The 57,671-nt window shown below is 71.4% G+C and carries 22 protein-coding genes (1 of these 22 running past the window's edge); 10 read left to right on the forward strand and 12 right to left on the reverse strand.

The genetic code is table 11. The features are described 5' to 3' along the window. The 3 genes from ABZ840_RS29850 to ABZ840_RS29860 form a co-directional block, all read left to right on the forward strand. The coding region (locus ABZ840_RS29850) for an aspartate ammonia-lyase (protein WP_361564514.1) at positions 1–1,342 on the forward strand (1,342 nt) is incomplete at its 5' end. A 128-nt stretch (positions 1,343–1,470) separates the two neighbouring features. Then, positions 1,471–2,841, forward strand: a complete 1,371-nt coding sequence (locus tag ABZ840_RS29855) for an MFS transporter (RefSeq protein WP_361564517.1) — start codon at positions 1,471–1,473, stop codon at positions 2,839–2,841. A 46-nt stretch (positions 2,842–2,887) separates the two neighbouring features. Beyond that, entirely contained in the window at positions 2,888–3,814 is a 927-nt protein-coding gene (locus ABZ840_RS29860) for a LysR substrate-binding domain-containing protein (protein WP_361564519.1), read from the forward strand. A gap of 84 nt (positions 3,815–3,898) precedes the next feature. Here the strand turns inward: ABZ840_RS29860 and ABZ840_RS29865 are convergent, their stop codons facing one another. The 7 genes from ABZ840_RS29865 to ABZ840_RS29895 all read right to left on the reverse strand — a co-directional run bounded on the left by ABZ840_RS29865 (position 3,899) and on the right by ABZ840_RS29895 (position 45,367). Beyond that, positions 3,899–4,645, reverse strand: coding sequence for a 3-oxoacyl-ACP reductase family protein (locus ABZ840_RS29865; RefSeq protein ID WP_361564521.1), 747 nt, complete (start codon positions 4,643–4,645; stop codon positions 3,899–3,901). Positions 4,646–4,740: 95 nt separating this feature from the next. Continuing rightward, positions 4,741–7,224 carry a glycoside hydrolase family 3 C-terminal domain-containing protein gene (locus tag ABZ840_RS29870; RefSeq protein WP_361564524.1) on the reverse strand — a complete coding sequence of 828 codons (2,484 nt, stop codon included), beginning with the start codon at positions 7,222–7,224 and terminating at the stop codon, positions 4,741–4,743. A 94-nt stretch (positions 7,225–7,318) separates the two neighbouring features. Beyond that, positions 7,319–10,474, reverse strand: a complete 3,156-nt coding sequence (locus ABZ840_RS29875) for a beta-ketoacyl synthase N-terminal-like domain-containing protein (protein ID WP_361564526.1) — start codon at positions 10,472–10,474, stop codon at positions 7,319–7,321. An 81-nt stretch (positions 10,475–10,555) separates the two neighbouring features. After that, positions 10,556–15,334 carry a type I polyketide synthase gene (locus ABZ840_RS29880; RefSeq protein ID WP_361564529.1) on the reverse strand — a complete coding sequence of 1,593 codons (4,779 nt, stop codon included), beginning with the start codon at positions 15,332–15,334 and terminating at the stop codon, positions 10,556–10,558. A 62-nt stretch (positions 15,335–15,396) separates the two neighbouring features. Then, positions 15,397–26,394, reverse strand: a complete 10,998-nt coding sequence (locus ABZ840_RS29885; protein ID WP_361564532.1) for an SDR family NAD(P)-dependent oxidoreductase — start codon at positions 26,392–26,394, stop codon at positions 15,397–15,399. A 61-nt stretch (positions 26,395–26,455) separates the two neighbouring features. Next, a complete protein-coding gene (locus ABZ840_RS29890) occupies positions 26,456–32,236 on the reverse strand; it encodes an SDR family NAD(P)-dependent oxidoreductase (RefSeq protein WP_361564535.1) in 5,781 nt (1,926 codons plus the stop codon). Between the two features lie 132 nt (positions 32,237–32,368). After that, the gene (locus tag ABZ840_RS29895) at positions 32,369–45,367 is read right to left on the reverse strand and encodes an SDR family NAD(P)-dependent oxidoreductase (RefSeq protein WP_361564537.1); all 12,999 of its coding nucleotides are present in this window, start codon (positions 45,365–45,367) and stop codon (positions 32,369–32,371) included. A 248-nt stretch (positions 45,368–45,615) separates the two neighbouring features. On the opposite strand from ABZ840_RS29895, the gene ABZ840_RS29900 reads away from it, so the two are divergent. Continuing rightward, entirely contained in the window at positions 45,616–46,458 is an 843-nt protein-coding gene (locus ABZ840_RS29900) for a putative RNA methyltransferase (protein WP_361564540.1), read from the forward strand. 98 nt (positions 46,459–46,556) lie between these two features. On the opposite strand, the gene ABZ840_RS29905 is transcribed toward ABZ840_RS29900, so the two are convergent. The 5 genes from ABZ840_RS29905 to ABZ840_RS29925 all read right to left on the reverse strand — a co-directional run bounded on the left by ABZ840_RS29905 (position 46,557) and on the right by ABZ840_RS29925 (position 51,446). Further along, entirely contained in the window at positions 46,557–47,816 is a 1,260-nt protein-coding gene (locus ABZ840_RS29905) for a glycosyltransferase (RefSeq protein WP_361564543.1), read from the reverse strand. 37 nt (positions 47,817–47,853) lie between these two features. Continuing rightward, positions 47,854–49,083, reverse strand: coding sequence for a class I SAM-dependent methyltransferase (locus ABZ840_RS29910; protein WP_361564546.1), 1,230 nt, complete (start codon positions 49,081–49,083; stop codon positions 47,854–47,856). 16 nt (positions 49,084–49,099) lie between these two features. Continuing rightward, complete coding sequence (locus ABZ840_RS29915) at positions 49,100–50,101, reverse strand: NAD(P)-dependent oxidoreductase (protein ID WP_361564549.1); 1,002 nt, start codon at positions 50,099–50,101, stop codon at positions 49,100–49,102. Beyond that, positions 50,098–50,331, reverse strand: a complete 234-nt coding sequence (locus ABZ840_RS29920) for a ferredoxin (protein ID WP_361564551.1) — start codon at positions 50,329–50,331, stop codon at positions 50,098–50,100. Before ABZ840_RS29920 ends, ABZ840_RS29915 begins: the two co-directional genes overlap by 4 nt. A gap of 83 nt (positions 50,332–50,414) precedes the next feature. After that, positions 50,415–51,446: a cytochrome P450 gene (locus ABZ840_RS29925; protein ID WP_361564554.1), complete on the reverse strand. Its 1,032-nt coding sequence runs from the start codon at positions 51,444–51,446 to the stop codon at positions 50,415–50,417. Positions 51,447–52,004: 558 nt separating this feature from the next. Between ABZ840_RS29925 and ABZ840_RS29930 the strand changes: the two genes are divergently transcribed. The 6 genes from ABZ840_RS29930 to ABZ840_RS29955 all read left to right on the forward strand — a co-directional run. Then, complete coding sequence (locus ABZ840_RS29930) at positions 52,005–52,772, forward strand: TylF/MycF/NovP-related O-methyltransferase (RefSeq protein WP_361564557.1); 768 nt, start codon at positions 52,005–52,007, stop codon at positions 52,770–52,772. A gap of 51 nt (positions 52,773–52,823) precedes the next feature. Further along, complete coding sequence (locus ABZ840_RS29935; protein WP_361564559.1) at positions 52,824–53,420, forward strand: dTDP-4-dehydrorhamnose 3,5-epimerase family protein; 597 nt, start codon at positions 52,824–52,826, stop codon at positions 53,418–53,420. A 245-nt stretch (positions 53,421–53,665) separates the two neighbouring features. After that, entirely contained in the window at positions 53,666–54,553 is an 888-nt protein-coding gene (gene rfbA, locus ABZ840_RS29940; RefSeq protein ID WP_361564562.1) for a glucose-1-phosphate thymidylyltransferase RfbA, read from the forward strand. A gap of 88 nt (positions 54,554–54,641) precedes the next feature. After that, positions 54,642–55,613 (forward strand): dTDP-glucose 4,6-dehydratase, encoded by a 972-nt coding sequence (gene rfbB / locus ABZ840_RS29945; RefSeq protein WP_361564564.1) that lies wholly within the window; start codon positions 54,642–54,644, stop codon positions 55,611–55,613. A gap of 74 nt (positions 55,614–55,687) precedes the next feature. After that, positions 55,688–56,479 carry an alpha/beta fold hydrolase gene (locus ABZ840_RS29950; protein WP_361564567.1) on the forward strand — a complete coding sequence of 264 codons (792 nt, stop codon included), beginning with the start codon at positions 55,688–55,690 and terminating at the stop codon, positions 56,477–56,479. Positions 56,480–56,489: 10 nt separating this feature from the next. Further along, positions 56,490–57,671: the 5' portion of a cytochrome P450 gene (locus ABZ840_RS29955; RefSeq protein ID WP_361564570.1), read on the forward strand. It continues 24 nt past the right edge of the window; only the first 1,182 of its 1,206 coding nucleotides appear in the window; it begins with the start codon at positions 56,490–56,492; its stop codon lies beyond the right edge, outside the window.

Here is a 57,671-nt window from a genome sequence, read left to right on the forward strand (position 1 = left end):
CTACGGAGTGCACACGGTGCGCGCGGTGGCCAACTTCCCGCTGACCGGGGAGACGCTCGCCGCACGGCCCCACCTGATCGGTGCCCTGGCGGCGGTCAAGCACGCCACGGCCCGCGCCAACGCCGAGGTGGGCGCCCTGGACGAGCGACGCGCAGCGGCGATCGCGGACGCCTGCACCGAGATCCGTGACGGTGCGTTGCGCGAGCAGTTCGTCGTCGACCTCATTCAGGGCGGCGCGGGCACGTCGACCAACATGAACGCCAACGAGGTGATCGCCAACCGGGCCCTGGAACTGCTCGGCCGCCCCCGCGGCGAGTACTCCTCCCTGCACCCGTTGGACCACGTCAACCTCGGGCAGAGCACCAACGACGTCTATCCGACCGCGGTGAAGCTGGCACTCGACGCGCACATCGCCGAACTGCTCAACGCGCTCGCCGGCTTGCGCGAGGCGTTCGAGGCCAAGGCCGCCGAGTTCGCCGATGTGCTGAAGATGGGCCGCACCCAGCTGCAGGACGCCGTGCCCATGACGATGGGTCAGGAGTTCGGGGCTTTCGCCGCCACCCTCGCGGAGGACGAGCAGCGCCTCGGCGAGGCCCGCATGCTGCTGCACGAGCTCAACCTGGGCGGTACGGCCATCGGCACCGGCCTCAACGCCCGCCCGGGCTACCGGGAACGCGCGGTGGAACACCTGCGCCGGCTCACCGGGATTCCGACGCTCGTGTCCTCGCCCGATCTCATCGAGGCCACCCAGGACGTCGGGGTCTTCGTCCAGTTGTCCGGCGTGCTCAAGCGCGTCGCCGTGAAGCTGTCCAAGATCTGCAACGACCTGCGGCTGCTGTCCTCGGGGCCGCAGGCGGGGTTCGGCGAGATCGACCTTCCGGCACGCCAGGCGGGATCGTCCATCATGCCGGGCAAGGTGAACCCGGTGATCCCCGAAGCGGTCAACCAGATCGCGTTCGAGATCATCGGCAACGACGTGACCGTCACCCTCGCCGCCGAGGGCGGTCAGCTCCAGCTCAACGCCTTCGAGCCGATCATCTACCGGAGTCTGAGCGCCGGCCTCGGCCACCTCACCGCGGGGATCGGGGTCCTCACCGAACACTGCGTACGCGGCATCACCGCCAACCGGCGCCGGCTCGCGGAGACCGTCGCCGCCTCCACCGGACTGGTCACCGCGCTCAGCCCCGCACTCGGCTACGAGACCGCCTGCGCCATCGCACTGGAGGCACACCACACCGGTACGCCCGCGCTCGACCTGATACGTGAGCGCGAGCTGCTGACCGACGCCGAACTCCGCGTACTCACCAGCCCGGCCTCCCTGACCGGCCTGCCCACGCTCTGAGAGCACGACCGCGAGCACCACCGATTTGAGAACACCACTGCTCTGAGAGCACCACCGCTCTGAGAACACGACGCCGACGGCATCCGTACCGCCCCGGCTCTTCCACCCATCCCCACAAGGAGGTGCATATGCCCACCTGCAGCAAGGACGCCACGACGACGGAGGCCGAGGTGGCCACCGATGTTGTCGCACTGCGCAGAAGCGTTGTCGCGGGAGCCATCGGCGTGTTCGTGCACTGGTTCGACTGGGCCGCGTACGCCTATCTCGCCGGTACCGTCGCGACCGTGTTCTTCCCGGCCGAGGACAGTACGACCGGGCTGCTCGCCGTGTTCGGTGTCTTCGCCGTGTCGTTCGGCATCCGACCGATCGGTGCCATGGTGTTCGGTCCGCTCGGCGACAAGATCGGACGGAAGCGCACCCTGTCGCTGGTCATCTTCATGATGTCCGGCGCCACCCTCACCATCGGCCTGCTTCCCGGCTACGCATCGATCGGGATCGCCGCCCCGATACTCCTCGTGGCCCTCCGCCTCGTACAGGGCTTCGCCGCGGGCGGCGAGTTCGGCAGTGCGGCGAGCTTCCTCGCCGAGAGCGCCCCGCGGCGCCGGCGCGGATTCGGTGTCAGCTGGCTGGAGGTCGGCTCCCTGCTGGGCTTCCTCGCCGGCTCCTTCGTCTTCCTGCTGCTGTCCACGGGCCTAGACAACGGCCAGCTGACCTCCTGGGGCTGGCGCATCCCCTTCCTCGTCTCCGCGCCGCTCGGCGTCATCGGCGTCATCATCCGCAACAAGATCGAGGACACCCCGGAGTACCGGGCACTCGAAGCCAACGACGCCGTGCCGAGCAGCCCCGTACGGGAACTGTTCCGCTCCCACAAGCGGCAGCTGCTCCAGGCGGCCGGCCTGATGACGGCCATGCACGTGCCCTTCTACATGGTGCTGACGTACCTGGTCACGTACGAGACCGACCACCTGGGACACTCGGCCGACAGCGCCGCCCTGCTGTCCACGGTGATCTCACTGCTGGGCCTGGTGCTCGTTCCGGTGTTCGGCCACCTCTCCGACCGGGTGGGACGCAAGCCGGTCTTCGTGGGAGCCACCGTGGCCCTCCTGGTCGTCTCCACCCCCGCCTTCCTCCTCATGCGGGCCGGGCTCGCCGGAACCTGGGCCGCCGGACTGCTGCTCGGCGTGATCCTCGCGGCGATCCTCGGTACGTACGCGGTGTGGTCGGCGGAGACCTTCCCCACCCGCACCCGCCAGAGCGGCCTGTCCATCGCCTACAACCTCACCGCCGCCCTGTTCGCCGGCACGGTGCCCTACGTCATGACCGTGCTCATCTCGGCCACGGGCAGCACCCTGGTACCGGGCCCGTACCTGATGGTGTTCGCCGTCGGCGGCCTCATCGCCGCACTGTCCCTCAAGGAGACCAAGGGTTCCGCCCTGCTGCGTCCCGAGGACGTCTCCGACGCGTCTCCGGAGGCCCGGCAGGCGACGCCTGCCGCATGAGGCCGGGCACGGGACACGGAAAACGAGGGGCAAGGGGCAGTCACGTATGACGCCACTGATGGGTTTCACCCTCGTTCAGCTCCGCTACTTCCTCGTCACCGCCGAGTGCGGGTCGATGACGGAGGCGTCCGGGGAGCTGCACATCGCACAGTCCGCCGTGTCCACGGCCGTCAACAACCTGGAACGCGACCTGCACGTGCAGCTCTTCCTCCGCCGCAGGGGCCGGGGACTGACCCTGACGCCCGCGGGGGAGAGGCTGCGGCAGCATGCCCGGGAGCTGCTGGCCCGCGCGAGCGAGGTCGAACGGGAGGCCCGGGGAGACGGTGGGACCATCTCCGGGCCGGTGACCGTCGGCTGCTTCGTGACCCTGGCCCCGTACTACCTGCCGCCCCTGTTCAGCCAGTGCACCGACCGCTACCCGGGCATCGAGATCAACGTGGTGGAAGGGGAGACCGACCAGCTCGTCCAGGCGCTGGGCGCGGGACGCATCGACTTCGCCCTCACCTACGACATCGGCCTGTCCGCCGAGCTGAACCTGCGCAGCGAAACGATCGCGCCCGCCCCGGCCTACGTCATCGTCCCGGCCGGTCACCCGCTGGCCGGGCAGGGCACCGTGGAGCTGGCCGAACTGTCGGCGGAGCCCCTCGTCCTGCTCGACCTGCCGCACAGCCGCGACTACTTCCGCTCGCTGGTGGCCGCCACCGGCGTCGCGCCCGATGTCCGCTACCGCACCCGCAGCTACGAGACCGTACGTTCCCTGGTGGCCCGGGGCCTCGGCTACTCCGTACTGAACCAACGGCCGGCGACGAGCCAGACCTACGGCGGCGGCGAGATCGCGGAACTGGAACTACGCGACGGCAGCCCCCCACTGAAAGTCAAACTCGCATCCCTCGCAGACATGACCCAGACCACCCGGGCCCGGGCGGTGATGGACCTGCTACGAGAAATTGCCGCCCGCCCGGCCAGGGCGTGACCCGCGGGCTGCCCCACGCCTTCGTCGGCGCGCACGTCGCCCTGGCGCTTGTCGGCCTGCGCAACCGCTGTTCCTGAACACCGCTCAGAGCATCTTCAGCCCGCCGTCCACGGCCAGGACCGTGCCGGTGGTGTGGGTGTTGCGCGGGCTCGCCAGGTACAGCACGGCCTCGGCGACCGCCTCGGGCTCGGCGAACGAGCCGACCACCTGCCGGCCCAGCAGCTCGGACCCCGCCCCGTCGATCAGCCGCTCGGTCAGGTCCGTCCTGGTGATCCCGGGGGCCACCGCGTTCACCAGGATCCCGCGGGAGCCCAGTTCGACGGCCATGGCCTTGGTGAACGCCTCCAGGCCGCCCTTCGAAGCGGCGTAGTTGGACTGCCCCTTGCCGGGCTTGGCCGCCGCGGCGGAGGAGACATTGACGATCCGGCCCGACCGCTGCCGCACCATGGTGAGCGCGGTGGCCTGCGTCAGGAGCATGGGGCCGATGAGATTGGTGGCGATGACCTCGTTGATGTCGTCGGCGTCCATCGACAGCAGCAGTTTGTCGCGGCCGATGCCCGCGTTGTTCACCAGGACATCGATCCGGCCGAACGCCTCGATCACCGCCCCGGCCAGTTGCCCGGGCACCTCGGGGCGGGCGAGGTCGCCGGGGAACAGCTCGACCCGGCGGCCCAGCGCGGCGATGCGCTCGGCCACGTCCTGAGCCTGTGCCGCCGAACTGCGGTAGTTCAGGGCGATGTCGCAGCCGGCCTCGGCCAGCCGGAGGGCGATGGCCCGGCCGATGCCCCGGGCCGCGCCGGTGACGAATGCTACCTGACCTGCGAATTCCATGAATGTTCCTGAACGTGGGGAGTGTGGCGGGGGCGGGATGGCCCGCCCCCGCCGCGGACGGTCAGTACGCGCCGATGAAGCCGGTCATCATGCGCTCACTGCGGCTGTACGGTGACGGTGCGCGACGCCTTCAGGTCCGCCGAGGACGAGCCCACCTGGACGGTGCGCTCACCGGTACCCAGCCGCCAGTCGTGCACGGTGGAGTCCCAGTACCGCAGCTGCTGCTCGTCGACGGTGACCGTGACCCGGCGCTGCTCTCCGGGCGCCAGGGCGACCTTGGTGTAGCCGGCGAGCTTCTTCTTCACCTGAGGTGCCGTGGTGTCGGGGCTGGGGCCGAGGTAGAGCTGTACGGTCTCCTCGCCCGCGCGGGACCCGGTGTTGCGTACGGTCACCGTGGCCGTCAGGCCCGCTTCGGTGCGCCGCACGTCCAGGTCGCGCTGGTCGAAGGAGGTGTACGACAGGCCGTGGCCGAAGGGGAAGAGCGGGGCCACGCCCGTGTCGTCGTACCAGCGGTAGCCGACCTTGAGCCCTTCGGAGTAGGTCTGCTTGCCGTCCACCCCGGGGTAGCGGTGCGGGTCGCCGGCCATGGGATGGGCGGTCTCGCTCGCCGGGAAGGTCTGGGTGAGCCGGCCGCTGGGGGCGCTGTCGCCGTACAGCAACGAGGCGGTGGCCTCGGCGCCTTCCTGCCCCGGATACCACATCTCCAGGACCGCGGCGGTGTCGCGCAGCCAGGGCATCAGGACGGCGGAGCCGGTGTTGAGGACGACCACGGTGCGGGGGTTGACCTTGGCCACCGCCGCGATCAGCTCGTCCTGCCGGCCCGGCAGGGACAGGGATTCGCGGTCCACGCCCTCGGTGCCGTCGTCATGGGCGAAGACGATCGCGGTACGGGCCTTGGCGGCGGCCGACACTGCTCGGTCGAAGTCGGTCCGGGCCTGCTCGGGGGTGACCCAGGTCAGATCGGCGGTCAGCGGCGTGTCCTCCCAGGCCCAGCCGTTCATGGTGACGGAGTGGGTTCCCTTGGTCAGATGCACCTTGGTGGAGACCGTGCCGAAGTTCTCCGTGCCCAGGATCATCGGCTGGTCGCCGATGTGGAGGTTGGCGACCCCGCCCATGACCTTGAAGGCGAAGGTGTAGTCGCCCTCGGCCGGCACGGTCAGCTTGCCTTCGTAGAACGTGCCCTTCTCCAACGGGTCCAGCTGCTTGCCGTTGGTGAACGCGGGGCTGAGCGCGGAGCCGGGCAGCGGGGTGCCGACCCGGTCCTCGCCGGGCTCGTACGTCACCGAGGTGCCCTGGCCCGCCCGCTGCCGCAATGCGTCCACCGGGGCGGTGGCCCGGTCGGGCACGACATGGGAGCTGCCGTCGCCGGACACCTTGGGGTACTTGGCGCTGTTGCCGATGACCGCGATGTCACCGGTGTCCCGGTCCGACAGCGGGAGGGTGCTGTTCTCGTTGCGCAGCAGTACCCCGCCCTTCTCGGCGATGGTACGGGCCGCCGCGCGGCCGGCCTGCGGATCGCGCTCGGGGCGGGGCGTGCCCTGACCGAGCAGTCCGAAGCTTTCCATCTGGCCGACGATGCGGATCACGGACCGGTCGAGGGTGGCCTCGGGGATGGTGCCCTTCGCGATGGCGGCCTTCAGTTCGGCGTCGAAGTACTTCGAGGGCGGTACGGGCTCGCCGAGCTGCAGGTCGATGCCCAGCTCCTGGTCCAGGCCCTTGGTGATGTCGGAGGTGGCGTGGGTGGCCAGCCAGTCGGACATCACCCAGCCGCGGAAGTTCCACTGCTCGCGCAGCACCCCTTGCAGCAGGCCGTCGTTGCTGCACGAGTGCGCGCCGTTGACCTTGTTGTACGCGCACATCACGGAGGCGGCGCCGGCCTTCACCGCGCTGCGGAAGGCGGGCAACTCCACTTCTTGAAGTGTCTGTTCATCGACGGAGGCGTCGACCGTCATGCGGTCCCGCTCCTGATTGTTGGCCGCGAAGTGCTTGACCGTGGCCATCAGGCCCTGTCCCTGGATGCCGCTGATCTCGCCGGCGGCCATCCGGGAAGACAGCAGCGGGTCCTCGCTGAACGTCTCGAAGTTCCGTCCCGCGTAGGGCACCCGGATGATGTTCGTCATCGGGGCCAGCACATTGTCCTGGCCCAGCGCGCGGCCCTCGCGGCCCAGTACCTTGCCGTACTCGCCCGCGAGGCGGTCGTCGAAGGTGGCGGCGAGCGCCACGGGTGTGGGCATCGCGGTCGCGGTGCGGCCCAGCAGCCGGATGCCGGCCGGGCCGTCGGCGGTCCGCAGTGCGGGGACGCCCAGTCGCGGGACGCCCGGCAGATAGCCGATGCCCTTGGTCGTCGGGCCGTTCTTCGGGCCCGTGGTCCAGTGCACGAACGAGATCTTCTCGTCGAGCGTCATCTTGGCCACCAGAGCGCGCACCCGCGCCGAGCCCTCCTGGGGCGCGGCGTCGGCGGCCGGGGCGGTGAGCAGGGTGGTGGCGCACACGGCGGCGAGCGCGTGCGTCAGGAGGCGGCCGGCCCGGCCGCGTGGCCGGGGCCCGGCGCCCTGCCGGTGTTTTCTGGGCAACAGCACGATCAGTTCCTGTCCTTGGTCTACGGCGTCACATGGGTCTACGGGCGAAGTACGGCCCCGGACTGCGGTCCGGGGTGGGCCCGGGGCGAGGTGCTCACAGGTCACCGAGCCAGCGGTGCACGGCGTCGGCGGTGGCGCGGGCGTGCTCGGTCATCATCGTGAGGTGAGTGCCGGGGGCGTCGACGGCGGTGTGCTCGCCGCCGTCCCAGCGGGCCCGCCAGCCGCCCGGTTCGCCCGCCCACGGCTCCATCGGCTCGCTCGCCCGCACGAACAGCACCGGCGCCTTCGTCGGGCTCGGCGCCCACGGCAGGAGCATCTCGTTGTACGCGCCCATGGCGGTGAGCCGGGTGTCGTCGACAGTCACCACTGACCGCTCCATGACCCAGTCGAGCATCGCGTTGCGCCACACGGCCATCGCCCCGGGCGCGCTGGGCAGATACACGTCCGCCAGCACCAGTGCGACGGGCCCGTCACCGCGCTCCTCCAGGCGCAGCGCCAGCGCGTGTGCCAGCGAGCCGCCCATGGAGTGGCCGAACAGGGCGTAGGGCGCGCCCTGGGTGTGCCGTAGTACGGCGTCGGCCTGTGCGTCGAGCAGGATGTCCAGCGATCCGGGCAGCAACTCGGCGTCACCGAAGCCGGGTTGACGCAGTGCCGATACCTTCAGTCGGCCGTCCAGGGCGGCTGCCAGGGCGGTGAACTCCTCCGGGCCCGATGCCGCCGCGGTGCCCGAGCAGCAGATCAGCTCCGGGCCGGGGCCGCGGCCCGCGGTCAGGGGCACCGGGGCCTGCTGCCATTCGGCGGCCGTGCGCGGCCCCGCTGTCTCATCGGCGGGGAAGGTGGGCCGGAACGCGGAGAGCGCGGCCAGCGCCGCCACGACCTCCTCGCCCTGGCGCAACCGCAGCGCCCGCCGGTACATCGTCACCAGGCCGGACTCCTGGGTGGGCCGCGGGCCGTTGGCATCCTGGCCGGCGTCCGCTGCGGGTGCCGTGGCCAGGAGGGCGGTCAGGTGGTCGGCCAGCTGTTGCGGGGTGGGGTGCTCCAGAACGGCGGAGGTGGGGACCTCGGTGCCCACGGCACCGGAGAGGGCGGCGGTGAGCTCGATGGCGGCGAGCGAGTCGAAGCCGATCTCGTCGAAGCCCGAGTCGGCCGGTACGTCGTCGAGCGCGGCATGGCCGAGCGCGGTGGCGGCCTCCGTACGGACCAGGGTCAGCAGCTCGTCGGGGCTCAGGGCCGCCGGGGCGGTGGAGTCCACGGGGCCTGCCGGGGTGGCCGAAAGCTCAGCAGCAGGCGCTTCGGCGGCCGTGCGGGCAGGAGAATCCTGGGTGTCCCCGGACGCCGGGCCCGAGGTCTGCGCACCGTTGGCCGGCAGCCAGAAACGCCGGTGCTGAAAAGCGTAGGTGGGCAGCGGGACCCGGCGTGCTCCCGTGCCGTCGAACAACCGCGACCAGTCCACCTCCGCGCCACGTGCGAAGTCCTCGGCGAGGGCGACGGCGAGGGCGTCGCCGCCCTCCTCGCGCGGTCCGGGGGCGCCGAGGACGGCGCCCCCGGACCCGCGTCTGCCCGACGCCTCTGCCACTTCCAGCAGCCGCGCCGTAGCGGCATCGGCGCTCACCCGCTGCCCGCCCGGCCCCGTGCACTCGACGAGGATCGCCGCGCGGTGCCCCAGGGCGCTGCGGGTGGTGGCCAGGGAGTAGGCGATGTCCAGCGGGTCCAGCTGCGGGTGGCGCGCCAGGTGGTCGGACAGTTGCCGGGCCTGGTCGCGCAGTGCCGCCTCGGTATGGCCCGAGAGTACCCAGGGCACCAGCGCCGGCCGCGCCGTACCGGCCGGCCGCTCGGCTCCAGGAACGGCTGCCGGCGCCTGCTCCAGTACGACATGGCCGTTGGTGCCGCTGACTCCGAAGCCGGACACCGCGGCCCGCCGGGGCGCACCCGTCCCGGGCCACGGCACCGCCTCGGTGAGCAGTCGCACCTGCCCGGCGGACCAGTCCACATGCCGCGTGGGGGCGTCCACGTGCAGGGTGCGGGGCAGTTCGCCGTGCTGCATGGCCAGCACCATCTTGATGATGCCGCCGACGCCCGCAGCGGCCTGGGCGTGACCGATGTTGGACTTCAACGAGCCGAGCAACAGCGGCCGTTCGTCCGGACGCTCCTGCCCGTACGTGGCCAGCAGCGCCTGGGCTTCGATGGGGTCGCCGAGCCGGGTGCCCGTGCCGTGCGCCTCCACCGCGTCCACTTGGTCCGCGCTCAGTTGCGCGTCGGCCAGCGCCTGCCGGATGACGCGCTGCTGGGAGGGGCCGTTGGGTACCGACAGTCCGCTGCTCGCGCCGTCCTGGTTCACCGCGGTACCGCGCACCACGGCCAGGATCCGGCGGCCCTCCTGCACCGCGTCCGAGAGCCGCTCCACCACGAGCACACCCACACCCTCGGCCCAGCCCGTGCCGTCCGCCGCGTCCGCGAACGCCTTGCAGCGGCCGTCCGCCGCCAGCCCCCGCTGCCGGGCGAACTCCACATACGCATCCGGGTTGGCCAGCACCGCCACCCCGCCCGCCAGCGCCCGGTCGCACTCGCCCCGGCGCAGTGCCTGTACCGCCAGATGGAGGGCCACCAACGAGGACGAGCAGGCCGTGTCGACGGTCAGGGCCGGGCCCTCCAGGCCCAGGACGTAGCTGATCCGGCCGGAGACCACCGCCCCGGCGTTGCCGGTCAGCAGATAGCCTTCGGACCCCTCCGGCAGCCGCCCGGAGCCTTCGGCGCCGGTGGGGAGATAGCCCTGATGCGCCGCGCCCACGTAGACGCCGGTGCGGCTGCCGCGCAGCGAGCGCGGGCTCAGCTCGGCCCGCTCCAATGCCTCCCAGGACGTTTCCAGCAGCAGCCGCTGCTGCGGGTCCATGACCGTGGCCTCCCGCGGGCCGATCCCGAAGAACGCCGCATCGAAGTCACCCGCGTCGTGGAGGAAGCCGCCCTCGCGGCAGTACGTCTTGCCGTGCGCCGCCGGGTCCGGGTCGTAGATCCCCGCCAGATCCCAGCCGCGGTCGACGGGGAACGGGCCGACCGCGTCCGTGCCCGAGGTGACCAGCTGCCACAGGTCCTCGGGCGAACGGACACCGCCGGGGAAGCGGCACGCCATGCCCACGATCGCGATGGGCTCGTGGCGGGCCGCCACCAAGTCGTGGTTCTGCCGGCGCAGACGCTCGGCGTCCTTGACGGAGGTGCGCAGGGCGTCGAGCACCTTGTCCTGGGAGAGGGCCATGGAGTGGTCTCCTTGCTGGGGTCCGGACCGGCGGCCGGCCGAGCCGGGTTCGTGCGGGGGAGGAGGGAGCGGGCGGGCGGCTCAGGAATCGGGGCCGCCGAGCACCAGGTTCACCAGGGACTCGGCGTCCAGCTCGTCCACCTCGTCGAGTGTGTCGAGCCTGTTCGCGTGGGACTCGGTGTCCCCGGCGGCCGTGCCGGACCCGGCGGGGGCGTCCGCGACGGCGACCGCCGTCCCGGGACGCAGCCCGGCGAGTTCGAGCAGACCCTCCAGCAGCCCGGCGTCGCGCAGCCGGGCCAGCGGCACGGTCTGCAGTGCCCGCCGGACCTCGGCCTCCAGGTCAGCACCGTCCTCGTCGCCCTTCCCTACGGCCAGCAGCTCGTCGAGCCGGCCGGCCGCCGCCCGGGCGTTGGGGTGGTCGAACGCGAAGGTGGCGGGGAGGGTGCGGCCCACCGCCGCGCCGAGCTTGGCGGCCAGCTCGACCGCGGTGACCGAGCTGAACCCCAGCTGCCGGAACCCGCCCTCGGGGTCGATGTGTTCGGGCCCCGGGTGGCCGAGCGCGACCGCGGCGTGCCGCCGCACGAGGTCCAGCAGGATCTCCTGCCGCTCGGCGGCCGGAGCGCCCCGCAACCGCGCCATCACACCGTGCTCCGCGGGCGTTCCGGCGGACTCCGGACGCGCGGCCGGCCCGTCGGTGGTGCGGACACCGGGCAGTTCCTCGATCAGCGGGCTCGGCCGGAAGGCGGTGAACGCGGGGGCGAACCTGGACCAGTCGGCATCGACGACCGTCGCACAGGTCTCGCCCCGGTCCAGCGTCTCCTGCAACGCGGCCAGGGCGGTCTCGGGCGCCATCGGCCGCAGCCCGAGCGAGCCGAGGAACGCCGCGCCTTCCTGTCCCATCCCTTCGCCCTCCCAGAGGCCCCAGGCGATCGAGGTGGCGGGCAGCTCTTCGGCACGGCGCCGTTCGGCGAGCGCGTCCAGCGCGGCGTTGGCGGCGCCGTACGCGCTCTGCTCGCCGCCGCCCCACACCCCCGCCCCGGACGCGTACAGCACGAACGCGTCCAACTCCCCATCCCGGGTGAGCTCGTGAAGGTGGCGGGCGCCGGCGACCTTGCCCGACAGCACCCGCGCCAAGGTCTCCACGTCCGTGTCGGCCAGCGCGGCCGAGTGCGGCACACCGGCGGCGTGGAAGACCGCCGTCAGCGGCCGGTCGGCGGGCAGCGACGCCAGCAGCTCCTGCAGCGCGTCCCGGTCCGACACATCGCAGCCGGCCACAGTGACCGAGGCGCCCAACTCCTCAATATCTGCCGAGAGTTCGCTGGCCCCGGGGGTTTCCTTGCCGCGCCGTCCGATCAGTACGAGGTGCTCGGCGCCGTTACGGGCCAGCCAGCGCGCCAGATGCCCGCCGAGCGCACCCGTACCGCCGGTCACCAGCACGGTGCCGCGCGGTGTGTAGCCCGTGGCACCGGTCGGCGCGCCGGTGGCGGGCAGCAGCCTGCGGCCGTACGCACCCGAGGTCCGCAGCGCGACCTGGTCCTCGCCGCCGGCCGCCGCCAGTACCTGGACCAGCTGCTCCCCGATCCGTACGCCCGCTTCCGCAGCACCCGGCACATCCACCAGACCTCCCCAGAGCGCGGGCAGTTCCAGGGCCACGCAGCGGCCCAGGCCCCACACCTGCGCACCGGCCAAGGAGGGCCGCTCGGCAGGGGAGACCGCCACCGCACCGCGGGTCACGGTCCACAGCCGCACCTTCGAGCCCTGGGTCATGCCGGCGAGGGTCTGGGCGAGCAGCATGGTCGAGGCCGTCGCGCGGTCGACGCCCGGGTGGCCGGGGTGCGGCAGCTCGTCGGTGCCGAGGAGGGAGACGATGCCGGTGCAGGCCGTGGCGTTCGCCTCGGTGAGGAGGGTGGTGAGTGCGCCGCGGTCCGTGGTGGGGTCGATGGTGAGGTGGGTGACGGTGGCGCCGTGGGAGGTGAGCGCCTGAGCCACGTCAGTGGTGAGTTCGCCGTTGCGATCGGTGTGGTGATCGGCACTGTGGTCAGTGGGTGAGATGAGCAGCCATCGGCCGGTCAGGCGCGCCGAACCGGTGAACGACAGGTGCTTCCACGTGACGTGATGCCGCCGACCGTCGCCGTCCCGGTCCGGTGCCAGCCAGTAGTGCTGGCGTTGGAAGGGGTAGGTGGGGAGGTCGGTGGGGTGGGCGCCGGTGTTGTCGTAGAGGGTGGGCCATTGGATGGGGGCGCCGTGGGTGAAGGCTTCGGCGGCGTGGGTGAGGAAGCGTCGGAGGGTGCCTTCGTTGCGGCGCAGGGTGCCGATGGCGGTGATGTCGTCGGGGAGGACGGGGGTGAGGACGGGGTGGGCGCTCGCCTCGATGAAGAGGGTGTGGCCGTCGGCTTGGAGGTGTTGGACGGTGTCGTGGAAGCGGACGGTCTGGCGGAGGTTGCGGTACCAGTAGTCGGCGTCGAGCCCAGTTGTGTCGATGGGGGCGGCGTCGACCGTCGAGTAGAACGGGATGCTGGCGGTCTGCGGATGGATGCCGTCCAGAGCTTGGAGCAGCTCGTCCTTGATGGTTTCGACGTGGGTGGAGTGGGAGGCGTAGTCGACGGCGATGGTGCGGGCCCGGATGTCCTCGGTGTCGCAGGCGGCGACCATTTCGGTGAGGGCGTCGGGGTCGCCGGCGATGACGGTGGAGGTGGGGCTATTGATGGCGGCGATGTGCAGGCGTCCGGTCCAGCTGCTTGCGATGCGTTGCTCAACTTCCGTCGCGGGCAGGGCGATGGAGGCCATGCCGCCGTGTCCGGCGAGCTGTCGTCCGATGATCTGGGCGCGCAGGGCGCTGATGCGGGCGCCGTCCTCGAGGGACAGTGCGCCGCAGACGACGGCGGCGGCGATTTCGCCCTGGGAGTGGCCGATGACAGCGTCCGGGGCGGCGCCGAGGGACTTCCACAGCTCGGCGAGGGAGATCATGACGGCGAAGCAGGCGGGCTGGACGACATCGACGCGTTGCAGGGCGTCTTCGTCGGTGAGGATGTCGGTGAGTTTCCAGTCCACCAGGCCGTTCAGTGCGTCTTCGCAGCGTGCCATGGAGGCGGCGAACACCGGTGATTCGGAAAGCAGTTGGACGGCCATGCCGACCCACTGCGTTCCCTGCCCCGGGAAGACGAAGACCGACTTGCCAGGCGCGTTCCCGGCGACGCCGGACACGAGGTCGACGGACGGCTGGTCCGTGAGGATTGACTCCAGGCCGGCCCGCAGTGCCGTGTCGTTCTCGGCCAGTACCACTGCCCGGTGCTCGAAGACCGAGCGGGACACGGCCGCTGAATAGCCGAGATCCAGCAGCCGTGCCGTACCGACCCGGCCGGTCAGCCGCCGCGCCTGGTCCCGCAGCGCACCGCCGTCCCGCCCGGACAGTACGACGGGCACCGGTCCGAGCGTCCATACGTTCTCCGGCTCGTCGGTCGTTTCCGGTTCCGGTGCCTGTTCCAGGATGACGTGGGCGTTGGTGCCACTGACACCGAAGGAGGAGATGCCAGCCCGGCGGGGGCGCCCGTTGTGCGGCCATGTCACCTGCTCGGCGAGCAGTGCCACTGCGCCCGACGACCAGTCGATCTCGGTGGAGGGCTGCTGTACGTGCAGGGTGCGGGGCAGCTGGCCGTGCTGCATGGCCATCACCATCTTGATGACGCCACCCACCCCCGCGGCGGCCTGGGCATGTCCGATGTTGGACTTGAGCGACCCCAGCCACAACGGCCGGTCGGCGGCCCGCCCCTTGCCGTAGGTCGCCAGCAGTGCCTGTGCCTCGATGGGGTCGCCGAGGCGGGTGCCGGTGCCGTGGGCCTCGACCGCGTCCACATCGTCGCCGGTGAGCTCGGCATCGGCGAGCGCCTGCCGGATCAGGTGGGCCTGGGCGCGGCCGCTGGGGGCGGTCAGCCCGTTGCTCGCGCCGTCCTGGTTGACGGCGGAGCCGCGGACCACGGCCAGGATGCGGCGACCGTTGCGTACCGCGTCCGAGAGCCGTTCGACCGCCAGTATGCCCACGCCCTCGCCGGGCCCGAAGCCGTCCGCTGAGTCGGCGAACGCCTTGCAGCGGCCGTCCGCCGCCACCCCGCGCTGGCGCGCGAAGCGGACGAACACGCCCGGGGTCGCCATCACCGTCGCACCGCCGGCCAACGCCAGATCGCACTCACCCTGGCGCAGCGCCCGCACGGCCAGGTGCAATGCGGCCAGCGAGGACGAGCAGGCCGTGTCCACGGTCGCGGCCGGGCCCTCCAGGCCCAGGACGTAGGAGATACGGCCGGAGGTGAAGCTGACCACGCCGCCGGTGAGCATCTGGGCTTCGAGTTCGGCGCTGGGGCGGCGGACCTCGTCGGTGTAACCGCCGTTCCAGGCGCCGACGTAGACGCCGGTGCGGCTGCCGCGCAGGGTGTGCGGGTCGATGCCGGCCCGCTCCAGCGCCTCCCAGGAGGTCTCCAGCAGCAGCCGCTGCTGCGGGTCCATGGCGAGCGCCTCGCGGGGGGATATCCCGAAGAAGGCGGCGTCGAACTCGCCCGCGTCGTGCAGGAATCCGCCCTCGCGGGAGTAGGTGCGCCCGGCCGCGTCGGGGTCCGGGTCGTAGAGCCCGGCCACGTCCCAGCCGCGGTTCACCGGGAAGGGGGAGATGGCATCCGTGCCCGACGCCACCAGGTCCCACAGTCCCTCGGGCGAGGTCACCCCGCCCGGGAAGCGACAGCCCATGCCGACGATGGCGATCGGCTCGTGCTGCCGGCGCTCGATGTCCTTCAGGCGCTCGGTGGCGCGGTGGAGCTCGGTGGTGGTCCGCTTCAGGTAGTCGCGGAGCTTCTGTTCGGTCGCGTTGGCCATGTCTCACATCACCCGTTGGTCACAAATCGTCGGTGCGGCCCGAGGGCCGGCGGGGCGGCAGGTCAGGAGCCGCCGAGCTTCTCGTCGAGGAAGGCGAAGAGATCGTCGTCGTCCGCGGTGTCGATCTCCTCGACGATCGAACGGTCCTCCTCCTGCGGAGCTCCCTTGCCCTGGAGGTCGTTCCAGCGGGAGCCGAGCGCCGCGAGGCGAGTGGAGATCTCCCGTCGGGCGATGTCATCGAGGGCGAGCGCGGTCACATCGTCCGCCGCGAGCTCCTTGAGCACCGCCTCCAGGCCGGCCAGTTCGGCCAGCAGCGGCACTTCCGGTGCCGACTCCGGGACCAGCCGCTCGCGCAGATGCTCGGCCAGCGCCGCCGGCGTGGGATGGTCGAACACCAGCGTCGCCGCCAAGTGCTGTCCGGTCGCCGCGGCGAGCCGGTTGCGCATCTCCACGGACGTCAGCGAGTCGAAGCCCAGATCCTTGAACGCCCGCTCGCCGGGAATGCCCTCGGGCTCGGTGTGCCCGAGCACCACGGCGGCGTGCGTCCGTACGGTGTCCAGCAGCAGCTCCCGCTGCTCGGCCGCACCGAGCGAGGACAGCCGCTCGACGAGCGTCTCGGCGCCGTCCACCGCCACCGCGCCCGCTGACCGGCGGGCCGGCGCGCCACCGCCGCGCCCCGGGGTGCCCGCCGCGCCCTGCAGCAGGTCCCGGAGAACCGGCGAGACGTTTCCTCCGGCGACCGGCGCCGCTGTGTTCAGTCGCACTGGCGCCAGGAACGCCTCGTCGACGCGGTGCGCGGTATCGAACAGTGCCATGCTCTGCTCCTCGGACAGCGGCAGCAGGCCGCCCCGCGCCATCCGCCGGTGCAGTTCCTCGGTGTCCAGGTGCGCGGTGAGCTGCCCGCTGCCCGCGAGTCCCCAGCCGAGCGACAGGCCCGGCAACGCCCGGTCGCGCCGGTACTGGGCCAGCGCGTCCAGGAAGCCGTTGGCGGCGGCGTAACTGCCCTGGCCCGGCCCGCCGAGTACGGCGGCGACCGACGAGAACAGCACGAACACTGACAGATCCAGGCCCAGATCGGGGTCCAGGGACGCCTCGTGCAGATGCAGCGCCGCATCGGCCTTGGGGCGCAGCACCTGCTCCGCCCGCTCCGGGGTGAGGGAGGCAACGACCCCGTCGTCCAGGACGCCCGCCGCGTGCAGCACGGCCGTGACCGGGTGCTCGCGCGGTACCGCGGCCAGCAGCTCGCGCAGCGCCGCACGGTCGGCGACATCGCAGGCCGCGACGGTCACCGAGGCACCCAGCCCGCGCAGCTCCGTGGCCAGCTCCCCGGCCCCCTCGGCGTCCGCGCCGCGGCGGCTGGTCAGCAACAGATGCCGCACACCGTGCTCGGTCACCAGGTGCCGGGCGAGCGTGCCGCCCAGATTCCCGGTACCGCCGGTGATCAGCACCGTGCCGTGCGCGTCGAAGGCGGGCGGCATGGTCAGCACCAGCTTGCCGATGTGCCCTGCCTGGCTGAGCGTACGGAAGGCGCTCCGGGCGTCGCGAATGTCGTACGGGGCCACGGGCAGCAGCCGCAGCACACCCCGCTCGAACAGTTCCAGCAGCTCGCCGAGCATCTCGCCGATCAGCCCCGGGCCGTGCTCCATCAGCTCAAGGACCCGGTAGCCGGTGCCCGGATGCTCGGCGGCGATCTGCTCGGCGCCGCGCACATCCGCCTTGCCCAGCTCCACGAACTGCCCGCCGCGCGGCAGCAGCCGCAGCGAGGCGTCGACGAACGGGCCCGCCAGGGAGTTCAGCACGACATCGACGCCGCGCCCGCCGGTCGCTTCCAGGAACTGGTCGGCGAAGTCCAGGGTCCGCGAGTTGGCGATATGCCGGTCGTCCAGGCCCTGCTTCCGCAGCACGTCCCACTTGCCGGGGCTGGCGGTGCCGTACACCTCGGCACCGAAGTGGCGGGCCAGCTGCACCGCTGCCATACCGACGCCGCCGGTCGCCGCGTGGACCAGCAGCGCCTGGCCGGGACGCAGCCCGGCGAGGTGCTTGAGCGCGTAATAGGCACTGAGGAAAACAGCCGGTACGGAGGCGGCCTCGGCGTACGACCAGCCACGCGGCATCCGCGCCACCATCCGGTGATCGGCGACGACATACGGCGCGAAGGCATCCGTCCACATGCCCAGCACCCGGTCGCCGACGGCGAATCCGGCCACCTCGGGGCCGACCTCGGTGACCACGCCGGCACCCTCGGCGCCCATCACGGCCTCGCCCGGGTACATGCCCAGGGCGATCAGCGTGTCACGGAAGTTGATGCCCGCGGCGCGCACCGCGATCCGCACCTGGCCCGGACCGAGCGGCACGGTGTCCGCCGCGGTCGGTACCAGCGCCAGCTCCGAGAGTGTGCCGGAGCCGCCGACCAGCTGCCAGGACCGGGCGCCGGCCGGCGGCAGCAGGGCCTCGGCGTCCCGCTCCGGCACCGTCGCCAGCCGCGGCACACGGACCTTGCCCGCCCGGATCGCCACCTGCGGCTCGCCGCACTCCAGCGCGGCCGTCAGGGCGGCACCGTCCACCGGGCCCTCCGCCAGGTCCACGAGGACGAAGCGGTCCGGCTGCTCCGACTGGGCGGACCGCACCAGTCCCCACACGGCCGCCGCCACCGGGTCCTGGAGCCGGTCGTCGCGCCCGGCGGCCACCGCGCCACTGGTGACGAACACCAGCCGCTGAGCGGTGTCGGCCGTCAGCAGCTCCTGCAGCAGCGCGAGAGCCTGCCGCACGGCGCCGCGTACGGCAGTGGGGTCCGTGGCGGGAGAGCGGGGGACCGGTACGGCGATGACGGCAGTGGCATCGTCCCGTACGGCTTCGGTGAGAGACGTGACGGCGGTGAACGGCACACCGGCCCCGCCCAACCCCTCCGCCAGCCCGAAGACGTCCTCGCCGACCAGCGCCCACTGCGCCGTGTCCGTGGCACTCACGGCGGACATGGGCAGCGCGGGCCATTCGAGCCGGTGCAGCATCCCGTCCCCCAGGCCCTCCGCGGGGCGCGCGGGCAGCCGGAACTGCTCCGCGGCCACGGCCCGTACGGCAAGCGACTCGATCACGCACACCGGCCGCCCGTCCACGTCGGCGCACTCGATGCGCACCGCATCCTCGCCGGCCACCGTGACCCGCACCCGCAGCCGCTCGGCCCCGGTCGCGTAGAGGCGGATGCCGCGCAGCGTGAAAGGCATCCTGACCTGGCCGTCACGGGGGAAGAACGAGCCGAGGTTCATCGTCTGTACCGCGGCGTCCAGCAGCGCCGGATGAATACTGAACCGGTCGGTGCCGACCTCCGCTGCCCCCGCCGGGACGGCCACCTCGGAGTAGGCCGCGGTGCCGTCGCCATGCCCCGCCTCGACGCCCTGGAACAGCGGGCCGTAGGTGTAGCCGCGCTCGGCGAAGGAGGCGTAGAAGTCCGCGGGGCTGAAGGCGGTGCCGTCGGATTCCGAAGCCCCCGGCCAGGCAAGGGAGCCGGGCTTTACGTCGTCGGCGGGCACAACGAGCGCCTGGACGTGCTGCGTCCAGGAGTCCGCCTGCCCCGGCTCCGCCGCCTGCTCCTGACCGGTCTCCGGCCGGGAGTGCACGGTCACGGTACGGCGTCCCTCGCCGTCCGCCGCGCCGACGACGAGTCGCAGCCGTACCGCGCCGTTGTCCGGCAGCAGCAGTGGCGCGGCCAGCGTCAGCTCCTCGACCAGCTCGCAGCCGGTTTGGCGGCCGGCCCAGAGCACGAGGTCGGCGAAGGCGGCACCCGGCATCAACGGTGTGCCGAGCAGGGTGTGATCCCGCAGCCACGGCTGAGCCTCGGCGCCGAGCCGCGCGGTGTAGAGGTACCCGTCACCGTCGGGCAGCTCCACGCCGCCGTCGAGCAGCGGGTGGTCCGCCGCCGACATGCCGAAGGAGGTGACATCGCCGCGGAGCATGCGGGGCTTGTGCCAGTAGTGCTGGCGTTGGAAGGGGTAGGTGGGGAGGTCGGTGGCGCGTGCACCGGTGCCGTCGAAGAGGGCGGGCCAGTGCACGGGGGCGCCGTGGGTGAAGGCTTCGGCGGCGTTGGTGAGGAAGCGGCGGAGTGTGCCGTCGTTGCGGCGCAGGGTGCCGAGGGCGGTGATGCCTTCAGGCAGTACGGGGGTGAGGACGGGGTGGGCGCTGGTTTCGATGAAGAGGGTGTGGCCGTCGGTTTGGAGGCGTTGGACGGTTTCGTGGAGGCGGACGGGCTGGCGGAGATTTTGGTACCAGTAGGTGGCGTCGAGGGTGGTGGTGTCGATGGGGGCGGCTTCGACGGTGGAGTAGAAGGGGATGGCCGCGTGCTGGGGGCGGATTCCGTCCAGGGTGTGGAGGAGTTCGTCGCGGATGGGTTCGGTGTAGGCGGTGTGGGAGGCGTAGCTGATGGGGACGCGGCGGGCGTGGATGCCTTCGGCCTCGCAGGCGCTGAGGACGGTGTCGATCTGGTCGAGGGGCCCGGCGACGACGGTGGAGGTGGGGCCTGCGGTGACGGCGATGCTGAGCCGGTCACCCCAGGTGGGCATGTGCTGCTCGACCTCGGTGAGGGGCAGGGCGAGGGAGACCATGCCGCTGTGGCCGGCGAGGTGGCGTTCGATGAGGCGGGCGCGCAGCGCGATGATGCGGGCGCCGTCTTCGAGCGTGAGCGCGCCGCAGACCACGGCGGCGGCGATTTCGCCCTGGGAGTGTCCGATGACGGCATCCGGGGTGATGCCGAGGGACTTCCATGCTTCGGCGAGGGAGATCATGACGGCGAAGCAGGCGGGTTGGACGACGTCCTCGCGTTCCAGCGAGGGTGCGTCGTCGGTCTGCCGGATGAGGTCGGTGAGTTTCCAGTCCAGGTGCTCGGCGAGCAGCGCCTCACACCGCGCCATGGTGGCGGCGAAGACGGGGGATTCATCCAGAAGCTGGGCGGCCATGCCGGCCCATTGGGTGCCCTGCCCGGGGAAGAGAAGCACCGTTCGGGGGTTTCCGGAAGCCTGCCCGGTCAGTGGGGCTTGTCCGGCTGCTACGGCTTCCAGGCCGGTTCGCAGGGAGGCGTGGTTGTCGGCGAGGACCACGGCTCGGTGTTCGAAGACCGAGCGGGAGGTGGCGGTGGAGTAGCCGAGGTCCAGCAGTCGGGTGGTGTCGTCGATGTGGTCGATGAGCTGTCGGGCCTGGTCGCGCAGGGCGCCGCTGTCCCGTCCGGAGACGATGACAGGGACCGGGCTCAACTCGCGCTCGGCGGCATCTCGTTCGGTGGTGTCGTGCGGTGCCTGCTCCAGCACTACGTGCGCGTTCGTCCCGCTCAGCCCGAATGAGGACACCGCGGTACGCCGCGGCCGGTCCAATTCGGGCCATGCCATCGGTTCGTTGAGCAGAGCGACCGTGCCCGCCGACCAGTCGATTTCCGTGGACGGCCGCTCCGCGTGCAGGGTGCGGGGCAGTTCGCCGTGCTGCATGGCCAGCACCATTTTGATGATGCCGCCGACGCCGGCGGCGGCCTGGGTGTGGCCGATGTTGGATTTGAGTGAGCCGAGCCACAGTGGCTGTTCGGTCGGGCGGTCCTTGCCGTAGGTCGCGATCAGGGCTTGGGCTTCGATGGGGTCGCCGAGGCGGGTGCCGGTGCCGTGGGCTTCGACCGCGTCCACATCGCCGGTGCTCAGGCCGGCGTTTTCCAGGGCGCGTCGGATGACGCGTTGTTGTGAGGGGCCGTTGGGTGCGGTGAGTCCGTTGCTGGCGCCGTCCTGATTGACGGCGGAGCCGCGGACCACGGCCAGGATGCGGTGGCCGTTGCGTACCGCGTCCGACAGCCGCTCGACCAGCAGCACACCCGCGCCTTCCGCCGGGCCGAAGCCGTCAGCGGAGTCGCCGAACGCCTTGCAGCGGCCGTCCGGCGACACCGCGCGCTGCCCGGAGAACTCCACGAGCGGGTCCGGCGACGACATCACCGTGGCGCCGCCCGCGAGCGCGAGGTCGCACTCGCCGTTGCGCAGTGCCTGCGCCGCCAGGTGGAGCGCTACGAGGGAGGAGGAGCAAGCCGTGTCCACGGTCACCGCCGGGCCCTCCAGGCCCAGGACGTAGGAGATACGGCCGGACATGACGCTGGCGGAGTTGCCGGTGCCGAGATGGCCGTCGAAGGTCTCCGTGCCACGCTGCAGCAGCGGCATGTAGTGCTGACCGTTGGTGCCCATGAACACGCCGGTGCGGGTGCCACGCTGCTCCGTCGGGCGCAGCCCGGCCCGTTCGAAGGACTCCCAGGCGAGCTCCAGGACGAGCCGCTGCTGTGGGTCCGTGGCGAGGGCCTCGCGCGGCGAGATCCCGAAGAAGGCGGCGTCGAAGTCGCCCGCGTCGTGCAGGAATCCGCCTCCACGGACGTACGAGCGGCCGATGCCGTCCGGGGCGTACAGCTCCGCCAGGTCCCAGCCGCGGTTGTCCGGCAGGTCCGTGATGGCGTCGCGGCCCTCGGAGAGCAGGTCCCACAGCTCTTCGGGAGTGGTGACACCGCCGGGGAAGCGGCAGGCCATACCGACGATGGCGATCGGCTCGTCGGAGTGGGGCGTGGCCGCGCGGACGCTCTCTGCCGGAACCTCTTCCTCGCCGAGCAGCTCGGTGCGCAGATGGTCGGCCAGAGCGCGCGGGTTGGGGTGGTCGAAGACGAGGGAGGCGGGGAGGGTGAGGCCGGTGGCCTCCTTGAGACGGTTGCGCAGTTCGACGGCGGTCATGGAGGTGAAGCCGATGTCCCTGAATGCCCGGTCCGGTTCCACGGCCGCCGCCGAACCCGCACCGAGCACCACGGCCACATGCGAGACGACCAGGTCCATGAGGGTCTTGTGCCGCTCGCCGATGGGCAGGGCGCGCAGCGTGCGGGCCAGCTCAGTGCTGCCGTCGGGCAGCACGTCGCCGGAGCCCGCCTCGGTGGGGGCCGCGGTCTGTGTGCCCCGCATCCGGCGGGCGTCGGGCAGCTCGTCGAAGAGGGCGCTGGGCCGCACGGAAGTGAACGACGTGAGGAACCGCTCCCAGTCGACATCAGCGACGGCGACCGAGCCCGCACCGCGTCCCAGTGCCTTTTCCAGCTCGGCGAGCGCTGCCCCCGGCTCCAGCGGGACGATGCCGTAACGGCGCATCGACTCGGCGTCGGTCCCCTCGGCGGTCACACCGCCGGACCAGGGCGTCCACGCCACGGAGACGGCCGGCAGCCCGCGGGCACGACGGCGCTCGGCCAGCGCGTCGAGATGGCCGGTGCCGGCGGCGTACGCGCCCTGGCGGGCGCCGCCCCACACCCCGGACACGGACGAGAAGACGACGAACCCGGGGACGTCGGCCGCCGCTCGGTAGCCCTCATCACCGCCCTCGCCCGGAGTCAGCAGCGCGTCGAGATGGGTGGCGGTGGCCGTCTTGGCGGCGACGGCCGCCGCGAAGTCGGCGGGGGTCGTCTCCGCCAGGGGAGCGAGCGCCACCTGAGGCGGAGCGATCACGACCAAGGTGGGGGAGTGCTTGTCGAGCAGGGCGGCGAGGGACGCGCGGTCCGTCACATCGGTGCCGGTGGCGACGGCCGTGCGCGGGGCGAGCTCCGACAGTGCTGCGGGCAGCTCGGTGAGCGCCGGGTCGGCGAGGACCACCCGCTCGGCGCCCTCCGCGAGCAGCTGCGGTACGAGCCGTTCGGCCACGGGCTCGGTGTCCCCCACGAGCAGCACCGTGCCGCTGGCCCGCCACTTCTCGTGGGCGGTGCGTGCGGGTACGCGTACGAGGCGACGGCCGTAGGCGCCGGAGGGGCGGAGGGCGATCTGGTCTTCGGTGGTGGTGTGGGTGAGGGCTTGGGCGAGGTGGCGGGTGGTCTGGGGGGTGAGGGCGTGGGGGAGGTCGATGAGTCCGCCCCAGTGGTCGGGGTGTTCGAGGGCGGCGACGCGTCCGAAGGCCCAGAGCTGGGCGGCTTCGGGGTCGGGGATCTCGCCGGGGGCGATGGCGACGGCACCTTGGGTGAGGGTCCAGAGCGGGGCCTTGGGATCGGTGTCGCCGAGGGCCTGCGTCAGAGCGAGAGTGGCGGTCAGACCGAGGAGGGAGACGATGCCGGTGCAGGCCGTGGCGTTCGCCTCGGTGAGGAGGGTGGTGAGTGCGCCGCGGTCAGTGGCGGGGTCGACGGGGAGGTGGGTGACAGTGGCGCCGTGGGTGGCGAGTGCCTCGGCCAGGCCGGTTGCGCGGGCAGTGCTCTCACCGGTGGGGGAGAGCAGTATCCAGTGGCCGGTGAGGCGTGCCGGTTCCGTGAACGGCAGGTGCTTCCAGGTGACGTGGTAGGAGAGAGAATCCTGCGAGACCTGGGCGGACTCCAGCCAGTAGTGCTGGCGTTGGAAGGGGTAGGTGGGGAGGTCGGTGGGGTGGGCGCCGGTGTTGTCGTAGAGGGTGGGCCATTGGATGGGGGCGCCGTGGGTGAAGGCTTCGGCGGCGTGGGTGAGGAAGCGTCGGAGGGTGCCTTCGTTGCGGCGCAGGGTGCCGATGGCGGTGATGTCGTCGGGGAGGACGGGGGTGAGGACGGGGTGGGAGCTCGCCTCGATGAAGAGAGTGTGGCCGTCGGCTTGGAGGTGTTGGACGGTGTCGTGGAAGCGGACGGTCTGGCGGAGGTTGCGGTACCAGTAGCCGGCGTCGAGGGTGGTTGTGTCGATCGGGGCGGCGTCGACGGTGGAGTAGAAGGGGATCGTTGACGGCTGGGGGCGGATGCCGTCCAAGGCGTTGAGGAGTTCGTCCTTGATGGTTTCGACGTGGGTGGAGTGGGAGGCGTAGTCGACGGCGATGGTGCGGGCCCGGATGTCCTCGGTGTCGCAGGCGGCGACCATTTCGGTGAGGGCGTCGGGGTCGCCGGCGATGACGGTGGAGGTGGGGCTGTTGATGGCGGCGATGTGGAGGCGTCCGGTCCAGCTGCTTGCGATGCGCTGGTCAACTTCCGTCGCGGGCAGGGCGATGGAGGCCATGCCGCCGTGTCCGGCGAGCTGTCGTCCGATGATCTGGGCGCGCAGGGCGCTGATGCGGGCGCCGTCTTCGAGCGTCAGGGCGCCGCAGACGACGGCGGCGGCGATTTCGCCCTGGGAGTGGCCGATGACCGCGTCCGGGGTGGCGCCGAGGGACTTCCACAGCTCGGCGAGGGAGATCATGACGGCGAAGCAGGCGGGCTGGACGACGTCGACGCGTTGCAGGGCGTCTTCGTCGGTGAGGATGTCGGTGAGTTTCCAGTCGACCAGGCCGTTCAGTGCGTCCTCGCAGCGTGCCATGGAGGCGGCGAACACCGGTGATTCGGAAAGCAGTTGGACGGCCATGCCGACCCACTGCGTTCCCTGCCCCGGGAACACGAAGACTGTCTGGCCGGCGTCACCAGCCACCGCACCGGTGACGACATCCGTGGAGGGTTCGTCCGTGGCGATCGACTCCAGGCCGGCCTGCAGTGCCGCCGCGTTCTCGGCCAGTACCACTGCCCGGTGCTCGAAGGCCGAGCGCGACACTGCGGTCGAGTAGCCCAGGTCCAGCACGCTCGACGCGTCCACCAGGTCGGCCAGCTGCCGCGCCTGGTCACGCAGTGCCTCGCCGCTCCGCGCCGAGACAACGACCGGCACCGTGCCGAGCGTCCGTACGTTCTCCGGCTCGTCGGTCGTTTCCGGTTCCGGTGCCTGTTCGAGGATGACGTGGGCGTTGGTGCCGCTGACGCCGAAGGAGGAGACGGCGGAGCGGCGGGGGCGGTCCAGTGCGGGCCAGGTCGTCGGCTCGGTGAGCAGTGAGACCGCGCCTGCCGACCAGTCGACCTGGGAGGACGGCTGGTCGATGTGCAGGGTGCGGGGCAGCTGGCCGTGCTGCATGGCCATCACCATCTTGATGATGCCACCCACCCCCGCGGCGGCCTGGGCATGTCCGATGTTGGATTTGAGCGAGCCCAGCCAGAGTGGCTGTTCGGCCGGGCGATTCTGCCCGTACGTGGCCAGCAGCGCCTGGGCTTCGATGGGGTCGCCGAGGCGGGTGCCGGTGCCGTGGGCCTCGACCGCGTCCACATCGCCGGTGCTCAGGCCGGCGTTTTCCAGGGCGCGTCGGATGACGCGTTGTTGTGAGGGGCCGTTGGGTGCGGTGAGTCCGTTGCTGGCGCCGTCCTGGTTGACGGCGGTGCCGCGTACCACGGCGAGGATGCGGTGGCCGTTGCGTAGGGCGTCGGAGAGTCGTTCGACGGCGAGTACGCCGGCGCCTTCGCTCCAGCCCGTTCCGTCGGCGGTGTCGGAGAATGCCTTGCAGCGTCCGTCCGCCGCCAGCCCCCGCTGCCGCGAGAACTCCACGAACGTACCGGGACCGGCCATGACCGTGACGCCACCCGCCAGCGCGAGGTCGCATTCTCCGTTGCGCAGTGCCTGCACCGCCAGGTGGAGTGCTACGAGGGAGGAGGAGCAGGCCGTGTCGACCGTCACCGCCGGGCCCTCGAAGCCCAGCGTGTACGAGACGCGGCCGGTGAAGACGCTGCCGGAGGTGCCGGTGCCGAGGAAACCGGCCACCTCGTCCTCGGCGCCGTCGGCCACCGAAGTGCCGTAGTCGTGGTACATCACCCCGGCGTAGACGCCGGTGCGGCTGCCGCGCAGGGTGTGCGGGTCGATGCCGGCCCGCTCCAGCGCCTCCCAGGACGTCTCCAGCAGCAGCCGCTGCTGCGGGTCCATCGCCATTGCCTCACGGGGCGAGATGCCGAAGAAGGCGGCGTCGAAGTCGCCCGCGTCGTGCAGGAATCCACCCTCGCGGCTGTACGTACGGCCCGGCCGGCCGGGCTCCGGGTCGTAAATCCCCGCCACGTCCCAGCCACGGTCCACCGGGAACGGCGAGATGGCGTCCGTCTCCGAGGCCACCAGGTCCCACAGGCCCTCGGGCGAGGTCACCCCGCCCGGGAAGCGGCAGCCCATCCCCACGATGGCGATGGGCTCATGGCGGCTCGACTCGACCTGACGGACCCGTTCGCGTGCCTCATGAAGGTCCGTCATGGCGCGGCGGAGATACTCGCGAAGCTTCTCTTCGTTGCTGGCGGGCGCTGCAGAGGACACGTGCGCTTCCTTCTGGCTGGATCTGGAACAACAGTCGGTGAGTGGTCGGGTGCGGGTGGAGTTACGTCAAACCGAAGTCACTGTCCAGGAGTTCGAACAGGTCGTCGTCGTTGCCGGTCGCCAGGCGATCTGCAACGGATGCGGCGGCATCGCCCGTGCCCCCCGGGCCCTTGGCGGCCGCCGATGCCGCGGAGGCGTCGAGGAGCCCGAGGAGGTCGCGCAGCCGTGCCGCGACATCGGCCCGGTCGGCTTCGTCGGTGACGGACCCGGCGAGCCCGTCACGGACGCGGTCGAGCGTCGCCAGTACAGCCGCCGTGTCCGTCGGAGTACCGGTGTCCCGGTCACCCTTGGGGAGTTCGCGTTCCAGGTGGTCGGCGAGCGCGGCGGGGGTCGGGTGGTCGAAGACGAGAGTGGCGGGCAGCCGCTGCGCGGTGGCGGTGGTGAGCCGGTTGCGCAGCTCCACGGCGGTCAGTGAGTCGAAGCCGGCGTCCTTGAAGGGAGTCTGCAACTCGACGCGCAGCGGATCGCCGTACCCGAGGACCCGCGCCACTTCGGTGCGCACCAGCGTGCGCAGTGCGGCCGTGCGCTCGGCGCGCGACTTGCCCATCAACTGCTCGGCGAGGCCGGCGGAGGGCCGGGCGTTGTCGTCGGCCGTGGCCGCCTCGGCGGATGCGGGGGCGGCGGCCGGGGGAGCCAGGCCGTACAGCACCTCCGGCACCGCCTCAGCGTCGGCCGCCGCGCGGGCGCGCAGCCCCGCGAGGTCCAGACGCAACGGCAGCAGCACCGCCTCGTCCCCGGGCCCGCCCGGTGCGCAGGCCGCGTCGAACAGCGACAGCCCTTCGGCCCGGTCGAGCGGCAGGATGCCGGAGCGGCGCAGCCGGGCCAGGTCGGCGGCGCCCAGTCCGGCGCCCATGCCGTCGCCCCGACCGCCGTCCTCGTCGCCCCAGAGGCCCCAGGCCAGGGACACGGCGGGCAGGCCCTGCGCGCGTCGCCAGGATGCGAACGCGTCGAGGAAGGCGTTGGCGGCGGCGTAGCCGGACTGGCCGGGGCTGCCGAGCGTCCCGGCGGCCGAGGAGAACAGTACGAAGGCGGACAGGTCCAGTTCGCGCGTCAGCTCGTGCAGATGCCGGGCCGCGTCGGCCTTGGGCCGCAGCACGGCCGAGATCCGCTCGCCGGTCTGGGCGGTGACGGTCCCGTCGTCGAGGACGCCCGCCGTGTGGACGACGCCGGTGACGGGGCGGTCGGCCGGGACGGCGCCGAGTACGGCTGCCAGCGCCGCGCGGTCCGCCGTGTCGCAGCTGACGATGTCCGCCTGCGCGCCCAGCTCCGCCAGTTCTGCGGCGAGTTCGTGGGCGCCTGGGGCGTCCGGGCCGCTTCGGCTGGTCAGCAGCAGATGCCGTACTCCGTGCCGGGCCGCGAGATGGCGGGCGACCGCCCGGCCGAGCGTCCCGGTGCCGCCGGTGATGAGCACCGTGCCGTCCGTGCGCCAGGGGGAGCCGGAGCCGGTGACCCCGGTGTCCCGGACGAGCCGGGGGACGAGGAGCGCGCCGTCGCGTACGGCGATCTGCCCCATGCCGGTCGCGGCGGCTCCGGCCAGGGCCCGGTATGCGGCCTCCCGTTCCCCGTCCGGCACCGCCAGGTCCACCAGGGCGAAGCGGTCCGGATGCTCGGCCTGGGCGCTGCGCAGCAGACCCCAGGCCGCGGCGGCGGCCGGTCGGCCGACCGCCGCACCGGCGGCCACGGCGCCATGCGTCACCAGCACCAGCCGGGCGGCGGCGAAGCGCTCCTCGGCCAGCCAGTGCTGTACGAGGCCCAGCGCCCGCGCCGTCGCCTCATGGGCGTCGAAAGCGAGGTCTGCTTCGCCGTCGAGGTCCACCACGACGGTTCCGGGCACGGCCGGCGCATCGGTGGCCAGCGCGGTCAGGTCGGCGGTGATGCGTACCGAGCCGGGCGGCAGCGCAGCTCGCAGGCCCTCCAGGAGCGCGGGGGCGTGGTCGCCGACGACGGCCCACTCGCCCGTATCCTCCATAGGTGGCTCCCCGGCGGGCGTCCACTCCAGCCGGTACAAGGGTGTGCCCTCGCCCTCTACCGGCGGCAGCTGGTCCGCCGTCACCCGGCGCAGTGCCAGCGAGCGGGCGGCGAACACGGGGCGGCCCTCCGCGTCGGCCGCCGCGACGGTCACCGAGTCGGGACCGGCCGGGGCGATCCGTACCCGCAGGCCGGTAGCGCCACGGGCATGCAGCTGTACGTCGTTCCAGGCGAACGGCAGCATCCCGTGCGGGCCCTCGGGGAACTGCTCGCCGAAGCCGATGGCGTGCAGCGCCGCGTCCAGCAGCGCCGGGTGGATGCCGTACCGGGCGTCGTCGTCGGCCGGCCGGTCCGGCAGTCGCACCTCGGCGAACACCTCCTCGCCGCGCCGCCAGACCGTACGCAGGCCCTGGAAGGCGGGACCGTAGCCGACTCCGGCAGCCGCGAAGCGCGCGTACTCCGCCGCGATCCGGTCCGCGTCGTCGGCGACGGGGGTGGCGCCGGCGGGCGGCCAAGCGCCCCGCAGACAGGCCAGGGCGTCGTCGGGGCCGTCGTCGCTGCTGTCGGCTTCGGCGGCGAGCACGCCCGTGGCGTGCCGCGTCCAGCCGGCGGCCGGGCCTTCGCCCTCGGCCGGGCACGAGTCGATCCGTACGGTCCGGGCGCCGGACGCGTCCGGGCCGCCCACCGTGACCCGCAGCCGGACACCGGCGGTGTGCCCGTCCTCGCCCCCCGGCAGAACGAGGGGAGCGGCGAAGGCCAGCTCCACCACCCGGGCGCAGCCGAGGTCCGCTCCGGCCCGGGCGGCGAGGTCCAGGAGCGCCGCGCCGGGCAGTACGGTACGGTCCCAGACCGCGTGGTCGGCGAGCCACGGGTGGGTACGGGCCGAGAGCAGCCCGGTCCGTACGGTTCCCTCGCCGTCGGGCAGATCGACGGCGGCGGCCAGCAGCGGGTGACCCGCGGCGTCGAGCCCGGCGGTGGCCAGGTCGGCGGCGGGCCGCGTGGCGTCCAGCCAGTAGCGGGTGCGCTGGAACGGGTAGGTGGGCAGGTCGGCGGCGGGGCCGTCGCCGTGCGGGGCGGACAGGTCGACCGGGACGCCATGGGCGTGCACCGTGGCCAGCGCCCCCATGAAGGCCGCCGTCTCGTCGCGGTCGCGGCGCAGCACCGGCACCATCACGACGGCGCGCCCGGCGGACTCTTCGGACGGCGTGCCGTCCCCCTCGGGGGCCTCCGGCAGGCACTCACGGCCCATCGCGGTCAGTGTGCCGTCCGGCCCCAGTTCGACGAAGGTGTCGATGCCCAGGCTTCGCAGGGTGCTCATGCCGTCGAGAAAGCGCACGGCCTCGCGGGCATGCCGTACCCAGTACTCCGGGGTGCACAGCGTGTCACCGTCCGCCGCCTCACCGGTGAGGTCGGAGACGACCGGGATCCGCGGCTTCGCGTACTCCACCTCGCGTGCGACGCGCGCGAACCCCTCCGTCATCGCGTCCATGTGCGGTGAGTGGAAGGCGTGACTGACCGGCAGCCGCTTGACCCGCCGTCCTTCCGCCCGCCAGTGAGCGGCCACCTCCTCCACGGCCGCCTCGTCGCCGGAAATCACCGTCGCCGACGGCCCGTTGACGGCGGCGATGCCCACCCGCGCGCCGCGCCCGGCCAGCAGCGGGGCTACCTCCGCCTCGCTCGCCTGGAGCGCGGCCATCGCACCGCCGGCCGGCAACGCGCCCATCAGCCGGCCGCGCGCGGCCACCAGTCGGGCGGCGTCGGGCAGGGAGAACACCCCGGCCGCGTACGCGGCGGCCAGCTCGCCGACCGAGTGGCCGAGCAGCGCGTCGGGGCGCAGGCCCCACGCCTCCACCAGCTGGAACAATGCCACTTCGAGCGCGAAGAGCGCGGGCTGGGTGTACTCGGTGCGATCGAGCAGCCCGGCCGCCTCGCTGCCTGCCGCGGCGAACATCACCTCGCGCAGCGGAAGGCGGCCGGACCCTTCCAGATGCCGGTCCAGCTCCGCCGTGACCTCGTCCAAGGCCGCGGCAAAGACGCGGTGGCGCGCGTACAGCTCGTAACCGGCCCCTGGCCGCTGGCTGCCCTGCCCGGTGAAGAGCAGCGCGGTACGGCGGCCGTGCTCGGCCCGGCCGGTGACCAGACGAGGCCCGCTGCCGCTCGCGCCGCGCGCCAAATCGGCCAGGCCGTCCAGGAGTTCACCATGGTCGGCGCCCAGCACCACGGCCCGGTGCGCAAAGGCCGTACGGGACCGGGCCAGGGTCCGTCCGACCGCGGCCGGGGCCGGGGCGTTCGCCGTCGCCGCGGTGAGGTGGTCGTGCAGCCGCCGCGCCTGCGCGCGCAGGGCGTCTTCGGTGCGCCCGGACAGCGGCCAGGCCACAGTGGCGGGTTCCCCGGAGTCCGACCCGGCGCTCTCCTGCGCGGCCGTCGGTGCGCTCTCCAGGATCAGATGCGCGTTGGTGCCGCTGGCGCCGAAGGAGGACACTCCCGCCCGGCGGGGCGCGTCCTCCCGCTCGGGCCACTCCCGCGCCTGCGCCAGCAGCTCGACCGCGCCCGCCGACCAGTCCACCCGACTGGAGGGCCGGTCCGCGTGCAGCGTGCGCGGCAGCTTTCCGTGCCGCATCGCCAGCACCATCTTGATGACCCCGGCCACGCCCGCGGCGGCCTGGGTGTGCCCGATGTTGGACTTCAACGAGCCGAGCCACAGCGGCCTTTCGGCGGTCCGCCCGGTGCCGTAGGTGGCCAGCAGCGCTTGGGCTTCGATGGGGTCGCCGAGCCGCGTGCCGGTGCCGTGCGCCTCCACCGCGTCGATCTGGTCCGCTCCCAGGTCCGCCGCGGCCAGGGCCTGACGGATCACCCGCTGCTGGGAGAGACCGTTCGGCGCGGTCAGCCCGTTGCTGGCGCCGTCCTGGTTGACCGCGGAGCCCCGGATGACGGCCAGGATCCGACGGCCGTTGCGTATCGCGTCCGAGAGCCGCTCCAGCAGCAGCATGTCCGCCCCTTCGGCGAAGCTGGTGCCGTCGGCGGCGTCCGAGAACGCCTTGCAGCGGCCGTCGGCGGCCAGCCCGCGCAGCCGGGCGAAGTCGATGAACAGATCCGGGGTGGACAGCACGGTAGCGCCGCCCGCCAGGGCCATGTCGCACTCCCGCTGCCGCAGCGCCTGAGCCGCCAGGTGCACGGCGACCAGCGACGAGGAACACGCGGTGTCGACGGTGACGGCCGGCCCCTCCAGCCCGAGGGTGTAGGCGATCCGGCCGGAAGCGATGCTGCCCGCACTGCCGTTGACCAGGTAGCCCTCCATCCCCGGCGGGATCTCGTGCAGCCGGGCACCGTAGTCGTGGTACATCACGCCCGCGTAGACCCCGGTACGCGAGCCCCGGGCCGATGCCGGGTCGATACCGGCCCGCTCGAACACCTCCCAGGACGTCTCCAGCAGCAGCCGCTGCGTCGGGTCCATGGCGAGCGCCTCGCGCGGGCTGATCCCGAAGAACTCCGCGTCGAAGTCGGCACAGTCGTGCAGGAAGCCGCCCTCGCGGGAGTAGACGGTGCCGGCCTTGGCCGGGTCCGGGTCGTAGAGTGCGTCGAGGTCCCAGCCGCGGTCGTCGGGGAACGGCGAGACCGCGTCGGTCCCGGAGTCGACCAGCTGCCACAGCTCCTCGGGCGAGGTGACACCGCCGGGCAGCCGGCAGCTCATCCCCACGATGGCGATCGGCTCGCGGGCGTCGTCCTCAAGGGCGCGCAGCCGCTGCCGCGTGCCGTGGAGTTCGGCGGTGACCCGCTTGAGGTAGTCGCGGATCTTGTCCTCGTTGGCGGTCATCGACCGGACCCTTCCTGGCCTGCTCGCTGTTGCTTGTCATGCCTGCTCGTGGCGGTGCGCACCGTGTCGGGCGCCCTGCCGGCGGCCACCGGTTCCGCTGCCTTCACCGGCTCCTCCGCGTCCACCGGCCCCTCACAGCTGGTCCTCGATGAACGCGAACAGGTCGTCGTCGGAGGCGGCGTCCAGCCGCTCCAGCACGTCCTCGTCGGCCTGCCCGGCGCCGCCGGCACCGCGCTTCTCCGGCCCGTCCCCGACGGCACCGCCGACCGCGGCCAGCATCTCCGTCAGCCGGCGCCGGATCACATCGCGCCGGATGTCGTCCTGCGGCATGTCCCGCACCGCCCGGTCCAGCGCGTCGATACCGGACAGCGCCGCCTCACCCGCGTCCTCCCGGCCCTCCGCCGCCAGCAGCTCGGCCAGATGCCCGGCGAGCGCCTGGAGACTGGGGTGGTCGAAGACCAGCGCGGGCGGCAGCCGCAGGCCGGTGGCCACTCCCAGCCGGTTGCGCAGTTCTACGGCCGTCAGGGAGTCGAGCCCGATCTCGCGGAAGGAACGGTCCGGGTCCACCGACGCCGCGTCGGAGAAGCCCAGCACCTGCGCCAGCTGCCCCTGTGCCAGGGACAGCAGCTCCGACCGCCGGCCCGCTTCGTCCATCCCCGCGAGCCGGGACCGCAACTGCTGCGGCCCACTCGGACCGCCCGCGCTCTCCGGCCGGCCCGCACCGTTGGCGCCGTCCGCACGCGCCGCCGACCGGCGCACCACCGTGTCCGGCACCAGCCCGCGCAGCAGTACAGGCACCGCAGCGTCACCGCGCTCCGCCCGCTCCGTGTGCAGCGCCGCCGCGTCCAGCCGCATCGCGCACACCAGCGGCTCCGGACCACCGTCAGCGCTGCTGAACGCCATGGCCCGGTCGAACAGCTGCAGGCCCTGCTCGGCCGAGAGCGGCGCTATTCCCGTCCGCGCCAGCCGCCGCAGATCCGCCTCGCCGAGGTGCCCGGTGAAGGTGCTCACCGCGCTCCACAGCCCCCACGCCAGCGACACTCCCGGCAGGCCCTGGGCGCGCCGATGGTGGGCCAGCGCGTCCAGGAAGGTGTTGGCGGCCGCGTAGTTGGCCTGCCCGGCCCCGCCCAGCAGGCCCGTCGCGCCGGAGTACAGCACGAACGCGGACAGCGGCATCCCCGCCGTGAGCGCGTGGAGATTCATCGCCGCGTCCACCTTGGGGCGCAGCACATGCTCCAACTGCGCGGGCGACAGCGCCTCGACGGTGCTGTCGTCGATCACACCGGCCGTGTGGACCACGCCGGTGAGCGGGTGCTCGGCGGGAATCGCCGCCAGCGCATCGGCCAGCGCCGTACGGTCGGCCGCGTCACAGGCGACCAGCTCGACCCGGGCGCCCTGCTCCGTCAGCGCACGCTCCAGCTCGGCCGCCCCCTCGGCCTCCCGACCGCTGCGGCTGAGCAGCAGCAGCCGTCGTACGCCGTGGACGGAGACCAGGTGCCGGGCCAGCATGCTGCCGAGGGTGCCGGTGGCTCCGGTCACCAGGACGGTGCCTTGGGGGGTGAACGGCGCGGAGCCCTCAGAGTCGCCCTCCCATTCGGCGAGGAACGGTGTCAGGAGCTCCCCGTTGCGCAATGCCAGTTGTGGCTCGCCTGTGGCCACAGCGATGGCCAGTTCCCCCCGCGACACCTCGCCGTCGGCATCGATGAGCGTGAACCGGTCCGGATGCTCGGTCTGGGCGCTGCGCAGCAGCCCCCACAGGGGGGCGTGGGCCAGATCCGGTACGTCCTCGTCAGCGGCGGCGGCCAGTGCACGGCGCGTGAGCACCACCAGCCGCACGCCGGCGAACCGCTCGTCGGCCAGCCACTCCTGTACGAGCGCCAGCCCGCGGCGGGCCGTGTCCCGTACCTGCGCGGCGGTGTCCACCGGGCCCGGGACGAAGGGGGCGACCACCACGTCGGGCAGCGCTGCACCGCTGTCCAGCGCGGCACGAAGCGCGCCCAGGTCGGGGAAGCCTTCGAGGCCCTCGCCCGCCACGCCACTGCCGATGACCGCCCAGCGGTCGGACGGCACCGCCGGCGCCCCGGGGTGCTGCACCCGATGCCAGGCCACGCGGTACAGCGGCCCGGCCACCGCACCCCCGAGGAGACTCGTCAGCCGCTCCTGAGCAAGCGGCCGCAGCACCATCGCCTCCAGCGACAGCACCGGCGTCCCGGAGAGGTCCACGGCCTGCAGCGATACCGCCGAGTCGCCGGCCCGGCCCAGCCGCACCAGCAGCGCGTCCGCACCGGTCGCATGCAGCGCGATGCCCTGCCAGGCGAAGGGCAGCAGTACGGAGCCGTCCTCGGGCGGTGACACGAACCCGCCCGCCAGCCACGGCTGGAGAGCCGCATCGAGCAGCCCGGGATGCACACCGAACCGGGCGGCATCGGCCGCGGCCCCGCCCGGCAACCGCACCTCGGCGAACACTTCGCCGTCGCGCTGCCAAACGTGCTCGACCCCGGTGAACACCTCGCCGTACGAATAACCGAGCGCCGCGAACCGGTCGTAGAGCTCCGCCGCCGTCATGGGTTCGGCCCCCTTGGGCGGCCAGCTCTCCCGGCTCCATTCCATGTCCGGGGCGGGAGGAGCGGCGGACACCAGCACACCGGTGGCATGCCGGGTCCAGGCAGCAGCGCCCGACGGCTCCTTGACTTCTTCCGCCTGGGAGAACACGACCACCCCGCGGCGTCCCGACTCATCGGCTGCGTCGACCGTGACCTGGAGCCGCACGCCGCCGCTCTCCGGTATCAACAGCGGTTCTTCCAGCGTGAGTTCCTCCACACCATGGCAGCCCGCCACCGACGCGACGTGCAGCGCCATCTCGAGGAAGGCGGCGCCGGGGAGCAGGGCCGTGCCGGACACACTGTGGTCGGCGAGCCACGGCTGCGCGGCCAGGGCCAGCCGCCCGGTCAGCAGCAGCCGACCGGAATCGGCGAGCGGCAACGCACCGCCGATCAGCGGATGCTCCTCCCACGTCATACCGAACCGAGCGGCCGCAGCCTCGCCGGTACCGGAGGGCGAAGTCGCCGCCCAGTAGTGCTGGTGTTGGAAGGGGTAGGTGGGGAGGTCGGTGGGGCGTGCACCGGTGCCGTCGAAGAGGGCGGGCCAGTGCACGGGGGCGCCGTGGGTGAAGGCTTCGGCGGCGTTGGTGAGGAGTCGGTGGAGTGTGCCGTCGTTGCGGCGCAGGGTGCCGAGGGCGGTGATGCCTTCGGGGAGGACGGGGGTGAGGACGGGGTGGGCGCTGGTTTCGATGAAGAGGGTGTGGCCGTCGGTTTGGAGGTGTTGGACGGTTTCGTGGAGGCGGACGGGTTGGCGGAGGTTTTGGTACCAGTAGGTGGCGTCGAGGGTGGTGGTGTCGATGGGGGCGGCTTCGACGGTGGAGTAGAAGGGGATGGCCGCGTGCTGGGGGCGGATTCCGTCCAGGGTGTTGAGGAGTTCGTCGCGGATGGGTTCGGTGTAGGCGGTGTGGGAGGCGTAGCTGATGGGGACGCGGCGGGCGTGGATGCCTTCGGCTTCGCAGGTGCTGAGGACGGTGTTGATCTGGTCGAGGGGGCCTGCGACGACGGTGGAGGTGGGGCCTGCGGTGACGGCGATGGTGAGCCGGTCGCCCCAGGCGGGCATGTGCTGCTCGGCTTCGGTGAGGGGCAGGGCGAGGGAGACCATGCCGCTGTGTCCGGCGAGGTGGCGTTCGATGAGGCGGGCGCGTAGCGCGATGATGCGGGCGCCGTCTTCCAGTGTGAGGGCGCCGCAGACGACGGCGGCGGCAATCTCGCCCTGGGAGTGCCCGATGACGGCGTCGGGGGTGATGCCGAGGGACTTCCATGCTTCGGCGAGGGAGATCATGACGGCGAAGCAGGCGGGTTGGACGACGTCCTCGCGTTCCAGTGAGGGTGCGTCGTCGGTCTGTCGGATGAGGTCGGTGAGTTTCCAGTCCAGGTGCTCGGCGAGCAGCGCTTCGCAGCGTGCCATGGTGGCGGCGAAGACGGGGGATTCATCCAGAAGCTGAGCGGCCATGCCGGCCCACTGGGTGCCCTGTCCGGGGAAGAGAAACACCGTTCGGGGGTTCCCGGAAGCCTGCCCGCTCAGTGGTGCCTGTCCGGCTGCTACGGCTTCCAGGCCGGTTCGCAGCGAGGCGTGGTCCTCGGCGAGGACCACGGCCCGGTGTTCGAAGACCGAGCGGGACACGGTCGTGGAGTAGCCGAGGTCCAGCAGTCGGGTGGTGTCGTCGATGTGGTCGATGAGCTGTCGGGCCTGGGCGCGCAGGGCGCCGCTGTCCCGTCCGGAGACGACGACAGGGACCGGGCTCAACTCTCGCTCGGCGGCATCTCGTTCGGTGGTGTCGTGCGGTGCCTGCTCCAACACCACGTGCGCGTTCGTCCCGCTGACGCCGAAGGCCGAGATGCCGGCCCGCCGGACCCGCTCCGACTGCGGCCACGGTGTCTGCTTCGTCAGCAGGGACACCGCTCCCGCAGTCCAGTCCACATGCGGTGAAGGCTCGTCCACGTGCAGTGTCGTGGGCAGTACGCCGTGCTGCATGGCCAGCACCATCTTGATGACACCGCCCACGCCGGCGGCGGCCTGGGTGTGCCCGATGTTGGACTTCAGCGAGCCCAGCCACAGTGGCTGTTCGGCCGGGCGACTCTGCCCGTACGTGGCCAGCAGCGCTTGGGCCTCGATGGGGTCGCCGAGCCGGGTGCCGGTGCCGTGCGCCTCGACCGCGTCGACGTCTTCCGCGCCCAGCCCGGCGTTCTCCAGCGCCCGGCGGATGACCCGCTGCTGCGAGGGGCCATTGGGTGCGGTCAGGCCGTTGCTGGCGCCGTCCTGATTGACAGCGGAGCCGCGGACCACGGCGAGGATGCGGTGGCCGTTGCGTACTGCGTCCGACAGCCGCTCGACGGCCAGCATGCCGGCTCCCTCACCCCAGCTCGTACCGTCGGCCGCCGCGGAGAACGCCTTGCAGCGTCCGTCCGCCGCCAGCCCCCGCTGCCGCGAGAACTCCACGAAGAGGCCGGGGGCGGCCATGACGGTGACACCGCCCGCGAGCGCGAGGTCGCACTCGCCGTTGCGCAGTGCCTGCACCGCCAGATGGAGCGCTACGAGGGAGGACGAGCAGGCCGTGTCGACGGTCACCGCCGGGCCCTCCAGGCCCAGGGCGTAAGAGACGCGGCCCGAGACCACGCTGCCGGAGGTGCCGGTCAGCAGATGTCCCTCGTACTCCTGCGGCGCCTCGTGCAGCCGGGCCGCGTACTCCTGGTGGACCATGCCCGCGTACACGCCGGTCTGGGTGCCGTGCAGGGTGTGCGGGTCGATGCCGGCCCGCTCCAGCGCCTCCCAGGAGGTCTCCAGCAGGAGCCGCTGCTGCGGGTCCATGGCGAGCGCCTCGCGGGGCGAGATGCCGAAAAAGGCGGCGTCGAAGTCGCCCGCGTCGTAGAGGAATCCGCCTTCGCGGGTGTACGTACGGCCCGGTCGGCCGGGCTCCGGATCGTAGATGCCGTCCACGTCCCAGCCGCGGTCGGAAGGCATCGGGCCGATGACGTCCCGCTCCTCCAGCAGCACCTTCCACAGGTCCTCGGGGGACCGTACGCCGCCCGGGAAGCGGCAAGCCATGCCGACGATGGCAATCGGCTCATCGGTGGACAGGGGAGTCCGTGCCGGAGCGGTGGCCTCGTCCGGCGTGGACTGGTCGGCGGACAGGCCGAGGGCGTCGTGCTGGAGGAAGCCGGCCAGCGTGGCGGGGGTCGGGTGGTCGAAGACGACCGTGGCGGGGAGCATGGCCCCGGTGGCGGCGTTGAGACGGTTGCGCAGCTCCAGCGCGGTCAGTGAGTCGAAGCCCGCGGCCTTGAAAGAGCTGCCCGGCGCGATGGCGTCCGCCGAACCGTGGCGCAGCACCGCGGCGGCCTCCGTACGGACCAGCTCCACAAGAATCCGCCGCTGTTCGCCCGCCGGCAGACCCTCGATGCGCTGGGCCAGTGAGGCACCGGAGCCGTCCCTGGCGGTCTTTGCCCGCACGGAGCCGTCCTGCTCCAGAGCGCGGCGGGCCTCGGGCAGCTCGTCGAAGAGCGGCCCGGGGCGCAGCGCCGCCGTGCGCGGTGCGAACTCCGCCCAGTCCACGTCCGCGACCGTGCGGCAGACCGCGCCCTCGTCCAGCGCGCGCTGCAGTGCCTGGATTCCGGTGCGGGGCTCCAGGGCCCGGATGCCACGGCGGTTGAGGCTCACCTCGCCGGTGCCCTCGGCCATGCCGCCACCGGCCCACAGGCCCCAGCTGATGGAGGTCGCTGCCAGCCCCGCGGCCCGGCGGCGCTCGGCGAGCGCGTCCAGTGCGGCGTTGGCGGCGGCGTACGCGGCCTGGCCACCGTTGCCCCAGGCCCCGGTGACGGACGAGAAGAGAACGAAGGCATCGAGGTCGCGGCCCTCGGTGAGCTCGTGCAGATGAACGGCGGCCGTCGCCTTGGGGCGCTGCACCTCCGTCATGCGGTCGAGGGTGAGGGCACCGACCGTGCCGTCGATGAGCACTCCCGCGGTGTGGAAGACAGCGGTCGGCGGGTGCTCGTCGAGCAGCGCGGCCAGCGCGTCGCGGTCCGCCACATCGCAGGCCGCCAGCGTTACCCGGGCCCCGAGCCCGGTCAGCTCGTCCGCCAACGCCTGCGCTCCGGGGGCCTGTTCGCCGCGCCTGCTGGTCAGCACGAGATGCTCGGCGCCGTGCTCGGCCAGCCAGCGGGCGACGTGCCTGCCGATGGCACCCGTACCACCCGTGATCAGCACGGTTCCGCGCGGACGCCACTGCCGGCCCGCTTCCGCGCGTGCGGGTACGCGTACGAGGCGACGGCCGTAGGCGCCGGAGGGGCGGAGGGCGATCTGGTCTTCGGTGGTGGTGTGGGTGAGGGCTTGGGTGAGGTGGCGGGTGGTCTGGGGAGTGGGGTGGTGGGGGAGGTCGATGAGTCCGCCCCAGTGGTCGGGGTGTTCGAGGGCGGCGACGCGTCCGAGGGCCCAGAGCTGGGCGGCTTCGGGGTCGGGGATCTCGCCGGGGGTGATGGCGACGGCGCCTTGGGTGAGGGTCCAGAGCGGGGCCTTGAGGTCGGTGTCGCCGAGGGCCTGCGTCAGGGCGAGTGTCGCGGTGAGCGCGATGGGCAGGGTGGGGTGCCCGGGGTGTGTGCCGCCGACGAGACCGAGGAGGGAGACGATGCCGGTGACCGGCTGGTCGTGCTGCGCGGTGAGGAGGGTGGTGAGTGCGGCGCGGTCCGTGGTGGGGTCGACGGTGAGGTGGGTGACGGTGGCGCCGTGGGCGGTGAGCGTCTGAGCCACGTCAGTGGTGAGTTCGGCGTTGGGATCGACCTTGTGCTCAGAGCTGTGCTCGATCGGGGAGATGAGCAGCCAGTGGCCGGTGAACCGTGCCGATCCTGTGAACGTCAGATTCCGCCATGTGATGTTGTACGACAGCTCGTCCTGCGGCGATTCGGTCCGGCTCTGCGGAGCGGGAGCCTCCAGCCAGTAATGCTGGTGTTGGAAGGGGTAGGTGGGGAGGTCGGTGGGTTGGGCGCCGGTGTCGGTGAAGGCGGCCGGCCACTGGGTGGGGGCGCCGTGGGTGAAGGCTTCGGCGGCGTGGGTGAGGAAGCGTCGGAGGGTGCCTTCGTTGCGGCGTAGCGATCCAATGGCGGTGATGTCGTCGGGGAGGACGGGGGTGAGGACGGGGTGGGAGCTCGCCTCGATGAAGAGGGTGTGGCCGTCGGCTTGGAGGTGTTGGACGGTGTCGTGGAAGCGGACGGTCTGGCGGAGGTTGCGGTACCAGTAGTCGGCGTCGAGGGTGGTGGTGTCGATGGGGGCGGCTTCGACCGTCGAGTAGAACGGGATGCTGGCGGTCTGTGGGTGGATGCCGTCCAGAGCTTGGAGCAGCTCGTCCTTGATGGTTTCGACGTGGGTGGAGTGGGAGGCGTAGTCGACGGCGATGGTGCGGGCCCGCACACCGTCAGCCTCGCAGGCGGCGACCATTTCCGCGATGGCGGTGGCGTCACCGGCGACAACGGTGGAGGTGGGGCCGTTGACCACCGCGACCTCCAGCCGACCGTCCCACCGCTCCAGCCGGGCCGCGGCCTCGGCACGGGGCAGGGCGATGGAGGCCATTCCGCCGTGACCGGCGAGGTTCCGTCCGATGATCTGGGCGCGCAGGGCGCTGATGCGGGCGCCCTCTTCGAGGGATAGCGCGCCGCAGACGACGGCGGCGGCGATTTCGCCCTGGGAGTGGCCGATGACGGCGTCGGGCTGGATGCCTGCTGATCTCCACAGCTCGGCGAGGGAGATCATGACGGCGAAGCAGGCGGGCTGGACGACGTCGACGCGTTGCAGGGCGTCTTCGTCGGCGAGGATGTCGGTGAGTTTCCAGTCCACCAGGCCGTTCAGCGTGTCTTCGCAGCGGGCCATGGAGGCGGCGAACGCCGGTGATTCGGCGAGCAGTTGGACGGCCATGCCGACCCACTGCGTCCCCTGACCCGGGAACACGAACACCGAACGACCGACGTTGGCGGAAACGACCCCGGCGACGACATCTGCGGACGCCTCACCCGCCACGATCGACTCCAGGCCGGCCTGCAGAGCCGCCTCGTTCTCGGCCAGTACCACTGCCCGGTGCTCGAAGGCCGAGCGCGACACTGCGGTCGAGTAGCCCAGGTCCAACAGCCGTGCTGCGTCAACCCGCTCGATCAACTGCTGTGCCTGCTGTTGCAGGGCACCTTCATCACGTCCCGAGACGATCACCGGAACGATGGGCAGATCCAGCGTTCCCTGCGACGCGTCGGTTGTTTCCGGTTCCGGAGCCTGTTCGAGGATGACGTGGGCGTTGGTGCCGCTGACGCCGAAGGAGGAGACGGCGGAGCGGCGGGGACGGTCCAGCTCGGGCCAGGTCGTCGGCTCGGTGAGCAGTGAGACCGCGCCTGCCGACCAGTCGACCTGGGAGGACGGCTGGTCGATGTGCAGGGTGCGGGGCAGCTCGCCGTGCTGCATGGCGAGCACCATCTTGATGACGCCACCCACGCCTGCGGCGGCTTGGGCATGTCCGATGTTGGATTTGAGCGAGCCCAGCCAGAGTGGCTGTTCGGGCGGGCGATTCTGCCCGTACGTGGCCAGTAGTGCTTGGGCCTCGATGGGGTCGCCGAGGCGGGTGCCGGTGCCGTGGGCTTCGACGGCGTCTACATCGCCGGGGTTCAGTCCGGCGTTTTCCAGGGCGCGTCGGATGACGCGTTGTTGTGAGGGGCCGTTGGGTGCGGTGAGTCCGTTGCTGGCGCCGTCCTGGTTGACGGCGGAGCCGCGTACCACGGCCAGGATGCGGTGGCCGTTGCGTAGGGCGTCGGAGAGTCGTTCGACGGCGAGTACGCCGGCGCCTTCGCTCCAGCCCGTTCCGTCGGCGGTGTCGGAGAATGCCTTGCAGCGGCCGTCCGCCGCCAACCCCCGCTGCCGCGAGAACTCCACGAACATTCCCGGCTCGGCCATGACCGTGACGCCACCCGCCAGCGCGAGGTCGCACTCACCGTTGCGCAGCGCCTGCACCGCCATGTGCAGGGCCACCAGCGAAGACGAGCAGGCCGTGTCGACCGTCACCGCCGGACCCTCCAGCCCGAGGGTGTACGAGACGCGGCCCGAGGCGACACTGGCGGTGCTGCCCGTCAGCAGGTAGCCCTCGTAGCCCTGTGCGGACTCGTGAAGCCGAGGGCCGTATTCCTGCGTCATCGCGCCGACGAAGACGCCGGTCTGGCTGCCGCGCAGGGTGTGCGGGTCGATGCCGGCCCGCTCCAGCGCCTCCCAGGACGTCTCCAGCAGCAGCCGCTGCTGCGGGTCCATCGCCATTGCCTCACGGGGCGAGATGCCGAAGAAGGCGGCGTCGAAGTCGCCCGCGTCGTGCAGGAAGCCGCCCTCGCGGGTATACGTACGCCCGGCCGCTGCCGGATCCGGGTCGTACAGGCCCTCAACATCCCAGCCACGGCCCATCGGGAACGGCGAGATGGCGTCCGTCTCCGAGGCCACCAGGTCCCAAAGCCCCTCGGGCGAGGTCACCCCGCCCGGGAAGCGGCAGCCCATCCCCACGATCGCAATCGGCTCATCGGCCGGGATCGCGGCGCGTGCGCGGCTCTCTTCCTGGGACTTGCCGAAGAGCAGGTCCCGCAGGTAGCGCGCGGCGGCGAGAGGAGTGGGGCAGTCGTAGATGAGAGTTGCCGGAAGCTGGAGCCCGGTGCGCGCCTGAAGTGCGCTCTTGAGCTCTACGCCGGTGATCGAGTCGACGCCCAGACCGTTGAACGTTGCCTGGTCCTGCACCGCCGCGGCGGAATCCAGCCCGAGGACGAGGGCGGCGCTTTCGCGGACGTGTGTGAGCAAGCGATCGACCTGCTCGGCCTTGCTCAATCCGGCTATGGCATCGCGGAGTTCAGCAGCAGGGTCATGATGCTGCGCGGCTGCCGTGTCGACTACTTCCTGCCGGGCGTCGATGGTGAGCGATGACACCTCCGTATCCGGCGCCCAGTAGTGCTGGCGTTGGAAGGGGTAGGTGGGGAGGTCGGTGGGGCGTGCGCCGGTGTTGTCGAAGGCGGCCGACCATTGGACGGGGGCGCCGTGGGTGAAGGCGTGGGCGGCGTTGGTGAGAAGCCGGTGCAGGGTGCCGTCGTTGCGGCGCAGCGAGGCGACAGCGGTGATGCCTTCAGGCAGTACGGGGGTGAGGACGGGGTGGGCGCTGGCCTCGATGAAGAGGGTGTGGCCGTCGGTCTGGAGGCGTTGGACGGTTTCGTGGAGGCGGACGGGCTGGCGGAGGTTTTGGTACCAGTAGGTGGCGTCGAGGGTGGTGGTGTCGATGGGGGCGGCTTCGACGGTGGAGTAGAAGGGGATGGCCGCGTGCTGGGGGCGGATTCCGTCCAGGGTGTTGAGGAGTTCGTCGCGGATGGGTTCGGTGTAGGCGGTGTGGGAGGCGTAGCTGATGGGGACGCGGCGGGCGTGGATGCCTTCGGCCTCGCAGGCGCTGAGGACGGTGTCGATCTGGTCGAGGGGGCCTGCGACGACGGTGGAGGTGGGGCCTGCGGTGACGGCGATGGTGAGCCGGTCGCCCCAGGCGGGCATGTGCTGCTCGGCTTCGGTGAGGGGCAGGGCGAGGGAGACCATGCCGCTGTGGCCGGCCAGTTCTCGTTCGATGAGGCGGGCGCGCAGGGCGATGATGCGGGCGCCGTCTTCGAGTGTGAGGGCGCCGCAAACCACGGCGGCGGCAATCTCGCCCTGGGAGTGCCCGATCACAGCATCCGGGGTGATGCCGAGGGACTTCCATGCTTCGGCGAGGGAGATCATGACGGCGAAGCAGGCGGGTTGGACGACGTCCTCGCGCTCCAGTGAGGGTGCGTCGTCGGTCTGTCGGATGAGGTCGGTGAGTTTCCAGTCCAGGTGCTCGGCGAGCAGCGCTTCACACCGCGCCATGGTGGCGGCGAAGACAGGGGATTCATCCAGAAGCTGGGCGGCCATGCCGGCCCACTGGGTGCCCTGTCCGGGGAAGAGAAACACCGTTCGGGGATCCCCAGCGGTCACTCCGGTCAGTGGTGCCTGTCCGGCTGCTACGGCTTCCAGGCCGGTTCGCAGCGAGGCGTGGTCCTCGGCGAGGACCACGGCCCGGTGTTCGAAGACCGAGCGGGACACGGTCGTGGAGTAGCCGAGGTCCAGCAGTCGGGTGGTGTGGTCGATGTGGTCGATGAGCTGTCGGGCCTGGGCGCGCAGGGCGCCGCTGTCCCGTCCGGAGACGATGACAGGGACCGGGTTCAAGGCATGTACGGTCGCCGGCTCGTCCTTCCGGACCGGGTCCGGTGCCTGCTCCAGCACCACGTGTGCGTTCGTCCCGCCCATTCCGAACGAGGAGACGCCGGCGAGGCGCGGTGCGGCGGTCGTGGGCTGTCCCCCGCTGCCCGGCCACGGTTCCAGGGCTGTCGGCACCCGCAGGTTGAGCTGTTCCAGGGGGATGGCCGGGTTGGGCGTCTCGTGGTTCAGGGTGGGCGGCAGAACCCCCTCGCGGACGCACAGGGCCGCCTTGACCAGGCCGACGATGCCCGCGGCCCCTTCCAGGTGCCCGATGTTGGTCTTGACCGAGCCCACCGGCAGTGGGCTGCCCTGCGGCCGCGCCGCGCCGAGAACCGCGCCCAGCGCGGCCGCCTCGATGGGGTCGCCGACCGGAGTGCCTGTGCCGTGGAGTTCGACGTAACCGATGTGGTGCAGTCGTTCGGCATCGATGCCGGCGTTGGCGTACGCCGAACGCAGTACGGCCTCCTGCGCCGCGCGGTTGGGGGCGGTGAGCCCATCGCCCCCACCGTCGTTGTTGGCGGCGGCGCCGCGGATGACGCAGTGGACGCGGTCACCATCGGCCAGCGCGTGCTCCAGGGGTTTGAGGACCAGGCAGGCGCCGCCCTCTCCCCGGACGTACCCGTTCGCGCGGGCGTCGAAGGTGTAGGAGTGGCCGTCGGGGGACAGGGCCCCCATCAGTTCCATGCCGCGCGTGCTGTGCTCGGAGAGGACCAGGCTCACTCCGCCCACGAGGGCGAGACCGGTCTCGCCACGGCGCAGGCTCTCGCAGGCCAGGTGGACCGCGACCAGCGACGAGGACTGCGCGGAGTCCACGGCCAGGCTGGGGCCGCGCAATCCCAGGAGGTAGGAGAGGCGGTTGGCGGTCATGCCCCGGTTCAGGCCGGTCGCGGTGTGGCCGTTCAGTGCGGTGCCGGAGCGGTGGAGAAGGGCCGCGTAGTCGTCGGCCGCGACCCCGACGAAGACGCCGGTATCGGTGCCCGCCAAGGTGTCCGGCACGATGCCGGCGTGCTCCAGGGCGGTCCAGCCCAACTCCAGCATCAGCCGCTGTTGCGGGTCGGCCGCGGCGGCCTGGCGCGGGGACATGCCGAAGAAGCCGGCGTCAAAATCCGTGGCGTTCCCCAGGGCGCCGAGCCGGCTGCCGTCGGGCTGCTGTGCGACGGCGCTGCGGCCCGAAGTCAGCAGCTCCCAGAATTCATCGACACCAGGCGCTCCCGGGACCTGGCAGGACATGCCGACAATGGCAATGTCACCGGTCTGCTGCGCACCATTATTCGGGGCCATGAAATCTCCAGGTCGACACGAATGCGACTGACATGCAAAGGGTCAGCGGGGGATGGCTTCTCGGGAATTCTGGAACTCGGGCGGGTGGCGGAAGGCTCTGCCTTCGGAATTCAGATTCCCGGACACATGGGTAAGGATGGCGGGTCGATCCGCCCCTTTCGCCGGCCTCCCCATGGGATCAGCCACGGCACGCCCCGCGATAAGCTTGTACGAGGTAATCCCAGCTGCCCACGGATGAACGGTGCCTCATGCTGAACAGAGTCGTGCACGCACTCGCCTGCCCCCACTGCGGTGCCGCGCTCGCCCAACGTGACCGTGCCCTGCTCTGCGCCGCTGGACACAACTTCGACATCGCGAAGCAGGGTTATGTGAACCTGCTGTCGGGCGCGACGAAGCTCAGTGCGGACACCAGGGAAATGGTGGAGGCGCGCGCCGGATTCCTGGCATCCGGGCACTACGCCCCCATTTCCGAGGCGCTGGTCGAGCTGGCACGCCGTACGAGCGATCCGGCGCTGTCCGGCTGTGTCGTCGATATCGGCGGTGGCACCGGTTACTACCACGCGCGGGTGATGGACGCCTTTCCGGACGCCGTGGGAGTCCTGCTCGACATTTCGAAGTTCGCCGCCCGGCACGCGGCCAGGACGCATCCGCGGATCGATGCCGCGGTGGCCGATGCGTGGCAGGGGCTGCCCCTCCAGGACGGCGCCGCTTCTCTGGTGCTGAACACCTTCGCACCGCGCAACGGCCCGGAGCTGCGGCGGATCCTGGCGCCCGGCGGAGTCCTGCTCGTCGTCACCGCCCGCCCCGGCCATCTCCAGGAGCTGATCGACGCGCTCGGCCTGCTGAGCGTGGACGACCGCAAGGAGTCGAGGCTGACCGAACAGCTCGCCCCGTACTTCACGGTTGCCGAGACCGAGCAGCTGACGCGGACGATGACGCTCGACCACCAGGCGCTGGCCCAGCTGGTCGCCATGGGCCCCAACGCCTGGCACCACGATGCCCAGGACGTCCAGGAGCGGGTCCGGAAGCTGCCGGAATCCTGCCCCGTCACGCTGTCCGTCACGCTGACCGCCTACCGGCCGCTGCCGTAGCCGCGCACTGCGCCGACGGCCCGCCGCCACTCGCCAAGGGCGGGGGCGGCGGTCGGCCGACCGGGGCCCCGACTGAGGGACCCCGGCCAACACGGTGCTCAACCGACTGTCACCCCCGACGCCTGCGCCCAGTCCTCCAGGACGTCACAGGCGTTCTCCACACCGCGCTCCTGCGCGACCAGCCGGCCCAGCCGCTGGGCCCGTGCGGCCATCCCCGGGTCGTTGACCGCCTGACGGACACTGGCTGCCAGCGCTTCGCGGTCGAAGCCGATGAAGGGCACAGGTCGTGCGGCCACCCCCAGCTTGGACAGCCGCGCGGCCCAGAACGGGTGGTCGGCGAAGACCGGGCAGATCACCTGCGGCACGCCGGCGCGCACCACCTGCGCCATGGTGCCGACACCGCCGTGGTGGATGACCGCGGCCATCTTCGGGAACACCCCGGCGTAGTCCACGTCATGGAGCCGGAAGACGTCATCCGGCAGATCGCCGTCCGGTCCGTCGACCATCACCAGCCGGCGCCCGGCACTGCGGGCCGCGTTGATCGCGAACTCCATTGCGCGGTCCTGGTCGTGGAGCGACCAGGTGCTGCCGAAGGTCAGGGCAACCGGGGCCGGGCCGTCGTCGAGGAAGGCCTGGAAGTCGGCCGGCGGCTGCCACTCCTGGTCCCAGTACCAGAATCCGGTGACATGGGCCCGCTGCGGCCAGTCGGCCGGCTTGGGCAGCAAGCTGGGGCTGAACGGGTACAGGTACGGGCGTTCGTGGCCCAGGCGCGGGAACGGTGACGTGCGGCCGAACGGCGGCAGGTCCATGCGCGTGCGGTAGCCGTCGATCTCGGGCCGGCGCCAGGCCCACTCGTCACGGGCCGCCTGCCAGTGGGAGTAGCGGTTGTAGAGCGGCGTCAGCGGGCCCATCCGGCGCTGGTGGGACTCCACGGCCGGGAAGGACCAGGTGGGGGAGTTGGGCCACCAGCACACGGATGCCCATGGCGCGGGCGGGTGCCCGTAGGCCGCGGCCAGGGTCAGCGGCGCGTTGACGATGAAGTCGGCGCCCTGGGCCGCTTCGTGGACCGCGTCGACGACGACCTGGTCGTATCCTTCGGGCCCCTTGGGCAGCTTCTTGAGCAGGTCCTTCATCAGCGGACTGCGCCGCAGCGAGTCCCTGACCTCGGGCATGCTGAAGAACACGTCGGGTTCGCCCGGGGTGACCTTGTACTCCAGCCCGGCCCGCTCCACCAGCTTCTGCAGGGAGGCGGGCGCGGCGAGGGTGACCTTGTGGCCGCGCTCGCGCAGTCCGATGCCCAGCGCGATGAAGGGCTGTACGTCGCCGCGCGAGCCGATGGCCAGCAGCGTTACGCGCACGGCATCGTCCCCCTGACCCCCGTTGTGTTGTGCATGCTCATTCCGCTCCGCCTGAGGACACCGCCACCAGCGTGTCGAAGTCGCGCGGGATCCACGGGGGGATGCCGCCCTCGGAGTTGGTGCCCTTCTCGATGAAGGCGAGGTTGTGGTAGACGTGCAGGCCCGCCACGTTGCGGTCGGCGTAACTGGGCCGGTGGCCCGAGGTGGCCGGCCGCTCCTCGTGCTGGATGGAGTCGATCAGCGACTTCACCAGACCGAGGCTCGTGGCGCTGTCCTGGCGGGGGTCCTCGTTGCCGCCGAAGCCGGGCCAGTAGGCGGTCCACAGGTCCTCGATGACGTAGAGACCACCGGGGCGCACATGCGGGAAAAGTGCCTGGAAGGAGGTCCGGACGTGTTCGTTGATGTGGCTGCCGTCATCGATGACGATGTCGAACGGCCCGTACTCCTTGGCGATCGACGCCAGGTACTCCGGGTCGTTCTGGTCGCCCTGGAGGGTGGTGATGCGCGGTGCGTCGAAGTGGGACTTGTCGACGATGTCCAGGCCGTAGATCTCACCGCGGTGGAAGAAGTGCTTCCACATGCGCAGGGAGCCGCCGCCCCACTCGGGGTGCTTGTAGCCGCCGATGCCGATCTCCAGGACGCGCACCTGCTCGTTGCGGTAGTCGCGGAAGTGGCGGTCGTAGTGCGGGGTGAACCAGTGCAGGGAGCCCCACTTGGGCGTCATGTAGCGCGAGGCCAGCTCGCTGAGCTCGGGCTTGCGGGAGTGGCAGCCGGCGAGCACGGTCTCGGTGCCCTGCTGGGCGGCCAGGAAGTGGGTGCCGATGTGCTCGGCGCCGGAGTTGGCGTCGTTCTCGCTCCCGGTGTCGTCGCCCGAGGTCTCGGCGACGTACGGGAACAGTGTGGTGCCGCGCACGCCCGCTCCGCGCTCCCGTGTCGGGCCGAACAACTCCCGTACGAGTTCGCCCAGTTCGTATTCGACGCGCATGGCGATGAACGCCTCGTCCCGGTCGGCCGGGCGCACCGGTCCGCCCTTGGCGACGTACAGGTAGTGCGACTCGGGCGGGGTGCTGCCGGTGTGGACGGCGAGCTCCACGAGAACCGGAGCGTCGTTGACCGGGGCCGGGCAGCGCGAGGTGATCTCGTCCAGCAGTACCCGGGTGATGTCGGCCGGGCTGTGCCGGGCGACGAGGTCCTTCAGTGCGGCGTCATGTCCGCCGGCTGCCCCGATGATGTCGCGGAGCAGCGCTGTCTCGACTGATGTAGCCACGAGTTGCCTTCCAGGGTTACCGAGTGGTCTGGTGCTGGTGACGGCGGTACCAGCGAATGGTTTCTTCGAGGCCCGCCCGCAGTGTGCGGGGGTCAAAATCGATGACCTCGAACATCCTGGAGAGGTCCAGGCGGCGGCCGGCGATGCCCACCGGGCGGCTGGGAACGGTACGGATGCGCTCGGGCCGGTCCAGTACGTCGGTCACCATCCTGGCCAGGTCCAGGATGGTGGTCTCCTCGGTGGTGCCGATGTTCAGCACCCGGTGCTTGCCGGTTTCGACCATGCACAGCGAGGCCCGCACCAGATCGGCGACGTGCACGAAGGACCGGGTCTGGCTGCCGTCGCCCCAGATCTCGATCTCCTCGCCGGCCTCGGTCTTGGCCAGCATGCTGGGGATCACCCGGCCCCGGGACGTGTCGAAGCTGTCGCGGGGGCCGTAGACGTTGGCCGGCCGCACCAGGAAGACATTGGTCCCGAACTGCTTGTGGTGCAGGCCGGACAGGATCTCCGCATAGGTCTTGGACAGAACATAGCCGTTGTCGGTGTACCGCATGTGGGCGCGGTAGTCGTCGTCCTCGCTGGTCGCCGAGGTCAGCGGCCCGCAGTACACCTCCGACGAACTCATGACGACAACTTCGTCCGCTCCGAAGTCCCGCACGCAGTTCAGCAGGTTGGAGGTGGTGCGCTGGTTGCTGTCGAGGATCTCCGCGGAGTGCTCGTGCTTGAACTGGGCATTGCCGTCCAGCCCCGCACAGTGCACCACGGTGTCGATGGACGGTGCCAGGTACTTGAACGCGGCCCGGGTCTCCTCCGCGTCACGCAGGTCGACCGCGACGAAACGGATCCGCTCCGCCCCGGGCAGGGACGCCAACTCTCGCTTGGTAGCGGGGCGTTCGCCACGGTGCAGGGCCAGTACCGTGGCGCCGCGCGCGGTGAGCTGTTCGACGAAGTGCGAGCCGATGAATCCCAGTGCGCCCGTCACGAGAGCCGTACGGCCTGCCCACCGGTCGCCCGTCACCCGGCCTCCCGCTGCTGCTCAGAGGGTGCCGTGCCGTCCGTACCGCTGAGGAGTACGGCCTGCACCGGGCACAGGTCCGCGGCCTGGCGGACCTGCTCCCACAGGGCCTGGGCGGGCTCGGGATCGCTCGCCCGGCTCAGTCCCTCGTCGTCCTGCTCGAACACCTCGGGCGCCGCCAGTTCGCACTGGCCGGCTCCGATGCACCGGTCCTCGTCTACTGCCACGCGCATGTGCGTACTTTCTGTGTAGGTCACCACTCGGCCGGCCGCCCTGCGGCACAGCCGGTCATCACGTGCCGGTCACCACGCGCCGGTCACCACTCGACAGGCAGCTCGTGCAGTCCGAAGATCGTTGCGTCGGGCTTGACGCGCAGCGCCTGGACGTCGGTGGCCAGCCGCAGGGTCGGGATACGGCGGATGACGGCGCCGAGGGTGACCTCCAGCTCCATCCGGGCCAGGTTCTGCCCCAGGCACTGGTGCGGGCCGTAGCCGAAGGCCACGTGGTGGCGGGCCGAGCGGTGGATGTCGAAGGTGTCGGGGGAGGGGAACGCGTCCTCGTCACGGTTGCCGGAACCGAGCGAGACGATCAGGCCGTCCCCGGCCCGGATCGTCATGCCGCCCAGTTCGATGTCGGCGGTGGCCGCGCGGCGCATCCCGTCCGCGATGGAAAGGTAGCGCAGCAGCTCGTCGATGGTCTGCGGCAACAGATCCTCGTCGGCGCGCACTTCGGCCAGAGTATCCGGATGCTGAAGCAGCGTCAGGATTCCCAGCGCGGCCATGCTGGCGCTGGTCTCGTGGCCTGCCGCCAGCAACAGCACGGCGTTGTCGACCACTTCGTTGTGCTGGATCTCACCGGGGAGCAGCCGGTTGACGATGAGCCCGCTGAGCAGGTCGTCTCCGGGCGTCTTGGTCTTGGCGGTGACCAACTTGTCCAGGTAGTCACGGAGTTCGAGCAGCGCGGTGAGTGACTCGCCGTCCCCGGCCATGCGGGTGGCGGTCTCACTGCGTTCCTGGAAGAACTCCCGGTCCTCGTACGGGACGCCGAGGAGTGCGCAGATCACCAGCGTGGACATCGGCAGCGCCAGTTCGGCCACCAGGTCCGCCGGCGCCGGTCCGGCGAGGAGCTTGTCGATCAGGTCGTCCACGAGTCGTTCGACGCCTGGTCGCATCGTTCTGACCCGGCGCACGCTGAACTCGGAGATGAGCATGCGGCGCAACGTGTTGTGTTCGGGCGGATCCATCGTCAGCAGCGAGCGGAAGCCTTCGCCGTCGCTGTCGGTCGGTGACAGCCGGGGCAGGGCGGCCGGATTGATGGTGACGCGGGAATCCGCGAGAAGGGCCCGCACGTGTTCGTGCTTGGTGATGAGCCAGGTTCGCGAACCGTCCCAGACCTGTGCCCGGGCAATGGGTTCGGAGTTCCTCAACTCGGCGTATTTGGACGGTATTTGAAACGGGCAGGTGCGGGCCATCGGCCATGCAGTTCCTGCCTGAGCCGACGTTAAGCCGGGTCTGGCCGAAGCGCTCAAGACTTCCCCCTGTTCATCGTCGGACCTTGGTTATCGGACCGCCGTTGCGTAGAACAGGCAAGCACAGCGGTGATCGGGGCGCAACGTTCATTCTCCACCACGTGACGGAGCTCACAACTCCGGTAACAAGTCACTGGTGAAGGAGGGTGAGCGGGTGATTCATTGCCCACTTCGGTCTTGTGCGTCTCGGTCAACTCCCTGTAGGTTCCCCCATGATCGACGATCGGCAGATCGGTGAGCAGCCAGACGCTTTTTCCGCCCGAGCTCCCGCAATCAAAACGTTGTGACACAAGCGACGATCGTCGGAAATCCAGCCGTAACCCACCCGTTTTCCGGACGCCTCGGGCTCGGGCAGTGCTGTCTATGGGGGAGAATTTGATGACCACCACTTCTCGTGACGCGACCCTGTATCTCGACCTTCTCAAGAAGGCTGTCGCGAACACGATTTACGAGGACCCTTCCCACGTCGCCGGATTTATCACCGACACCGCCTATGTGGCGGAGGCGCGCGAGTCCGGCGAGGACTTCCCGGTCGTGGCGCACACCATGATCGGCCTCAAGCGGCTGGACAACCTTCACCACTGTCTGGAGTCCGTCATCCGTGACGCCGTCCCCGGTGACTTCGCGGAGACCGGCGTCTGGCGCGGGGGCGCCTGCATCTTCGCCCGCGGCGTGTTCCGGGCGCACGATGTGCAGGACCGTACGGTCTGGGTCTGCGACTCGTTCCAGGGTTTCCCCCGGACGCTCGAAGACGACCACCAGCTGGACAAGGACATCGACCTCGAGCAGTACAACAAGGTGCTCGACATCCCGACCGAAATGGCCACGGTCCAGCAGAACTTCGAGCGCTACGGACTCCTGGACGGACAGGTCCGCTTCCTGCCCGGCTGGTTCAAGGACACCATGCCCACCGCGCCCATCGAGCAGCTCGCGGTACTGCGGCTCGACGGCGACTCGTACGCCGCCACCACCGATGTCCTGAACCATCTGTACTCCAAGGTGTCCGTCGGCGGTTACCTCATCGTCGACGACTACTGCATTCCGGCGTGCCGGCAGGCAGTGCACGACTTCCGGGACCGGCACGGCATCACCGAGGAGATCCATCAGATCGACCGGCAGGGGGCGTACTGGCGGCGCTCCGCCTGACCCGGCCGCGGCCGGCAGGGCATCACAGCGACGAGGGAGGGACGGAGCGCGATGCGCCCACTCGGCATTGAGGGGGCCTGGGTGCTGGATCCCGTCATTCACGCCGACCACCGGGGCCAGTTCCACGAGTGGTTCCAGGGTGAGCGGTTCCAGCAGGCCACCGGGCATCAACTGCCCTTGGCACAGGCGAATATCGCGGTGTCCCGGCGTGGCGCACTGCGCGGGATCCACTTCGCCGAGGTCCCGCCCGGCCAGGCCAAGTACAGCGCATGTGTGCGCGGAGCGGGCCTCGAAGTGATCGTGGACATCCGTACCGGCTCGCCGACTTTCGGCCGCTGGGAGGCGGTCCCGGTGGACGACCGCCGACACACCGCCGTCTACGTCTCGGCCGGGCTGGGCCGGGCCTTCCTCGCCCTCACCGACCACACCACCCTCATGTACCTGTGCTCCTCCGGATACAACCCCGGCCGCGAGCACGCCATCAACCCGCTGGACCCGGACCTGGCGATCGACTGGCCGGCGGACATCGAACCACTGCTCTCCGACAAGGACGCAGCCGCCCCCGGTCTCGCGGAAGCGGGGCGGCTCGGCCTGCTCCCGTCCTACCGGGCATGGCAAGAGCACCACGCGCCACCGCACGGCGTGTAGCTCCGCTCGCGGCGCCACCGCCGCGGACGCCGGAGAAAGGGAACGCACCACACGGGTGCCGGCCGGCGCCCCGGCGCTCCTCAGGACCGCGTCGTGGTCCCGGAGGCAGTCGGCCTCGTCGTGGGGCTGGAGCCAGGACGAGGTCCACTGAGATCCGGCGGCCCGAGTCACCCCTCAGCCCAGAACGCCACGGAGGACCCACCGTGAACGACACCCCGTCGGAGCGCTTAGTGACCCGTCGGCCCATGAAGGGCATCATCCTCGCCGGCGGCAGCGCCACCCGGCTCCGCCCGCTGACCGGCGCACTGTCCAAGCAACTGCTGCCGGTCTACGACAAGCCCATGATCTACTACCCGCTGTCGGTTCTCATGCTGGCCGGCATCCGGGACATCCTCATCATCTCCTCCCATCAGCACATGGACATGTTCAAGGCGATGCTGGGCGACGGCTCCCGCGTCGGCCTGAACTTCGACTACGCGGTCCAGGACCGGCCGCGCGGCATCGCCGAGGCGTTCCGCATCGGTGACAAGCACATCGGCGACGACCAGGTCGCCCTCGTCCTGGGCGACAACGTCTTCCACGGCCCCGGCTTCTCCACCGTCCTTCACCACAGCATCCAGCGCCTGGACGGCTGCGAGCTGTTCGGCTATCCCGTCCACGCCCCCGAGCAGTACGGCGTCGCCGCCATCGACGCACAAGGGCGTCTGCTGTCCCTGGAGGAGAAGCCGCAGCGTCCCCCCTCCAACCTCGCCGTCACCGGCCTGTATTTCTACGACAACGACGTCGTCGAGCTGGCCGGGGACCTTGAGCCGTCCGCCCGCGGCGAGCTGGAGATCACCGACATCAACCGCGCCTACCTGGAGCAGGGCCGGGCCCGGCTCACCGAACTGGGCCGCGGCTTCGCCTGGCTGGACATGGGCACGCACGATTCCCTCCTCCAGGCCGGCCAGTACGTCCAGCTCCTGGAACAGAGACAGGGCGAACGCATCGCCTGCATCGAGGAGATCGCGCTGCGCATGGGGTTCATCGACGCCGACACCTGCTACCGGCTCGGCCAGGAGCTGACCGCCTCCAGCTACGGCGGATATCTCATGGACGTGGCTTCGCGCTTCGCCACCAGCCAGGCCGGCTGACCGTTCTCGGGCCCGCCGGCAGCGCATTCCAGCACCGCGGTCCACTACGACAGACCCACCACCAGACACACAGAAAGGCGGTCGACGGATGCGCGTCCTGGCGACCGGGGCAGCCGGATTCATCGGCTCACACTTCGTCAGAAGTCTGCTGGCGGAGGCGTATCCAGCGCTGGCCGGCGCCCACGTGCGAGTTCTCGACAAGCTCACCTACGCCGGAAACCGCGACAACCTCGCACCGGTCGCCGATCACCCACGCCTGGAGTTCCGGCACGGTGACATCTGCGACCCGGCCACCGTCGCCGAGGCGATGCGCGACACCGACCTGGTGGTGCACTTCGCCGCCGAGTCCCATGTCGACCGCTCCATCAGCGACGCCGCCGCCTTCGTCACCACCAACGTGCTCGGCACACACCGCCTTCTCCAGGCCGCCGCCGACGCCGGCATCGAACGCTTCGTCCACGTTTCCACGGACGAGGTGTACGGCTCGATCAGCGAGGGAGCCTGGCCCGAGGACCACCCCCTGGCCCCCAATTCACCCTACGCCGCGTCCAAGGCATCCTCCGACCTCCTGGCCCTGGCTTTCCACCGCACCCACGGCCTCGACGTGCGGGTGACCCGCTGCTCCAACAACTACGGGCCCTTCCAGCACCCCGAGAAGGTCATCCCGCTGTTCGTCACCAACCTCCTCCAGGGACGCCGGCTGCCCCTGTACGGGGACGGCCTCAACTGCCGTGACTGGCTGCACGTGGACGACCACTGCCATGGCATCGCCCTGGTCGCCGACCGCGGCCGGGCCGGCGAGGTCTACAACATAGGCGGCGGCACCGAGCTGTCCAACGTCGACCTCACCAAACGCCTGCTCGCGATCGTGGGCGCCGACTGGTCCGTCGTCGACCACACCACCGACCGCGCCGGGCACGACCGCCGCTACTGCGTGGACACCCGGAAGATCACCGAAGAGCTGGGCTGGGCGCCCCGCACCGACTTCGACCGCGGCCTCGCCGACACCGTCGCCTGGTACCGCGATCGCGCCGACTGGTGGCAGCACTTGAAAGCCTGACGCCGCCATCGCCGCCGGATCCCGGCGAAGCCCGTGCTTTTGAACACCGCCCCACGGAAGGACTCCACACGGCCGTGACTGCCCCGACCGCCACAGGTGACCTCTGGCTGCGCCGCTACCGGCAGGTCGCCGACCCGGCCGTCCGGCTGGTCTGCTTCCCGCACGCCGGCGGCAGCGCCAGCGCCTACCTCCCCTTCACCCGGATGCTCCCGGACTTCGTGGAGGTCCTGGCCGTCCAGTACCCCGGCCGCCAGGACCGCCGTCAGGAGCCCTTCCTGGAGTCCGTCGACGCCCTGGTGGACCACGTCCTGCCGGTCCTGGAGCCCTGGCTCGACCGCCCGCTGGCACTCTTCGGCCACAGCCTCGGCTCGCTGCTCGCCTACGAGACGGCCCGCCGCCTCGACCTGCGCGGCGGCGCCCCCGCCCACCTCTTCGTCTCCGGACGGGTCGGCCCGACCGTCCCCCGTGAGATCACCGCACACCTCCTCAGCGACGACCGGCTGATCGCCAAGATGGCCGAGCTGCAGGGCACCGACCCGCGGGTGCTGGCCGACGAGGAGCTGCTCCGCCTGGCCCTGCCCACCATCCGCAACGACTACCGGGTCGCCGCCTCCTACAGCTGGCGCCCCGGCCCGCGGCTCGGCTGTCCGCTCACCGTCCTCACCGCTCTGGACGATCCCCACGTGCCCGCCGACGGTGCCCGCGCCTGGCACCAGCAGACCAGCGGCCCCACGGCGTTCCACTCCTGGCCGGGCGGTCACTTCTACCTCAACGAGCACACCACGGCCGTGTGCCGGGCGATCGAAGATGCCCTGCGGCCGCTCGCCGCGCCACCGCAGCCCGCTCCGCCGTCCGCCACAGAATGAGAGAGCCCCGATGACATCCCGTTGCCCGGTCACCCGGACCCGCACGCACCCGTTCAGCGCCCCCAACGGCGTGGAGATGGATCCCACCTACGCCCACCTGCGCGCACAGGAGCCGGTGTCGCGGGTTCGTATGCCCTACGGCGGCGAGGCCTGGCTGCTCACCCGGCACGCCGACGTCCGAGCGGTCCTCGGCGACCAGCGTTTCAGCATGGAAGCCGGCGCGGGCAAGGATGTCCCCCGCCCCACCGAGCACCCCCTCCCCGCCGGCGCGCTCATCGGCATGGACCCGCCCGGCCACACCCGTCTCCGTCGGCTCGCCGGCAAGGCGTTCACCGCCCGCCGGGTGGAGGAACTGCGGCCCCGAGTCGAGGAGTTCACGCACGGGCTGATCGACGAGATGCTCGTCGGCGAGCCGCGCGCGGAGATCATGGAGGACCTCGCCCTCCCGTTGTCCATCTCCGTCATCTGCCAGCTGCTCGGAGTCCCCTACCAGGACCGGTCCCGCTTCCAGGGCTTCTCCGACGCCATGCTCTCCTCCTCCCTCACCCCCGCCGAGGTACAGCAGAAGGTCGAGGAGTTCAGCGCCTACATGGCCGCGCTGGTCGCCGAGCGGCGCGCCGAACCCCGCGACGACCTGCTGAGCAGCATGGTCCAGGCCCACGACGAGGGCGACCGGCTCAACGAGGGCGAGCTGCTGATGCTGGGCACCGGTCTGCTGCTCAGCGGATACGAGACCACCGCAACCCAGATCGGCAATTTCGTCTACCTCCTCCTCAAGGACCGCGAGCTGTACGAGTCTCTGGTCGCCGACCCCGAACTGGTGCCCAGCGCCGTCGAGGAGCTGCTCCGCTTCACCCCCCTGAGCGTCATGGACGGCTTCGCCCGGATCGCCCTGGAGGACGTCGAGATCAACGGGACGCTCATCCGGGCCGGCGAGGGCGTGGTCACGTCCATCGCCTCCGCCAACCAGGACTCGACGGCCATGCCCGGCGCCGACTCCATCGACCTGGCCCGGAGCAACAACCCGCATCTCGGTTTCGGCCACGGCATCCACTACTGCATGGGTGCCCCGCTGGCCCGCCTGGAAATGCAGATCGCGCTGGGCACCCTGGCGCAGCGGCTCCCGGAGCTGCGCCTGGCCGTGCCGGCCGACGAGGTCCGCTGGCGGACGGGCCTCCAGCTGCGTACGCCC

It is taken from the genome of Streptomyces sp. NPDC047117 (assembly GCF_040643545.1).
In the GTDB taxonomy this organism is placed as follows: domain Bacteria; phylum Actinomycetota; class Actinomycetes; order Streptomycetales; family Streptomycetaceae; genus Streptomyces.

Excerpts from the sequence above, each read along its gene's own strand:
- rfbA (WP_361564562.1), top strand. The coding sequence starts at position 53,666 with ATGAAGGGCATCATCCTCGCCGGCGGCAGCGCCACCCGGCTCCGCCCG.
- ABZ840_RS29920 (WP_361564551.1), bottom strand. The coding sequence starts at position 50,331 with ATGCGCGTGGCAGTAGACGAGGACCGGTGCATCGGAGCCGGCCAGTGC.
- ABZ840_RS29880 (WP_361564529.1), bottom strand. The coding sequence starts at position 15,334 with ATGGCCAACGCGACCGAACAGAAGCTCCGCGACTACCTGAAGCGGACC.
- ABZ840_RS29900 (WP_361564540.1), top strand. The coding sequence starts at position 45,616 with ATGCTGAACAGAGTCGTGCACGCACTCGCCTGCCCCCACTGCGGTGCC.
- ABZ840_RS29855 (WP_361564517.1), top strand. The coding sequence starts at position 1,471 with ATGCCCACCTGCAGCAAGGACGCCACGACGACGGAGGCCGAGGTGGCC.
- ABZ840_RS29895 (WP_361564537.1), bottom strand. The coding sequence starts at position 45,367 with ATGGCCCCGAATAATGGTGCGCAGCAGACCGGTGACATTGCCATTGTC.
- ABZ840_RS29930 (WP_361564557.1), top strand. The coding sequence starts at position 52,005 with ATGACCACCACTTCTCGTGACGCGACCCTGTATCTCGACCTTCTCAAG.
- ABZ840_RS29860 (WP_361564519.1), top strand. The coding sequence starts at position 2,888 with ATGACGCCACTGATGGGTTTCACCCTCGTTCAGCTCCGCTACTTCCTC.
- ABZ840_RS29890 (WP_361564535.1), bottom strand. The coding sequence starts at position 32,236 with ATGACCGCCAACGAGGACAAGATCCGCGACTACCTCAAGCGGGTCACC.
- rfbB (WP_361564564.1), top strand. The coding sequence starts at position 54,642 with ATGCGCGTCCTGGCGACCGGGGCAGCCGGATTCATCGGCTCACACTTC.
- ABZ840_RS29875 (WP_361564526.1), bottom strand. The coding sequence starts at position 10,474 with ATGGCCCTCTCCCAGGACAAGGTGCTCGACGCCCTGCGCACCTCCGTC.
- ABZ840_RS29935 (WP_361564559.1), top strand. The coding sequence starts at position 52,824 with ATGCGCCCACTCGGCATTGAGGGGGCCTGGGTGCTGGATCCCGTCATT.
- ABZ840_RS29865 (WP_361564521.1), bottom strand. The coding sequence starts at position 4,645 with ATGGAATTCGCAGGTCAGGTAGCATTCGTCACCGGCGCGGCCCGGGGC.